Here is a 57671-nt window from a genome sequence, read left to right on the forward strand (position 1 = left end):
TTACTGAATTTCCGGCTGCTGAACCCCAGGAAGCCGTTACCCATTTTCTGCGCCGCCTGAGCGTCGAGACCGATTGCGCCGATGTGCATCATGCCATCACGAATCATGAACAGGATTTCGTCCTGCTGCACGTCGTCGGGAGCCCGCAGCAGTTCGCCCGCCGTCACGTTCCCGGTGCGCTACATATGCCGTGGCGTCAGATCACCGCCGAACGCATGGCCCAGTGGCCTGACGGCACGCTGTTTGTGGTCTATTGCGCCGGGCCTCACTGCAACGGTGCGGACAGAGCCGCGCTGAAGCTGGCGCGTCTGGGGCTGCCGGTGAAAATTATGCTCGGCGGGATCACCGGCTGGGAAGATGAAAAGTTTGAGTTTGCGAGCCAGGAATCGCTCTCCGCACTGTGAAGATGAATTTTTTTCAACACCCGTGAAATTTTCTCGTTTGCCGGCTGGCGGCAGGTATGACATCTTTTTTGGACATTTAGACATCCAGAAGTCTAAAGATTCAAATAATGAATTATCACTGCAGGCAATTATTGTCGGCAGATAAAGGAGATTTCCATGCAACGACACCATGCCCCATACCGCGCCGATGTAGTCGGCAGCTTTTTACGTCCGGATGCCATCAAACAGGCTCGCCTGAAATTCGCCAGCGGCGAAATTGATGCCGGGCAGCTACGTGCGGTTGAGGATGAGGCGATCCGCCATGTTGTCGAGCAGCAGTGCGCCTGTGGGTTGCATGTGGTGACTGACGGTGAATTTCGTCGTGCCTGGTGGCACTTTGATTTCTTCGACGGTCTGCAGGGTGTTGAGCGTTACGATTCTCAGCAGGGTATTCAGTTCAACGGTGTTCAGACTAAAGCCCACGGCGTGCGCGTGACCGGCAAGCTGGGCTTTGGCGATCACCCGATGCTGGCGGATTTCCGCTACCTGAAAAGCATTAGCGGCAATGCTCAGCCGAAGATGACCATTCCCAGCCCGAGCGTGCTGCATTTCCGCGGTGGGCGCAAAGACATTGATGCAACGGTCTACCCGGATCTGAAGGACTATTTTGACGATCTGGCGACCACCTGGCGGGACGCGATCCGGGCGTTTTACGACGCGGGCTGCCGTTATCTGCAGCTGGATGACACCGTCTGGGCCTATCTCTGTTCGGACGAACAACGTCGTCAGATCCAGGAACGTGGTGACGATGCCGACGAGCTGGCGCGTATATATGCCCGCGTTCTGAATAAGGCTCTGGAGGGCAAGCCGGACGATCTCACCATCGGGCTGCATGTCTGTCGCGGCAACTTCCGTTCAACCTGGATTTCCGAAGGGGGCTATGAGCCGGTGGCTGAAGTGCTGTTCGGGACGGTCAACGTGGATGCTTTTTTCCTTGAGTACGACAATGACCGGAGCGGTGATTTTGCACCACTGCGTTTTGTTCGCCCGGGCAAGCAGCAGGTGGTGCTCGGTCTTATCACCACTAAAAATGGCGAGCTGGAGAACCCTGAAGGGGTGAAGGCGCGTCTGGAGGAGGCGGCGAAATACGTGGCTAAAGAGCAGATTTGCCTGAGCCCGCAGTGCGGATTTGCCTCTACCGAAGAGGGCAACAGCCTGAGTGAAACCCAGCAGTGGGACAAAGTCCGCCTGGTGACGCAGATCGCCAGCGAAGTCTGGTAAACCTTCCGCCACAGCGCTGCATTATAAAAGTGCAGCGCTGTACCATTCTGAGTCGTTCTTTTTACATCCTTCGTTACCTCTCCTGTCATAGCGCTTTATCCATCCTGGCATTCTTTTTGCTCTCTCTAAGCTGACGTTTTTATTTTCTGCGTCCACGCCGTAACGGACGCCTTTGCACAGCTTTCTTTTTCAGGAGTGAAAATATGCACCGTCGTACCTTATTAAAAGCCTTCGCATTGTCCGCGTCTGTCGTAGCTATGGGGATGAGTTTTGGCGCTCAGGCGGCCGATACCATCAAGGTGGGGATCATGCATTCCCTTTCCGGCACGATGGCGATTTCTGAAACGCCGCTTAAAGATGTTGCGCTGATGACCATCGATGAGATCAACGCCAAAGGGGGCGTGCTGGGTAAGAAGCTGGAACCGGTAGTGGTTGACCCGGCCTCGAACTGGCCGCTGTTTGCCGAAAAAGCGCGCCAGCTGTTGAGCCAGGACAAAGTAGCGGTGGTGTTTGGTTGCTGGACGTCGGTGTCGCGTAAATCGGTGCTGCCGGTGTTTGAGGAGCTGAACGGACTGCTGTTCTACCCGGTGCAGTATGAGGGTGAAGAGATGTCACCTAACGTCTTCTATACCGGTGCCGCGCCAAACCAGCAGGCTATCCCGGCGGTGGAGTACCTGATGAGTGAAGACGGAGGCAGCGCGAAACGCTTCTTCCTGTTAGGCACCGATTACGTTTATCCCCGCACCACGAACAAAATCTTGCGTGCTTTCCTGCATTCGAAAGGGGTGGAAGATAAAGACATTGAAGAGGTATACACCCCGTTTGGTCACAGCGATTACCAGACAATCGTTTCCAGTATCAAAAAATTCTCTGCCGGAGGGAAAACCGCGGTGGTTTCCACCATCAACGGCGACTCCAACGTTCCGTTCTATAAAGAGCTGGCTAACCAGGGCCTGAAAGCTACCGATGTTCCGGTTGTGGCCTTCTCCGTGGGAGAAGAGGAGCTGCGCGGGATCGACACCAAACCGCTGGTGGGCAACCTGGCGGCGTGGAACTACTTTGAGTCCGTTGATAACCCGACCAACCAGGCGTTTGTGGCGGATTACAAAGCGTATGCCAGGGCACACAAATTGCCGAACGCCGACACCGTGGTCACCAACGACCCGATGGAAGCCACCTACGTCGGGATCCACATGTGGGCGCAGGCGGTTGAAAAAGCAGGTACCACCGACGTCGATAAAGTTCGGGCGGCAATGGCCGGTCAGTCCTTCAAGGCACCTTCAGGCTTTACGCTCACCATGGATGCCACCAACCACCATCTGCATAAGCCGGTCATGATTGGCGAAATTGAAGGTAACGGCCAGTTTAATGTGGTCTGGCAGACGGAACAGCCGGTGCGCGCCCAGCCGTGGAGTCCCTTCATTGCCGGTAATGACAAAAAGCCCGATCAGCCGATGAAAACCGCCAGCAACTAAGTTATCACCGCAGGGAGAAAAGTCATGAACGCCATACGCACGATCATCGCTATTGTGTGGCTTACCGGACTGCTGCCAGGGATGGTGCAGGCATCGGATGCCGACCAATTCGTGGCCGCCAGTCGTAGCCAGCAGGCAGAACTGTTGACGCAGTGGGCAACCGCGCCGGAGGCGGCACGGTTGCCGCTGCTCCAGGCGCTGCAGAGTGAAAGTCTCTACACCGACAGCCAGAAACATGCGTTTGCACAACGCCAGGGGGCAATGGTTCCCTTGGGTGAAACAAAAGCCGCAGCAGGCCAAACCAAAGCCGTGCGTCTGACCAACCGGCTGCGCAATCTGGTGGCGACGGCAATGGCAACCCATCAGCTCGTGAGTGACAGTGTCACGGAAAGGCGTGCGGCAGCCCGTCAACTCCAGCGGGATGCGCAGCCTGAAATGCTCGATTTCCTGCAAAAACGGGTGAGCAGCGAAACGGATGATGTGGCCCGTCAGTCGCTGAAGCTGGCGCTGGCGAACCTCCAGCTGGCAAGTCCGCAGGCTGCGGTGCGCCTGAACGCTGTGGCGCTGTTAGGGCAATCAGACGATCCGGACGTCCAGTCCCGGCTGACGCCGTATACGCAGGCAGCATCGGAGCCGGATGCCGGCGTACGTGCCGCCGCTGCCGAAAGTCTGAAACAGATTGAGCATCGCCTGATGTGGGGCGATCTGCTTGGTCAGGCGTTTATGGGGCTCTCGCTGGGGTCGGTACTGTTGCTCGCCGCGCTGGGGCTGGCAATTACCTACGGCCTGCTGGGGGTGATTAACATGGCCCACGGGGAGATGCTGATGCTGGGCGCGTACGCCACCTGGATGGTTCAGCAGGTGATGGCCGGGCTCGCCCCACAGTGGCTGGCGCTCTACCCGATCGTTGCGCTGCCGGTGGCGTTTCTTGTGACCGCCAGCATCGGGATGGTGCTTGAGCGTACCGTTATTCGTCATTTGTATGGCCGACCGCTGGAAACGCTGCTGGCGACATGGGGTATTAGCCTGATGATTATTCAGCTGGTACGCATGACGTTTGGCGCCCAGAACCTGGAGGTGGCAAACCCGGCATGGCTGTCCGGTGGCGTGCAGGTGTTTGCCAATCTGACGCTACCGTGGAACCGCATTGTGGTACTGGGTTTTGTGCTGCTGGTGCTGTTTTTCACGTGGCTCATTCTGAACAAAACCCGTCTTGGACTGAACGTGCGCGCAGTGACCCAAAATCGCAGCATGGCAGCCTGCTGCGGGGTACCGACAGGTCGCGTCGATATGCTGGCCTTTGGGCTTGGCTCGGGGATTGCGGGTCTGGGGGGCGTGGCGTTATCGCAGTTAGGCAACGTTGGGCCAGAACTGGGCCAGGGTTACATCATCGACTCGTTCCTGGTGGTGGTGCTTGGCGGGGTGGGTCAACTGGCAGGTAGCGTGGCCGCGGCGTTTGGGCTGGGGATCTTTAATAAAATTCTCGAACCGCAAATGGGGGCGGTATTGGGCAAAATCCTGATCCTGGTGGCGATTATTCTGTTTATTCAGAAACGTCCGCAGGGGTTATTCGCACTGAAAGGGAGGGTTACTGACTGATGAGCCAGCCGCTTACCTTAACGCTGGCGCGCAAAGCGCCACGCACGACGCAGATAGCCGGTAGCCTGATCGTGGCCTGCCTGCTGATTTTACCGTTTTTCGCCTTACTGCCCGCGACGCATCCGCTGGCGATTTCGACCTGGATGCTCACGCTCACGGGTAAGATCCTCTGCTATGCCATCGTCGCCGTGGCGCTCGATCTGGTGTGGGGCTATGCCGGAATGCTCTCCCTGGGCCACGGTATCTTCTTCGCGCTGGGCGGCTATGCGATGGGCATGTACCTGATGCGCCAGGCAGCGGGTGACGGGCTGCCCGCGTTTATGTCGTTTCTCTCCTGGAGCGAACTGCCATGGTTCTGGTGGGGGACGCAGCACTTTGTCTGGGCACTGGTATTAATTGTGATGGTGCCGGGGCTGCTGGCGCTGGTGTTTGGCTGGTTTGCCTTTCGCTCAAAAATCAAAGGGGTCTATTTTTCGATCATGACCCAGGCGCTGACGTACGCGGGGATGTTGCTGTTCTTTCGCAATGAAACCGGCTTTGGCGGGAATAACGGCTTTACCGGTTTTACCACGCTGCTTGGGTTTTCCGTTACCGCGACCACCACCCGTATCGCGCTGTTTCTGGCTACCGTGATGCTGTTGCTGATAGCGCTGGGCACAGGCTTCGCGCTGGCGAAAAGTAAGTTCGGTCGCATTCTGACCGCGGTGCGTGACGCCGAAAACCGCCTGACGTTTTGCGGGTACGATCCCCGCGGTTTCAAGCTGCTGGTGTGGACACTTTCAGCCGTACTCTGCGGTCTGGCCGGTGCACTGTATGTGCCGCAGGTGGGCATTATCAACCCGGGTGAAATGTCGCCAACCAACTCAATTGAAGCGGCCATCTGGGTTGCGCTGGGGGGGCGCGGCACGCTGGTCGGCCCGGTGATAGGCGCGGCGCTGGTGAACGGTGCGAAGAGCGTCTTTACCGTCGCCCTGCCGGAATACTGGCAGCTGTTTCTGGGACTGATTTTCATCGCCGTGACGCTGTTTTTACCGCGCGGTGTCTACGGTCTGTTTCGTAAGGGAGAACACTAATGCAGCCAGCCGAAGGATTATTTACCCGCCAGTTACCCGGGGATCGCTATCGCGACCAGACCGATCCGGTGCTGCAGCTTGAAGCCATCAACGTGAATTTTGATGGTTTTCAGGCACTGACGGACCTCTCACTGAACATTGGCGTGGGTGAATTGCGCTGCGTGATTGGCCCCAACGGTGCGGGAAAAACGACATTAATGGACGTGATTACCGGCAAAACGCGGCCTAAAAGCGGCAGAGCGCTGTACGATCAGTCCATCGATCTGACGGCGCTCGAACCCGCCGAGATTGCCCGCCGGGGCATCGGACGTAAGTTCCAGAAGCCCACGGTCTTTGAAGCGCTCACGGTGTGGGAAAACCTTGAGATTGCGATGAAAACCGACAAATCCGTCTGGGCGAGCCTGCGGGCCAGACTCAACGGCGAGCAGCGGGATCGTATTGACGAGATGCTGCTCTTGCTGCGGCTTGGCGGTGAGCGCGATCGCCGCGCCGGGCTGCTTTCGCACGGGCAAAAGCAGTTTCTGGAGATTGGCATGCTGCTGGTGCAGGACCCGCATCTGCTGTTGCTGGATGAACCGGCGGCCGGAATGACCGACGCGGAGACCGACTATACGGCTGAGCTGTTCAGAACCCTTGCGGGCAAACACTCCCTGATGGTGGTCGAGCATGATATGGGCTTTGTCGAAACCATTGCCGACCACGTGACGGTGCTGCACCAGGGACGCGTGCTGGCGGAGGGGTCACTTCGCCAGGTACAGGCGAATGAGCAGGTCATAGAAGTCTATCTGGGACGCTAAGGAGCCGTCATGTTACAGGTGAACGAACTGAATCAGTATTACGGCGGCAGTCATATTCTGCGCGGGGTCAGTTTTGAAGCGGCGACCGGTGAAGTGACCTGCCTGCTGGGCCGCAACGGGGTGGGGAAAACCACGCTGCTCAAGTGTCTGATGGGCCTGATCCCGGTAAAAACAGGCGACATTATCTGGCAGGGAAAAAAAATCACCCACAGCAAGCCGCACCAGCGCGTGCAGTCGGGTGTGGCCTATGTTCCGCAGGGGCGTGAGATTTTTCCACGCTTAACGGTCGAAGAGAATCTGTTGCTCGGGCTGTCACGCTTCCCCGCCCGCGACGCAAAGCGCGTCCCGGAGGATATCTGGCAGTTGTTCCCGGTGCTTAAAGAGATGAAGCATCGTCGTGGAGGCGATCTCTCCGGCGGTCAGCAGCAACAGCTGGCGATTGGTCGCGCCCTGGCGAGCCGGCCACAGCTGTTAATCCTCGATGAACCCACGGAAGGTATTCAGCCGTCGGTAATCAAAGAGATAGGCCTGGTGATCCGCAAGCTGGCGGACAGAGGGGATATGGCAATCCTGCTCGTAGAGCAGTTTTACGATTTCGCCGCTGAACTTGCCGACAGCTATCTGCTGATGTCGCGCGGGACCATCATTCAGCGTGGACGGGGCGATACAATGGAACAAGAGGGCGTTCGCGGACTGGTTGCGATTTGAAATGTTATATTATAACATCCTCATTCTTATAAAACGGAGTGAGGAGTTTGTTTTGGCTGCACATATTGGCAAATTTGCAATGACTCTGGGGGCGCTGCTGGTAAGCGGTCAGCTGTTTGCCCATTCGCATGGACATCAGATGACGGAAGCGGAACAGAAGGCGGCGAACGGCGTCTTTGAGGATAAAGACGTCAAAGACAGAAAGCTGTCTGACTGGGATGGGACATGGCAATCCGTCTATCCGTTTTTGCTCGATGGCGCGCTGGATCCGGTTTTTAAACAGAAAGCGCAGAAGGACAAAAAATCCTTCGACGAGGTGAAAGCCTACTATCGCACAGGGTATGCGACGGACGTTGAGGCTATCGGCATCGAAAACAACGTGATGGAATTCCACAAAGGTAAGGCTATCAGTCGCTGCCAGTATGATTACAGCGGCTATAAGATCCTGACTTATGCATCAGGTAAGAAAGGGGTTCGCTATCTGTTCGAGTGTAAAGATCCGGACAGCAAGACGCCGAAGTTTGTCCAGTTCAGCGACCATACTATCGCCCCAAAAGCCTCTTCCCATTTCCATATCTTTATGGGCAACACCTCCCACGAGGCGCTGCTAAAAGAGATGGATAACTGGCCGACGTACTACCCGAACGAAATGTACAAACAGCAGGTGGTAGACGAGATGCTGCACCATTAATGGCCTGCCCGATGCCGGGTGGGCGTCATGCCGCCCGGCGTCGAGGACTTAAGCCACTTTCGGCATTTCGCACCACGCCTTCACGCTCATCCCACGCAAAATCATCAGCCAGGCAATCACGATGGCAACCATCATGATCGCAAACAGTGACCAGTGCGGCAGGTTGGTAAGGATAATACCGGTGATCATCGGGTTTGCCGCCGCCCCAAGCCAGCCCAGCGCCTGGGCAGAGAAGTAACTCGCTTTCATACCCGGCGGGGCAATATTGTCGATCAGCATATATTCGCCCGGTGCATAGATAATCTCACCCAGCGTAAACACCGCTGCCGCAATGCCCCAGTAGACCAGGTTTTCCCCGGAGAGCATAAAACCGCCCAGACCCAGGACGAAGAAGAGTGTTCCCACCGTCATCAGCGGACGTATATTGGTGGCGGAGATCTTGCGACCGATAACATATTGCAGGGTGACGACCACCGCAGCATTCACCGGCAGCACCACGGCGACCACGTTTTGCGCAAAGTTGCTGTCGGCATTCGCAGCCAGCACGTACTGCGAAATACAGCTGGCGAATGACCCGCCCACATACGACGCCAGCAGGCCGGAAAGGGTGTACCAGAAGAGGGCGCGGTCTTTAAGCAGTACTGACGGTTGCCACGGCATTTTCTCTTCGGTGGCATCGAGCGCAACGCTTTTTTGCACAAAGAAATGGATAAAACCGAGCGGCAGTGCGGCACAAAAAGCGGCCAGCCAGAACGGCAACTGCAGGCTGTACATCACCAGCAAGGTGCCCACCGGCGGCCCGATCGTCCAGCCAATGTTCAGGAAGCTATAGTTTAGCGAGAAAACGCGCGCTTTTTGGCTCGAGGTCAGCACATCGGCAAACCAGGCCTTAAGCACCGTTGAAAATACCGAATAGGCGCAGTTAATCAGGGAAAAGAAGAGCACCACCAGCGTGACGTTATCCACCAGCGGGATAGCAACAAACCCGGCAATAAAGGCGACGATAGAAATCAGCATGTAGCGCTTTTTATCAAACTTATCGGCGAGGATGCCAAACCCCATACTGAATACCACACCGACGGTAAGCGCAATGGTCAGGGCATAACCAATATTCTCAACGCTCATATTAAATACGCGCGTGAGATAGATGGTCATAAACGGCAGCGTTGCCCCACGACCAATGGTTAATAATAACGACGACGCCAGCAGCGCTGCGGTTGAGCGCCTGAGTGATGGTTTCATATTCCTGCCTGACAATTGCGTTTGGTTTTTTGAGCCGCAGAGATTCTGGCCGCGCTTGCTCGCCGCCAACCTGCAACGTGTATTATTTTAGGTATATATCAGGAGTATCACGACATAAGGGGCTTGTATAGCACCTAATTTATCCGTAAGTGCTTCAGTTGACTGCCAGAAATAATGATCTTCTCGTGGCATGTTTTTTTCGTTACCTTGAAGTGTTTACAAAAATTTAATCATTCAGGGGCAGAGTATGACGCGAAAAGACGGGCTGCTGGCGTTGCTGGTGGTCATCGTATGGGGTCTGAATTTTGTGGTCATCAAGCTTGGGTTGCATAACATGCCCCCACTCATGCTGGCCGGTTTGCGTTTTCTGCTGGTGGCCTTCCCGGCGCTCTTCTTTGTCGCGCGCCCGAAAATTCCGTTCAGACTCTTACTGGGATACGGCCTGACCATCAGCTTTGGCCAGTTCGCGTTTCTGTTCTGCGCCATTAAGTTCGGGATGCCCGCCGGTCTGGCTTCTCTGGTGTTACAGGCTCAGGCGTTCTTTACCATCATTCTCGGGGCGTTTGTCTTTGGCGAGCGTCTGCAGGGTAAACAGCTGGCGGGGATCACCCTTGCGGTGTTCGGCGTGCTGGTGCTGATAGAAGCCAGCCTGAACGGGCAGCACGTGGCGTTACTGGGCTTTATGTTAACGCTGGCGGCGGGGTTGAGCTGGGCCTGCGGGAATATCTTCAACAAGCTGATTATGCAGCATGAGGCGCGCCCGAAGGTGATGTCGCTGGTGGTCTGGAGCGCCTTGATCCCCATTGTTCCGTTTATGGTTGCGGCGCTCATTTTTGATGGGCCAGACGTGATGCTGAAAAGCCTGGTGGAAATCGATCTCACCACCATTTTATCGCTGATCTACCTGGCGTTTGTGGCCACCATTATTGGTTACGGGATCTGGGGATCGCTGCTGGGTCGCTACGAAACCTGGCGCGTGGCGCCGTTATCCCTGCTGGTTCCGGTGGTAGGGTTGGCCAGCGCCGCGCTGTTGCTCGATGAAAAGCTGAGTGCGCTGCAGCTGCTGGGGGCCGTGCTGATCATGGCCGGGCTGTACATCAACGTGTTTGGTTTGCGCGTGCGTCGGGTAACGCGGGCAAGAGGGTAGGCATAAAAAAACCCCGCATCCGCGGGGCAAAAACGAATCAGAAGCTGTGCTGATTATAATAAGGCACGCCTAACTCGTCGGATTTGTCACTACCAGCACCCATGTGGTTGAAGTCATAAGGTGACTGGTCATGTGCTGACGGCAAAATCATCGTGTCACGATTATTTTGCTGCGTTGCACGAGGGGTTTGCTCCGCGAAGGTCTGGCTGGAAAACAGCACCAGCAAGGCGAGGGCGGCGGAGGCTGTAACTTTCATGATTTCCTCGGTTACGTCTTTACAGGCGATGATTAACTACAATGTTTTAGTGGATACAGGTATCGGGATTCACCCGGCACGCTGGTAATACGGTATTTGTGAGGCGGCACGTCGAAGTAGTTCTTAAACGTACGCGTCAGGGTTTGCTGTGATTCAAAACCGTAACGTTCCGCCAGATAGAGGATCGGCTCATTGCTTTCTTTCAGCTTCTGGGCAATTTCCGTCAGCTTGCGGCTGCGAATATATTGACCTAATGAATGGCCGGTCTCTTTTTTGAACATCCGTTGCAGGTGCCATTTGGAGTAACCTGAACGCTCTGACACTTTTTCAAGGGAGAGCGGCGATTCCAGGTTATCTTCGATCCAGTCCAAAATGCTATGAATAGTAATAGCGTCAGTATTGCGTCTGGACATCGTCATACCTCTTTTTCTGTTTACGGCAGTATTTTCTTAAGCAAAAGCTCAAGCGTTGCCACTTCATCTGCCGTTAAGTTTTTTGTTAGTTCCTGATGCAGTGTTTGTCCTACTAGTTGATGACATTGCTCGCACATAGCCGCGCCATCGCTGGTGAGTTTCACCAGGACGCCGCGTTTGTCATTCGGGTTAGGGCTTCGTTCTATCCATCCTTTGCAAACGAGACGATCGAGCATGCGGGTTAGCGCACCCAGATCGACAGAGAGCACCTTTTTCAGCTCAACCGGCGTGATACACACTTCGCAGCGAATGGAGCACAGCACTTTGAACTGCGTGGCGGTGATATCCAGCGGTGACAGATAGTCATTGAGCAGGCGATCTTTTTTCTGGTTAACCATATGAATAAGACGACCCAGCGGAATAATGTCGTTAAAGAGATCACTGGTGCTTTTCACAATGGTTGCCCTGGCAAGTAGTTTAGTCACGGCAGATATTATTGCTCAGGCAAGTATAAGTCAACTGAATGGATCAGCGGATGCCACGAATTGCTAAAACGTTTCATGAACTTTTTTTGCATGCTTTCAATTCAAATAGATAACGAAGGGTTATCGTTAATGACCGTAAATAATCGTTACGTTGAGCGAATGGCTGAACGTCACACTTTCACCTTATAATTGCGGTGATAAACATGGATAAGGACAACGACGCACTATGTTGGATTTGATTAAAGCAATTGGTCTGGGGCTGGTGGTATTGCTGCCGTTGGCTAACCCGCTAACGACGGTTGCGCTCTTCCTGGGGCTGGCAGGGAACATGAACAGCGCCGAGCGTAACCATCAGTCGATGATGGCCTCGGTCTATGTGTTTGCCATCATGATGGTGGCTTACTACGCCGGACAGCTGGTGATGAACACCTTCGGAATCTCCATCCCGGGTCTGCGTATTGCCGGCGGACTGATTGTTGCCTTCATCGGGTTCCGTATGCTGTTCCCTGCGCAGAAAGCGCATGAGTCACCTGAGGCCAAAAGCAAATCCGAAGAGCTGGAAACCGAGCCCAGCGCGAATATTGCTTTTGTCCCACTGGCGATGCCCAGTACGGCGGGGCCAGGAACGATTGCGATGATCATCAGCTCCGCGTCAACGGTGCGGGATGGTTCGACCTTCCCGGACTGGGTCATCACGGTTGCGCCCCCGCTGATTTTTGCACTGATTGGTATCATCGTATGGGCATCCTTGCGCAGTTCAGGCGCGATCATGCGCTGGGTCGGTAAGGGCGGTATTGAGGCGATTTCCCGCCTGATGGGCTTCTTACTGGTGTGTATGGGCGTGCAGTTTATTATCAACGGTGTGCTGGAGATTATTAAGACGTACCATTAATCACCCGCCCGGTAATGCAAAACGGCAACCTCGGTTGCCGTTTTACGTTGACTGCGGTCTACCCGTGATGGGCCTGTTCTTCCAGTGCGACCGGCCATTTACGGAAGATGAGCAGGGACCAGATGAGCGCCACCAGTGCCGGAATGGCACCCAGATAGCCAATCGCAGACATCGACACGTGAAGGCTAATCTGATTTCCCAGCAGCGCGCCCGCGCCAATACCAAGATTGAAAATCCCCGAGAACAGTGACATCGCCACATCCGTTGCGTCCGGGGCGAGGGCCAGCACCTTCACCTGCATACCCAGACCGATAATCATGATCGCCACTCCCCAGAACAGGCTCAGGACGGCCAGATGACCCTCGCTGCCCGCCGCTGGCATGAGTAATACCAGGCACGCCAGCAGTAAACCAATGGCGCTGCTGACCAGCGCCGACGCGTGCTGATTGCCGAGCTTACCAAACAGAATACTGCCAATAATGCCCGCGCCCCCCAGGATCAACAGCAGAACGGTGGCAAAGTTGGCGCTAAAGCCGGCCACGACCTGAACGAACGGCTCGATATAGCTGTAGGCGGTGTAATGTGCCGTGACCACAATGACCGTCAGCAGATAGATACTCAGCAATGCTGGACGACGCATTAACAGCGGCAGGCTTTTCAGCGAGCCGGAGTGTTCGCTTGGCAGCTTCGGCAGCAGTTTAATCAGGCAGACCAGGGTGATCATTGCCCCCATGCCGATAGCGAAGAACGTGGTTCGCCAGCCAAAGTATTGCCCAACGATACGGCCAATCGGCAGGCCCAGGACCATAGCCAGTGCCGTGCCGGTGGCTATCAGGCTCAACGCCTGCGCGCGTTTACCCGCAGGTGCCAGGCGGATGGCCAGTGACGCGGTGATCGACCAGAATACGGCATGGGCAAAGGCGATACCGACGCGGCTGATGACCAGCACCGTAAAGTTCCACGCCAGAAACGACAGGACGTGGCTGACGATAAACAGGGCAAACAGCCCGATCAGCAGCTTTCGCCGTTCCATCTGGCTGGTCAGCAGCATAAACGGCAGTGACATCAGTGCCACCACCCAGGCATAGATGGTCAACATAATGCCCACCTGCGCGGTTTCCATCTGGAAACTTTCAGCGATGTCAGACAACAGCCCAACCGGAACAAATTCTGTGGTATTAAAAATAAACGCGGCAATTGCCAGCGTGACCACGCGTAGCCACGCGACTCTGCGGGTAACTGTGTTCGTTGTCATAGCGATGTCGGAGATTCGTTGCTGAAAAGAAGAGGAGACGATCTTAAAACGTCAACCGGCGAAAACTCAACCATTATGTGATGCAGATCTCAAAATTCACCTGGTAAAAGCGGTAGCCGGGGGCATGGTTTTCATTGAATATAAAAGAACATCACAACAAAAACAGGCGGTAAGACAATGCAGGAGATTGATTTTTATCTGGTAGATGCGTTCAGCAATGCTTCTTTTGGTGGAAACCCGGCGGCCGTGTGCCCGTTAGACGCATGGTTGCCTGATGAGACACTGCTCAGAATGGCACAGCAGCATAATCAGTCGGAAACCGCGTTTTTCGTCTGCAGTAAAGCGGGAATTGAGTTACGCTGGTTTACCACCCTTACCGAAGTCAACCTTTGCGGACATGCCACACTGGCAGCCGCGTACGTCCTGTTTAATGAACTCAACTATCCTGACCCGCGTATCCACTTTGATACCGCCTCTGGCCAGCTGACGGTTAGCCGGGAAGGGGACTGGATGACGCTGGACTTCCCGGCATGCCCGACGCAGGAAGAGACGCCCCCGCCGGCGATGCTTGCGGCGCTGGGGATCGGCCATTACGTTGAAGCCCGTAAGGGGCGAGCCTGGGTAGTGGTTCTGGAAAACCGCCGGCAGGTTGAGGCGCTTGCGCCGAATATCTCGGCAATGACGCCTGGCGAACATAAGGTCAGCGTGACGGCGCGGGGAGAGGGGGATTATGATTTTGTGAGCCGCTTTTTCTCACCGGGAGTTGCCGTCTGGGAAGATCCGGTCACCGGATCCGCGCATACAATGCTTATTCCCTACTGGAGTGAAAAACTGGGTAAAACAGCGATGTTTGCCCGCCAGGTGTCGGCTCGTGGCGGTGATATGCGCTGCGAACTGAAAGGTTCACGCGTGCTGATGAGCGGGCAGGCCTCGCTGTATCTGAAAGGCACCGTCTTTCTGCGCTAAATAACCATAACAAAAGAGGAAGAGACAATGCAGGAAATTGATTTCTATCTGGTCGATGCCTTCAGCGACAGGGCGTTTGGCGGCAACGCAGCGGCGGTTTGCCCCCTGGAAGAGTGGCTGCCGGACGAGACGCTGCTCAACATGGCGCAACAGCACAATCAGTCTGAGACGGCCTTTTTCGTACGCACTGACGGCGGATTCGAGCTGCGTTGGTTCACTACCCTTGACGAAATTAACCTGTGTGGACATGCCACACTGGCGGCATCGCATGTCATTTTCGAATACCTTGATTATCCACACACGGAAATCACTTTCACCACCCGTTTCGTCGGCGAGCTGACGGTAAAACGCAGCGGTGACTGGTTGACGCTCAACTTCCCGGCCTGGCCGACGGAGGTCGTCGATAATCCGCCAGCGCTGCTGTTGAGCGCGCTGGGCGTTGAGCAGGCAAAAGAGGTGCGTGTCGGGCGCGACTACATGGTGGTGCTGGAGAACCAGCAGCAGGTAGAGGCCCTTACGCCGGATATCTCGGCAATGATTCCGCTGGATAAGATGGTCTGCGTCACGGCACCGGGCGATGAATATGACTTCGTCAGCCGCTTCTTCTGTCCGGGAGAAGGGGTGCCGGAAGATCCGGTTACGGGGTCCACTCACAGCATGTTGATTCCCTACTGGAGCGAAAAGTTGGGCAAAACCGTGCTGAACGCGCGCCAGGTCTCGCGACGGGGCGGGGATTTACGCTGTGAACTGGCGGGGGACCGGGTGTTAATCGGCGGTCAGGCCACCCTGTATCTGAAAGGGCATATCTATTTACGCCAGGCGATGTAAGCCAGGAATGGGCCACCGTCATTTCATCATCGGGAATGACGGTGGCTTGCGTTAATCAAACGTTCGTTTTTCCCCCTGCCAGCCAGACGTAATCAGAAATTCACGCCACGTTAAGGTGGCAGGGTTTATGGTTCTGCTCCAGGTAAGATCCCGGTCTTTTCCGTAATAGCCGTAGTTCACGGCATATTCCGTCATGCCGGTAATTTCACTGACCAGTGCCGCGTTGTCTGCGAAATCGGGGAAGTGGTGAAGGAGTGCTTCTCGCGTGTAGGCTGAGCGATACCGGGCTTTTATGCCGGTGACCTCCGTGAAGGTTTCCACCATCTCACGCGGCGAAAGACACTCACCGACAACGGGTAACGTCATGCCGTTGTAGTGTTCAGGGTTATCGAACATCTCAAGCACCGCAGGGCCGGTCGCCGTGAGCGGGTCGACAAAGGGCGCCCGAACGTCTTCCGGGAGATAGAGGGGAAAGATCAGCTCGTCGCCTTCTTTACGCGGCGGATAATATTCGGCCAGATTGGTGTAAAAGAACGCCAGTTGAATAAACGACGCGCTGACGGGGAGTGTGCGGATGTACTCCTCAATTCGGCCCTTATCGCTGAAATGAGGAGCCCATAGAGTTCCGGCTGTTATTCTCTCGACGTTTTCCAGACTGCTGAAGACAAGGTGTTTTACGCCGGCGTTGACGGCGGCATCTGCAAGCCTGTAGCCCAGCGCCGTTTCACCCGTTGGCATCTGCGTCGATACGGGGATGAAACCTGGTGTCATCAGAAACGCTCCGTCTGACTCGGCAAACGCCCCGATCAGATGCGCATCATTGCCCGTCTTAAGGGTGATTTGTCTCAGTTCAGCGCCCCGTTCCGCCAGCTGTTTCGCCGCAGGAGAGTCCGTGTTTTGCGTTAAGGCGCGCACCCGATAGCGCCCACTTTGCAGCAGGGTTGTGGTTACGCTACGTCCTTGTTTACTGGTGGCACCAAAAACTGTTATGAGTGGTTTTTTATCATACGACATTTCATTCTCGCTCTGTGTTGTTGCGGTAGTGCATTATCGGAATGCGGGCGGCGAGCGTGAAATCGATTTATTTCTTACATGATATCCATCCTATGAATACCAAAAAGCCTGACGTAAACCTGCTGCTGACTCTGGAAGTGCTGGTCGCGGAGCAAAATGTCACCAGGGCCGCCAGCCGGCTTTGTCTTAGCCAGCCTGCCGTCAGCGCGCAGCTTAACCGGCTGAGGGGGATGTTTAACGATCCGTTATTGATCCCGGGGCGCAGGGGGATGACGCCAACCCCCAAAGCTCTTGAGCTGATGGCGACGCTTGGCGGGGCGCTGGCAAAAATACGGGATACGCTGCAATCACATGAGGACTTTGATCCGCTGCACGATTCGCTAACGGTCTCTCTGGCCTGTACTGATTACGTGCAGGCCGCGGTCATTATGCCGCTGATTGTGGCCCTGCAAGAGATTGCCCCCGGCGTGCGTATTGCTGTCAGGAATTACGATCCGCATCAACTGGCCCATCAACTGAGCTCAGGCGATGTTGATGCTGCCATTGCCACGCCAGACCCTGCGCAGGCGCAGCTCAGAACGCAACATCTTTATGACGAATCGTACGTGCTTATCGGGCGCCCTCAGCATCCTGAACTGAACGACCAACTGACAATGGAAGCATTCGCAAAACTTGAGCATATTATCGTGTCTCCCTCGGGAGGCGGTTTTACCACGCCGATGGATGTCATGCTGGCGGAGTCAGGGTTGCAACGTAAGGTTGCGGTATCTGCGGCATCATTTCTGTTTGTTCCCGGCATGGTGCAGATGAGCCATCTGGTAGCACTGGTGCCCCGACGATTAATTATGGGAACCGTTAACCCGCTCACCGTGGTGGAACTCCCCTGGCTGAAAGAGACGTTTGACGTCAGTCTTATCTGGCATGAACGCAGCCATAACCACGCCGGACACCGCTGGTTAAGGGATACTCTCGTCAGCCTTAACGGCAATGCTGATATAAGTTAACGGTATGAAGCACGTGTGCAGGGCTGCGCTATGTTGAAATAAAAACAACAAGGAGCCCGCCATGTATTCCATTACCGCTGAATCTGCACATCACCCTGATATTTTGCATCTGATTGCCGCGCTTGACCGCTATCAGAGCGAACTCTATCCCGCTGAAAGTAACCACCTGCTCGATCTGACCGAACTGCCGACAGCCTCGCTGATCCTGATGATTATTCGGGACCGGCAGCTTCATGCCGTCGGGTGTGGTGCCGTGGTGCTCAACGGCGACGGGACCGGTGAAATGAAACGGGTGTATATCGATCCGGCTCATCGCGGGCAACATCTCGGCGAGATGCTGCTGGCGGCGCTGGAAGATGAAGCCCTGAGCCGTCACTGCCACACGCTTCGCCTGGAGACGGGCATCCGGCAACATGCCGCCGTCCGTCTGTATGAGCAGTGCGGCTATGAGCAACGTCCGGCGTTTCCGCCGTATGTTGATGACCCGCTGAGCCTGTTTATGGAGAAGGCACTGGTGGTTGACGTTCGTTTAGCAGCGCTATAAAAGCCTCCAGCGGGCGGGTCATAGCCCCGCGGCGCCAGACCAGCCAGGTGGTAAGCCAGCGCCAGTTTTCTGCCAGCGGCCAGGCTTCCACCTGATGGTGGCCTGGCATACTTTCCAGCATCGAACGAGGCATCAGCGCGATACCGGCGCCCGCGATGACGCAGGCGAGCATGCCGTGATAAGACTCCATCTCATGAATACGCCCGGGCGTGGCTCTGTCGGCGTGAAACCAGCTTTCCAGATGTCGGCGATACGAACAGTTTGCGCGAAAGGCGTAGACGTCACGGCCGCTTACCTGCGTGGCGCGTGCCACTTCTGCATGCCCGGCGGGCGTGACCAGCATCATCTCTTCCCGGTAAACCGGCATGCCTTCCAGTTCCGGATGCGAAAGGGGGCCGTCGACAAACGCGGCGCTTAAGGTTCCCTGCAGTACGCCGTCAATCATTGTGCCGGACGGCCCGGTAGAGAGGGCAAACTGGATACGTGGATAACGCTGGTTAAACTGCGCCAGGCTTTCCGGAATACGCACGGCGGCGGTACTCTCCAGCGCACCAAGCGCAAATAATCCCTGCGGTTCATCACCGGCGACGACCATTCGTGCCTCATCGACCAGCGCCAGGATCTGCTTGCTGTAGCGCAGGAAATTATGCCCGGCGGGAGATAAACGTAAACGCTGGTTCTCACGAATAAACAGCTCAACGCCAAGATCGGCCTCCAGCTGGCGGATGCGGGTGGTCAGGTTCGACGGAACGCGATGCACCTTTTGCGCTGCCTGGGTGATGCTGCCGGTGAGCGCCACGGCGTTAAACATTTCAAGCTGAGTTAAGTCCATGCCATTCTCGATTCGTGAACAAGGTGGTTAGTATTATTCATTTTTAAGAAATAGCAGAGTGCGCCACAATGAATCAACCGTTATTACGTGGAGACCATCATGACTTATTCCTCTGCTACACATGCCCTCTCTGTTAACCCAGCCACCGGTGAGACGCTCGCGGCGTATCCGTGGGCGAGCACCGACGACGTTGAACGCGCAATTGCGCAGGCTGATGCCGGTTTTCGTCAGTGGAGACGCGTAAGCGTTTCAGACCGGGCGCAAAAGCTGCGCGATCTCGCCAGCGCGCTGCGAAACCGTGCAGACGAGATGGCCCGAATGATCTCCCGTGAGATGGGCAAACCCATTTTGCAGGCGCGTGCTGAAGTGGCAAAATCCGCCAGCCTCTGCGACTGGTATGCGGAACACGGCCCGGCAATGCTGCAGCCTGAACCGACCCTGGTAGAAAACCAGAACGCGGTGATTGAATACCGGCCGCTGGGACCTGTTCTTGCCGTCATGCCGTGGAACTTCCCGCTCTGGCAGGTACTGCGTGGCGCGGTACCCATCCTGCTGGCCGGGAACAGCTATCTGCTCAAGCATGCGCCAAACGTACTCGGCTCGGCTGACCTCATTGCGCAGGTATTTGCTGACGCCGGTTTTCCGCAGGGTGTCTTTGGCTGGGTGAATGCCACGAATGAGGGTGTGAGCCAGGCGATCAACGACCGTCGTATTGCCGCCGTAACCGTAACCGGCAGCGTGCGCGCGGGTGCGGCGATTGGTGCGCAGGCGGGGGCAGCACTCAAGAAATGCGTCCTGGAGCTGGGCGGTTCAGATCCGTTTATTGTGCTCAATGATGCTGATTTGGATCTGGCGGTGAAAGCAGCCGTGGCCGGTCGTTATCAGAATACCGGACAGGTTTGCGCCGCCGCTAAGCGCTTTATTGTGGAAGAGGGCATCGCTGATGCTTTCACCCAGCGTTTTGTCGAGGCGACGGCAGCCCTGAAGATGGGGGCGCCGGATCGCGAAGAAAACTTTATTGGCCCGATGGCGCGATTTGACCTGCGCGATGAACTGCATCAGCAGGTGCAGGCCACGCTGGCCGAAGGCGCCACGCTGCTGCTTGGTGGGGAGAAAGTCGCCGGTGAAGGTAACTACTATGCACCGACCGTGCTGGGGAATGTCACTGCCAGCATGACGGCATTTCGTCAGGAGCTGTTTGGTCCGGTTGCGGCGGTTAGCGTTGCGAAAGACGCGGAGCACGCCCTGCAGCTGGCTAACGACAGCGACTTTGGTCTGTCCGCAACCGTCTTTACCGCGAACGATACGCTGGCGGAGAAATTCTCCCGTGAGCTGGAGTGCGGTGGGGTGTTCATCAATGGTTTCAGCGCCAGCGATGCGCGCGTGGCCTTTGGCGGCGTGAAGAAGAGCGGTTTTGGTCGTGAGCTTTCCCACTTCGGTCTGCACGAGTTCTGTAACGTGCAGACGGTATGGAAGAACAGAGTCTAGTTCGCTCTCTGATAAAGGCCTTCAGCACGAAGGCCGTTGTCATTTTCCTGCAATGGTTCTGTCATTTTCGTTTCGTAGACTCGCACGCGTCTAACGTATTGTTACTGAAGAAAATTATGAACCTAACGCAAATTTTTCGCCGTATTGCGCAGCGCCTCATCCCTCGTCAGTTTGGCCTGCTGACCGGTATTTTCTGTATTATTGGTCTTTTCTCCGCACTGCAACTCTCCTCTTCATTTTTGCTCAATGCTTCCCTGAAAGACGCTCAACGCAACGAGCAGCAAAATCTGCTGGCGTACCAGCAACAGAGCAAACTGGATCTGGCCCGCGTGTCTCTGCTGGCAGCAAGCGATCTGCTTAACCGCTCCGGCGTCTGGTTTATGCAGGATAAAGAGACCGGCTCTGAAGGGAGCTGGCACAGCCTGATGGACGAAGCTCAGGCGTCGCTGACGGTTTCTCAGCAGGCCTGGAACGCCTGGCTGGCGCTCAATCCGCCAAAAGATGATGCCCTGATCACCAGCTACCAGCTTTTCTACGGTGCCATCAAGGAGCAGGCGGAAGGGCTCATCAAGACCAACACGATCGACGCCTTTTTTGCCGTACCTGCCCAGGCTTTTCAGACTGACTTCAACGAAAACTATGCCCGCTATCAGCAGGCCAGCGAGAAGCAGGCGATGCAGGGCCGCCAGAGTCTGATGGCACAACTCTCTGGCCTGCAAACGCTCTTCCTGATTGCACCGGTTCTGCTACTTGCCATCGCCGTTCTGGTGTGGTTCGGCATGTCCCGCTGGGTCATTACGCCGCTGCGTCGGTTGATTGCTCACATTAACCAGCTGGCGGCAGGAGACCTGTCCGGTACACCGCCGGGCGTACTGCGCTTTAACAAGGAGATCGGACAGTTAAGCGACAGTGTTTCCACCCTGCAGCACGGACTGCAGGAACTGGTGACCCAGGTCAGCAATGCCACCCACGCAATGGTCGAAAATATAGGCTCGCTGGCACAGGGCAACCAGAAGCTGTATCTGCAGTCGGCTCGTCAGGCGAAAGAGCTTGAGGATGTGACGACACACATTGCCGCGCTGGAAAATCACGTGGAAGGGAATACAGGTTATGCAAAACTCGCCAGCTCCAGGGCGGACGAGGCGCGCCAGGTAGCCGCGGGTGGCGATCGGATGATGACGACCGTCAATGCCTCCATGCAGGCGATCGTTGACCGATCGTCAGAGATGCGCGGGATCGTGGCGATGATCGACAGTGTGGCGTTTCAGACCAACATTCTGGCACTGAATGCGGCCATCGAGGCCGCCCATGCGGGGAATCACGGGCGCGGGTTCGCCGTTGTCGCCCGGGAAGTGGGGCTGCTGGCCAGAAAGAGCAGCCACTCGACGCAGACTATTCAGGCACTGATCAATCACTCTTTGCAGGGCATCGAAGACGGTTCCCGGGCCGTTAACCTGCTGGAAGATAATCTGCAGCAGGTGATCGGGCTGGTGGCTAATTTAAGCAGTCTGCTGAATGAGATCTCGGTCGCGACCCTGAGCCAGGGGGAGAGCATTCATCAGATGACGCGGCAGCTTCAGGCGCTGAATCAGGTTTCCCGTCAGACCGACATGCTGGTGTCTGACGCGTCGGATGCTTCTGAACGGCTGCATAAGCAATCCGATCTTTTATTGCAGGCGGTTTCGCGTTTTCGTCTTAGCGCCTGACGCAACATATAAGCCTCTGTTATACTCGCAGCCCGTTTTAGCCTGAGGGCAAGGAGCAAAGTGTGGCTGCGGTCATCCATAATGAGATGTTGGACGAGATTTTGTCGCAGGTTCGTCCGTTAATTGGAAAAGGGAAGGTTGCCGACTATATTCCGGCCCTTGCCTCGGTCAGCGGGAATAAGCTGGGTATTGCCATTTGTACGGTAGACGGGCAGCGTTACCAGGCCGGTGACGCCACCGAGCGTTTTTCAATTCAGTCCATTTCAAAAGTACTCAGTCTGGTTGCGGCCATGCGTCAGTATGAGGAAGACGAAATCTGGCATCGCGTGGGGAAAGATCCGTCCGGGCAGCCTTTCAACTCACTGCTTCAGCTCGAAATTGAACAGGGCAAGCCGCGTAACCCGTTTATCAATGCCGGTGCGCTGGTGGTTTGCGATATGCTGCAAAGCCGTCTCAGCGCCCCTCGCCAGCGCATGCTTGAAATTGTCCGCCAGCTCTCGGGCGTCGCGGATATTGCCTACAATGCGGTGGTGGCGCGCTCGGAGTTTGAACACTCCGCCCGTAACGCGGCTATCGCCTGGCTCATGAAATCGTTTGGTAACTTCCATAACGATGTCGCCACCGTGCTGCAAAACTATTTTCATTACTGCGCGCTGGAAATGAGCTGTGTTGAACTGGCACAGACATTCTTGTTCCTCGCCCATCAGGGGCATGCGCCGCACCTCGCGCAAGATGTTGTCTCGCCCATGCAGGCGCGTCAGGTGAATGCCCTGATGGCGACCAGCGGGATGTATCAGAACGCCGGAGAGTTTGCCTGGCGCGTCGGTCTTCCGGCTAAATCGGGTGTCGGCGGCGGGGTGGTGGCAATCGTGCCTCACGAAATGGCGATTGCCGTCTGGAGCCCGGAGCTGGATGAAACGGGAAATTCACTTGCCGGTGTGGCAGTTCTGGAGAAACTGACCCAACGTCTGGGACGTTCTGTATACTGATGTCGACCCTGGATCCGCTTTTTGCCCGCCTGGCACGATCGCCTTTTCGTTCGCGCTTTCGCTTAGGTACGAAGGAACGGCAGTACTGCTGGGACAAAGGTGCCGAAACCATTGACCAGCACGCCGCCGATTTTATTGCCCGGCGCCTTGCACCGGCCCATCCCACCAATGACGGGAAACAGACGCCCATGCGCGGTCATCCGGTGTTTATCGCTCAGCATGCCACCGCCACCTGTTGTCGTGGCTGTCTGGCAAAGTGGCATAACATTCCGCAGGGTGTTCAGCTCAGCGCGCAGCAACAGCATTATATCGTCAGCGTGATCCACCACTGGCTGGTGCTGCAGATGAACGCCTAAATTTGACGAGTTATGATCCTGTTGTATTTGTGTTATAGATGCAGGTTAAGTTAGTTCAGATCCTGCTGACGATCGACATAATCGCCATAAGTTATTATACGGAATGATATTTAATGCGTTCTGCTCTCTCTGCCTTCAGGTTTTTTCAACCCGATACTCCGCTGCGTAATGCGTCGTGGATCTTTATTCTCACCACCTTATTCTATTTTGTGGGTGCTGAATTGCGTCTGGTTGAAGCGTTGTCGCTGTTCTGGCCACTGAATGGCGTTATGGCGGGAGTATTCGCCCGTTATGCTTATCTGAATCGTCTGCATAACTACGCGGTCGCGTATGTTGCCATGCTGATGTACGACGCGGTCACCACCAGCTGGGGAATGGCCTCGCTGGTGATTAACCTGTCGAATATGATTTTTATCGTCGTGGTCGCCATACTGGTTCTGCGTGATAAACGGCTGATGAAAACCCCCGATCCGCTTAATGCGCTGCGTCTGTTTAACTACTGCCTGATTGCTGCGCTGCTGTGTGCCTTGCTTGGCGCGGTGGGGTCGGTCGGTATCGACAGTCACACCTTCTGGCCGCTGTTTGCCGACTGGTTTAGCGAGCAGTTTTCAACGGGGGTGCTGATTGTGCCGTGTATGCTGACGATTAGCCTGCCCGTGCGTGATATTCAGCTACGCCTGGAGCAGCTGTTCCCGGTTATGGCGTTGATAGTCTCGGTGGTCGCGTCGGTGGTGATTGGTGGCGCGGGGAGCCTCTGTTTCCCGCTGCCGGCGCTTATCTGGTGTGCGGTACGCTACCCGCTGCCCGTCACCTGTTTACTGACGTTTCTCACGGGCGCCGTTGAGATCATTCTGGTTGCCAACTCCATTATCAATATTGCCGTCGCGACACCGCTTTCGACCCCGATGATGTTCTCAGCCCGGCTGGGCATTGCCACCATGGCTATTTGTCCGGTGATGGTCTCCGTCAGCGTGGCGGCCATTAATTCACTGATTCGTCAGGTGTCACTGCGGGCAGATTATGATTTTCTGACGCATGTCTATTCCCGATCCGGGCTTTATGAAGCGTTAAAGCAAGAAGAGGCGCACCGGCATTCGCGTTTTTTAACCGTCATGCTGCTGGATATCGATTACTTCAAAAGCATCAATGATAACTACGGTCACGAGTGCGGTGATCGCATACTGGCGGCCTTTGCCCGGCAGGTTCAGCAGGTTGTCGGTGAGGACGGTATGGTGGCGCGAATGGGCGGAGAAGAGTTCGCGGTGGTCGTGAACTCCGGGGATGCGCAGCACGGTTTTGAACTGGCTGAACGCATTCGAACCACCGTCGCACATCATCCGTTTACCTGGCGCCAGCAGACGCTGTATCTGACCGTCAGCATTGGCCTGGGCAGCGGTAAATCTGAGTCATGGCAGTTGACGGAGGTCTTTAATAAGCTGATGGCTGAAGCGGACGATCATCTCTATCGTTCAAAGAAAGCGGGGCGAAATCGGACCAGCGCCCGGCTGTCGGATGAGCAGGTTACTGCAACGTCCGGCAGCGAAACATCACTGCATTAGTCGTCATGAGCCAGTGACGTTAACAAATAGCGTCTGAACAGGATATTCGTACACTGACAATGTCTCTGTTTAAGCTACGCTTTTAGTAAAGCTTGCGTCAGGAGACGTTATGAAAACACCTGCAACCCCTGAAAATGAAACGGAACGTCTGAACTCGCTGCGCGAATCAGGCCTGCTTGAAATCGACAGTTCGCCGGCCTTTGACCGCCTGACGCGTCTGGCAAAACGCTTTTTCCAGGTGCCGCTGGCGATGGTCAATCTTATCGATGAGCATTCGCTGATCGTGAAGTCAGCGGATGGCCAGGCACCGGACTCTGTCCCGCGCAATATCTCATTTTGTGGCCATACGATCCTCAGCGAAGCGCCGCTGGTGGTGGGGGACATGCGTCAGGATGACCGCTTTGCCGATAATCCGCTGGTGGCCGGTGAGCCCGGCGTTCGTTTCTACGCTGGTTTCCCGCTGCGTCTGCGCGACGGCGCGAGCGTCGGATCGCTTTGCCTGATTGATTATTCTCCGCGCGAGTTTACGGCGGCCGATCTTGCCGTGCTGGGAGACCTGGGCGCGCTGGCAGAAGATGAATTTGCCGCCGTCAGTGCGGCGACTACCGATGAACTGACGGGCTTATTCAACCGTCGGGGCTTTAATCAGCTCGTCCGGTTTACCCTGTCCGTCGCCCGACGCCGTGCAGAGCCGTTAACCCTCGGCTGGCTGGATCTGGATCGCTTTAAGGAGATAAACGATCGGTACGGCCACGAGGAAGGCGATAAGGCGCTGAACGTGATGGCGCAACTGATGCGTTCCTCCTTCCGTGAGGCGGATCTGCTGGTTCGCTTTGGCGGGGATGAGTTTGCCGTGCTGTTCGCCGATACGGATGAGCAGGGGGCCTGGATTGCGATGCAGTATCTGGCCGAGCAGGTCGAAAATTATAATGCCCGCAAACTGCATCCGTGGTCGCTTCTGTTCTCGTGGGGACTCAGTGAATTCGACCACAATGGCCATGACCTGCAACAGTGGCTAAAAGAGGCCGATGAAAAGATGTATGCCATGAAGCAGCAACGCCACCGCGAAAGATGACATAACAAAAGCCTATGATCGATCCGTTTGCGTTAATAAGATGTTAATTGCACAGTGACGGTATTCAACGTAAGGAAAAACAATGAATACCTCACTGCACATCAAAAACCTCACCCGGGAAGAGATCCTCACCCACCTTGATGCGTTGTCCGCGATCCTCGAAAACTGCGTTAACGGCGGCGCATCCGTCAGTTTTATGTTGCCCTTTAGCCCGGAAAAAGCGCGTGCTTTCTGGCGCGGTATTGCTGAGAGCGTGGGACGCAATGAACGTCTTGTGCTGGCCAGTATCGATCCGCAGGACGGTGTTATCGGCACGGTACAGTTGATCACCGATCAGCCGGAGAATCAGCCGCATCGCGCGGATGTGGCAAAACTGCTGGTCCATGAAAAAGCGCGCCGTAAAGGGGCGGCAATGGCCCTGATGGAAGAACTTGAAGTTCAGGCCAGAGCCAGAGGCATTTCGGTCCTGGTACTGGATACGTCGACTGGCAGCGGTGCCGAGACGTTCTACCAGCGTGCTGGCTGGCAAAAAGTGGGGGAGATCCCGCGCTATGCATTGATGCCGGATGGCGAGATGACCGCCACCTCCGTGTTCTATAAGTTCTTATAATTATTTTTCACAACTCCATCATGAATTGATCAAAACAGGGTTCCCGGTCGTAAAGTTTTGATAAGTTATCGTACCAATCTTATCAAGCTGTATGACTAATTATAAAAGGAACCCATTGTGAACACACTTAACCGTCATGATTTTCCCGGTCCACACTATCCGGAACGTATCATTCAGTTTGGTGAAGGCAATTTCCTGCGGGCGTTTATCGACTGGCAAATCGACCTGTTAAACGAACATACCGATCTTAACGCCGGTGTGGTGGTCGTTCGTCCCATCCAAAGTGATTTTCCGCCGTCGCTGAATACGCAGGATGGTCTGTATACCACGATCATTCGCGGCCTGAACGAGAAGGGCGACGCGGTGAGCGATGCGCGTCTTATCCGTTCCGTTAACCGCGAAATCAACGTTTATAATGAATACGATGCGTTCCTCAGGCTGGCTCATAACCCGGAGATGCGCTTTGTGTTCTCGAATACCACGGAAGCCGGGATCGGTTATCACGCGGGCGACACCTTTGAAGATGCGCCTGCCGTCAGCTACCCGGCGAAACTGACGCGATTGCTCTTCGAGCGTTTCAGTCATTTTAACGGTGCGCCAGACAAAGGCTGGGTCATCATTCCGTGTGAACTGATTGACTACAATGGGGATGCGCTGCGGGAACTGGTGCTGCGCTACGCGCAGGAGTGGGCGCTGCCGACGGCCTTTACTGAATGGTTGAACGATGCCAACTGTTTCTGCTCGACCCTGGTTGACCGCATTGTAACGGGTTACCCGCGTGACGAAGTGGCCGCCCTGCAGGCTGAACTGGGTTATCAGGACGGGTTCCTGGATACCGCCGAACACTTCTATCTGTTTGTGATTCAGGGCCCTGACGCCCTTGCCAGCGAACTGCGTCTTGATAAGTTCCCGCTCAACGTATTGATCGTGGATGACATCCGTCCCTACAAAGAGCGTAAAGTCGCCATTCTGAACGGTGCGCACACGGCGCTGGTACCGGTAGCCTTCCAGGCCGGGCTGGACACGGTAGGCGAGGCGATGAACGATGCTGACGTGTGCGCTTTTGTCGAAAAAGCTATCTATGAGGAAATTATTCCGGTACTGGATTTGCCGCGTGATGAGCTGGAATCGTTCGCCAGTGCGGTAACGGGCCGTTTCCGTAACCCTTACATCCGGCATCAGCTGCTGTCGATTGCCCTCAACGGGATGACCAAGTTCCGCACCCGCATTCTGCCGCAGCTGCTGGCAGGGCAGAAAGCAACCGGGTCATTGCCTGCGCGACTGACGTTTGCTTTAGCGGCACTGATTGCGTTTTATCGCGGGGAGCGTAACGGGGAAAGTTACCCGGTACAGGACGACGCGCACTGGCTGGCGCGTTTCCAGCAGCTGTGGACACAGCATCACGATCGCCAGATCAGTACCCGCCAACTGGTAAAATCGGTTCTGAGCGTGAGTGAACACTGGGAGCAAGATCTTACGCAGGTTAACGGCCTGGTCGAGCAGGTTACGCGGGATCTGGATGCTATTCTGCTTCAAGGAATGCGTGCGGCGGTTAAACCGCTCTGCTAACACCGTTGCCCGGCTTCGGCCGGGTTTTAATGGGGATCTTATTAGTTACAACATACTATTTGCTCTGTTTTTAAAAAACACCTCTGGCACCGTGCGGTTTAGGCTAGCCAGGTCAGAAAATTCAATGTTTTATTAACATGCTTGCAACCGTGAGGGGGATCACGTTTAATAGCCACGCTCTTTTTCTTTCCTGAAACTCACTATGATTGTTCGTCCTAAACAGCACTGGTTACAACTCATCTTTGTCTGGCATGGCTCGGTACTGCCAAAAATCTATACCCGCTTGCTACTCAACTTTCTGCTTTCTATCGCCGTGATCCTGATGCTGCCGTGGTACACGTCCCTTGGCATCAAATTTACCGTTGCGCCATTTAGCATTCTCGGTGTGGCGATCGCTATCTTTCTCGGTTTCCGAAACAACGCCTGCTATTCCCGCTACGTTGAGGCGCGCCAGCTTTGGGGGCAACTGATGATAGCGGCACGCTCTCTGTTTCGCGAGGTAAAAAACACCTTGCCGGACGATAAACATCTCGGCGAGTTTGTCCGACTGCAGATTGCCTTTGCCAACTGTTTGCGCATGACCCTGCGCCGGGAAACGAACGCCGAACAACTTTCCCGTTATCTTCCGGAAGATGATTTACGCAAGGTGATGAACGCCAACTCGCCGGCGAACCGTATTTTACTGATCATGGGGGAGTGGCTTGCCGTCAGGCGCCGCAATGGCGAGCTCTCAGATATCCTGTTCCACAGTCTCAACAACCGGCTGAACGACATGTCCATCGTCCTGTCGGGTTGCGAGCGTATTTTGACGACACCCGTACCGTTTGCTTACACGCTGATCCTTCATCGTACGGTGTATCTGTTCTGCATCATGCTGCCGTTCGCGCTGGTCGTCGATCTGCACTACATGACACCTTTTGTGTCGGCGCTGATTTCTTACACCTTTATCTCGCTGGATACGCTGGCGGAAGAGCTGGAAGACCCGTTTGGTACCGAAGATAACGACCTGCCGCTAGACGCCATCTGCAACATGATGGAACGTGACCTGTTGCAGATGAACGATGAAGAAGAGATCCCCGAAAGACTGTTACCGGATAAGTATTATCAACTGACCTGACGGGCATTCCATTCGTCACGGGTGATTTCCCACAGTTCGGAATCCAGTATGCCGCTGACGTACGCTTTCTTTTCTGTCCTGATAAGCCGCATGCCGCTACTGTCTGAAATACGACGGGAGCGGCTGTTAGCAGCCGCTTTTGGCGCACGCAACACCGGCTTGTTCAGGGTGTTAAACCAATAATCCGTCGCCGCAATACTGGCCTCACGCATGTATCCCTTACCCTGAAACTCCGGCGCCAGCCAGAACCCACGGTTGTTATCTTCGACATCGTACAGGCAGATAATCCCCATCAGCTCATCCGGTGCCTCGCGACGTCGAATACTCCAGAACCAGGCAATGCCTTTTTCCATATCCGGCAGCGCAACGTTATTAACATAATACTCCGCGCCGTTATCCGGGTAGGGCCAGGGTACTGAGGAGACCATATAGCGAACGATTTCCCAGCGTGGATAAAGCCGCTGTATCTGGGCGGCATCTTCCGCGACCAGGGGAATGAGTAACAGGCGGTCTGTCGTTAGCGTCGGTATTGTCATCCGTGGTTCTCCCTGTTTAAGCGTTATGTTTTTGTTCACCTTCTGATATTTTCATCTCTATCACATTCTTTTTCGGTGTGCTGGAATTCTTTACTACCAATAACTGCTTTTAAAAGGCTTTCGATTTGTAATATGAGGAATATATGGCTGTTACGGTAAGAGCTTTACGCGCAGAAGATTATTCCCAGTGGCGTCCGCTGTGGGACGGCTACACCCATTTTTATGACTGTGTCCTCGATGAGTCCGTGACAGCCGCGACATGGCAAAGGGCGCTCGACGAGCGATCTTCGATGTTTTGCCGGGTTGCGGAAAGCGACGGCAACGTCATCGGCTTCGCCATGTGTATTTTGCACGAAGGAACCTGGTCGACAGCGCCCGTTTGTTATCTGGAAGATCTGTTTGTTGCTGCCAGCCAACGGGGAGCAGGGACTGGAAAAGCGCTCATTGACGCCCTGATGGACGAAGGCAAGCGCGAAGGGTGGTCAAAACTTTACTGGGTCACGCGGCAGAACAACCCGGCACGTAAACTCTACGACCAATATGGCGAAGCCGACGATTACGTTCGTTATCGCGTCTCGCTTTAAGACGCAATGACCTGTGTTTGTATCACATTGTATCAACGCCTCTGATACATACACAGGCTTGCAATAAAGGCCCATTAGCACATATCCGCTATACAAACCGATGTTGTTATATCCCCGTGAATCGTACTCAATCGGAGATAACAACATGTTCAGCAAACTCGCATACTCAACTCTGGCTTTAACCGTTTCTCTTGGTACCGTCATGTCCTGTCAGGCCGAAGCAACCGGTACTGATTTCGCGACGGCGTTTGATCATCCTCAGCAGATTAACGCCGGCGACCTTAACGTCGGTTATGTCGACATCGGCCCGAAAAATGGTCAACCGATCATTTTATTACACGGCTGGCCCTACGATATTCATAGTTATGCGCAAGTCGCTCCCGCGCTGGCTGCCAAAGGATATCGGGTGATTGTGCCTTCTCTGCGTGGCTACGGAACTACCCGTTTCCTCTCAGATAAAACGCCGCGTAACGGCCAGCCTTCGGCCATGGCGAAAGACGTTGTGAACCTGATGGATGCCCTGAACATCAAGCAGGCCGTTTTTGCAGGATACGACTGGGGGGCCCGTACGGCGGACATCGTCGCGGCGCTGTGGCCAGAACGCGTTAAATCGCTGGTCTCCGTCAGTGGATACCTGATCAGCAGCCAGCAGATTGGCAAACAACCCTTACCGCCGAAAGCAGAAGTTCAGTGGTGGTATCAGTTCTATTTCGCCACCGAACGTGGTGCTGAAGGCTACGCCAAAAACACCCATGACTTCGCCCGTTTGATCTGGTCGCAGGCATCACCTGACTGGAAATTTAGCGATGCAACGTTTAACGCCAGTGCCAAATCCCTTGATAACCCGGACCATGTCGCGGTGACGCTCAGTAACTATCGCTGGCGTTTAGGGCTGGAAAAAGGGGAGCGCAAATACGACAGTTATGAGCAAAAACTGGCAACGCTTCCGAATATTACCGTCCCGACGATCACCATTGAAGGCGGAAACAACGGGGCGCCACATCCTGCTCCACAGGCCTACGCCGGGAAATTCACCGGTAAGTATGAACACCGTACCTTTGGCAAAACCGTAGGTCACAATCCTCCGCAGGAAGATCCGCAGGATTTCGTCAACGCAGTTGTGGACGCAGATAAACTCTGAAATGTGCTATTTTCAATACGTTATCCTTCAGTCTGGAGATTTCTGTGGAGCATATTGATCATATCCTTGTCGTCGATGACGACAGGGATATTCGTGAGCTGATTGTCGATTACCTCGTTAAGTCCGGATATCGCGCCTCTGGCGCGGCAAATGGCAAAGAGATGCGAGTTGTGCTTGATAAACAGCATATCGATCTTGTGGTGCTGGATGTCATGATGCCCGGCGATGACGGATTAACGCTGTGTCGTCAGCTCCGAAGCGGTAAACATAAAGACTTGCCCATTCTGATGCTCACGGCGCGTAACGAGGAAACAGACCGGATTCTGGGGCTGGAGATGGGGGCAGACGATTATGTCGTGAAGCCTTTTGTTGCACGCGAGTTACTCGCGCGGATCAAAGCCATTTTACGTCGTTTCCGCACAATGCCCCCCAATTTACAGGTGACGGAAGCCGGACGACTGGTCACGTTTGGAGAATGGCAACTGGACACCGTGGCCCGTCATTTAATCGACAGTGAAGGGATGGTGGTGGCGCTCAGCGGGGCGGAATATCGTCTGCTGCGCGTGTTCCTCGATCACCCTCAGCGCGTCCTGACCCGGGATCAACTGCTAAATCTGACCCAGGGGCGCGATGCCGAGCTTTTTGAACGATCGATTGATCTGCTGGTGAGCCGGGTGCGTCAGCGTCTGAATGAAGACGCCCGCACGCCGGCCTATATCAAGACCGTGCGCAGTGAAGGTTATGTCTTTACAATGCCGGTGATCATAAAAGAGGCCAATGAATGACGCTTTGGCCACGCTCGTTGCTGTCCCGGCTGTTGGTCATCGTGCTGGCTGGACTCTTACTGGCCAATACTCTCAGCCTGACGCTGGTGATGGTTGAACGCATGCACAGCGCCCGCACCGTAATGCTGGGTAATCTGGAAAACGATGTAGCCACTAGCGTGGCCATTCTTGACCGACTTCCCGCTCAGGAGCGGGCGGCCTGGCTGCCGCGGCTGGAGCGCGGTAACTATCGCTATATTCTCGGGCCTGGAGAACCGGGCGCACCGCCTGAGGATAAGCGTTCACGCGATGCCATTCGAACGCTAAAAGAGACCCTTACGGCTGACTACCCGCTCACGTTTACCGCCGTTCCCGGTCCTATTTCCCATATTCAGGCGCATCTCACCTTACGTGATGGGGCACCGTTGACCATCGATCTGACACCACGCATGCCACCGGTCGCCAGCTGGTTACCTGTCGTGCTGGTATTGCAGCTGCTGCTGCTTGCGGCCTGTGCCTGGATCGCCGTGCGTCAGGTGATTCGGCCTTTTTCACAGTTTACCCGTGCAGTTGACGCGCTGGACCCGGCGGCAAACACACCAATGACGGAGAAGGGGCCGGTAGAAGTGCAAAGAGCCGCGCATGCCTTTAACGCGATGCAGGCGCGCATTCAATCCTATCTTCGCGAACGCGCGCAGATCCTGGCATCCATTTCTCACGACCTGCAGACGCCCATCACGCGCATGAAATTGCGCGTCGAGATGGCCGATCAACCCGAGTTACGCGACAAGTTATTGAACGACCTCGATAACATGACCCGCCTGGTGCGGGAGGGTATTGCCTATGCCCGGTCATCAGAATCCCTGGAGGAGACCTCGCTAAAGCTGGAGCTCCATGCCTGGGTAAACAGCATTGCCTGTGATTATCAGGACATTGGTAAAAACGTGCAGTTTCAGGCAAACGACGCCCGCCTGCCGATAGTGACTCGGCCGCAGGCACTTCGCCGAGTGATGACCAACCTCCTGGATAACGCGCTTAAGTTTGGTGGCTATGCCGTTATTGAGATTGATGATTCTTCTGCCGGACACATTGCTATCCATATTCTGGACGGCGGGCCGGGGATACCTGAGGCTGAACTCGACGCGGTATTACAGCCTTTTTATCGGGTAGAAACATCGCGTAACCGTGATACCGGCGGAACCGGCCTGGGGCTGGCGATTGCCGCGCAGCTGACCGCGCAGCTTGACGGGAAACTGCGGCTGGCAAACCTTCCTGAAGGCGGGCTGAAGGTCACGGTAACGCTGCCGCGTCGCTGATTGTACGGTTTTGTATCCGGTTGCGTGACCGATACGAGAGCAGACAAATCGTCCCGTTTTGCACACATCCCAAACACATCCGTACGATGAAATACCCTCACTGCAGCGTCGCAGGCCATCTGTAATGTGAGGTTTTTATGTTTTTGATAATCGCGTTTCTGGGCGGGATGATAAGCCTGCTCAGTCCATGTACGCTCCCGGTGATACCTCTTCTGTTTGCCGGTTTTCAGGGGCAGCGAAGACATATCCTGGCTCTGCTGGCAGGGATGATCGTGATGTTTACCGTGGTGGCGATGGTTGTCACGGTTGCCAGTGAATGGATCACGGATGCCACGATAATAGGGCGCTGGCTGGCACTCATTATTCTGGCTACAGCCGCGCTGGCCTTAATTTTCCCGTCCTTCGCCCAGCGTATAGCCGGGCCTGCGGTCAGCGCGGGCAATATCCTCAATACCCGCAGCGGACAAACGCGCGGAATGTTTTCCGCTTTCCTGGCCGGACTGGCCGTCGGTCTGCTCTGGTCTCCCTGTGCCGGACCGATCCTTGGGGCTATTTTCAGTATCAATATTGCGGGTCATTCGGCCATCACCACCGGCGCGCTGTTGGCGGCGTATGGCAGCGGATGTGCGCTTATGTTGGGCCTGCTTATGGCCGGCGGTCGGAAACTGATGACACCGCTGCGGGCCAAATCAGCGCTGATGGAAAGGTTGCGCAAGGGGGCGGGCGTGGTGATGTTAGCGGCTGTGGCGTTCAACGCCACGGGGATGAACTCGGTGCTGAAAGGTGCAAATGGGGTGGCAGACCGTCTTGAAACCACGCTATTGACCCTGGCGAAGCCCGCCACTGCGCCAGTAAAACTGCAGCCGGTCGTCATGACCGAACCCAGCAGTCAGTTGCCTTCGTTAAGTGGCGGAACCGGGTGGATTAATGGTGACCCTGTCACGTCTGAATCATTGCGGGGTAAAGTCGTCCTGATTGATTTCTGGACCTGGGACTGTATCAACTGCCAGCATACGCTCCCGCATGTCCGCGACTGGGCCACGCGATATCAGTCCCAGGGTCTGGTGGTCATTGGCGTGCATACGCCTGAATATCCGTGGGAAAAACCGCTCTCGTCGGTGAAAAACGCGGTGAACAAATGGCAACTGCCGTATCGGGTCGTGACGGATAATAACTACCAGATCTGGAACGCCTTCGGGAACCAGTACTGGCCGGCACATTACTATTTCGATGCCAAAGGGCAGTTACGTTATACCTCTTTTGGCGAAGGTAACTATGAAGAACAGGAAAAAGTTATCCAGCAACTGCTTAAAGAGGCCCGCTCATAACGTTGCTCAGGGCTGACGTTGAGCAATGATAAACAATCGTGGAAAAGCCAGCAGTATCTGCCCGTTTTCCTGGAGCGGATACTGCTCTTCCAGCATTTCATGGTAGCGCTTGAGAAAACGTTTCTGCTCGCTCTCATTAAGCTCCTGCAGCCACGGACGTAAACCGGTCGCGCTTACCCAGTCAATGATGGCCTGGTGTGAGCTCATTTTATGGAAATAGGTTGTCCGCCAGATATCCACATCACAACCGGCGTCTGTCAAAATGTCGTAATAGGCATGCACGCCGGGCAAGGCTTCACGACCCCGATCGGGATAGCCTTGTTCCCAGGCAACTTCACGCATCGCCACATGAGTGGGCTCAAGCCAGTTGTCAGGCATCTGAATGGCCAGTACGCCATTTAACGTGAGCAGAGAGACCAGGTGCGGCAGAAGATCGTAGTGGTCGGGCACCCACTGCAACGAGGCATTGGCGTAAATCAGGCTCAGCGGCTGGCCGGGCTTAAACTGGCGGATATCGGCCTCAACAAAGTGGCAATCCGGTAAGGCGCTGCGGGCTTCGTCGAGCATCGCAGGTGAGTTATCGACCCCTGTGATGTGCGCTGAAGCCCAGCGATGTTTTAACAGCGCCGTACTGTTTCCAGGCCCGCAGCCCAGATCGACGATGGATGACACGTCATCCAGGGGAATTCTGTCGAGCAATTCAGCGGCGGGCCGCGTACGTTCGGCTCCGTATCGCAGGTACAGGGAAGGGTTCCAGTCAGCCATCTTTGCATCTCCGTTGTGCATGCTTCAGCAAGAATAGCACACGCAGACACCTGCACTGCGGCAGGTGTCTGTCCTGCGGCAATTACAGAATGCCTTTCAGGGCAACATGATAAAGCAGCATGATGGTTTTCCCGTCGACAATCCTGCCCGTTTCAATGCCGCGCAGTGCCTCTTCCAGCGTCATTTCCAGTACGTCGATATCCTCACCCTCCGCTTTGAGTCCACCGCCTTCACTGGTTCTGTCTTTCGGCTGGTATTCGGCGAGATAAAAATAGAGTTTTTCAGTGACGGAGCCCGGGCTCATGTAAGCTTCAAAAATTTTCTCAACGCTGGAAACGCTATAGCCGGTCTCTTCTTCCGCTTCTGCTTTAATCCGGCTTTCCGGATCCATGTTATCGAGCAAGCCCGCAGCAGCTTCAATAAGGTCATCTTTATGCCCGTTAATAAAGACAGGGAAGCGGAACTGGCGGGTCAGGATCACCGTCTTTTTATCCCGGTTATAAAGCAGGATGGTGGCTCCGTTTCCCCGGTCGTACACTTCGCGATTTTGCCGCTGCCATTCACCATCGCGTCGCTGCAGATCAAAGGTATATTTTTTCAGGATGTACCAGTTATCAGACAGTGTTTCACTTTCTATGATGCGTACATCTGCACGTTTTGATTGCACGTTTGTTCCTCCTTACGTAGAGTAATTATCATAAACAGCATTGTCGTGCAGTTTCAAGATTAAACGTGCAATATCAGGAATTCCTTATGCTCACAACGCAGCGAAAACAATTGATCCTTGAAAAGCTCGAGGCTGAAGGTCAGGTCCAGTCGAAAGCGCTCAGCACGCTTTTCGCGGTGTCTGAAGATACCATTCGGCGTGATTTACGCGAGCTGGCGGCAGAAGGGCGTTTACAGCGTGTTCACGGCGGGGCGCTGCCGTCATCCTCGGCCATTGCCCCGTTTGCTGAGCGTAAATCGGTAAAGATGGATGCCAAGAAAAATGTCGCCCGTAAAGGTGCGCAGCTGATTTCTGACGGCCAGGTGGTGATCATTGACGGCGGCACGACCACGTCAGAGCTGATTACGTTTCTGCCTCCTGATTTGAAGATAACCGTGGTCACGCATAGCCCAGGCATTGCGCTGGGACTTGTCGAACATCCCTCCATTGAGGTTATCCTGATCGGTGGCCGTCTGTATAAACACTCTATTGTTGCGGTTGGCGCGGCTGCTATCGAAGGCATCGAAAAAATCCATGCGGACCTGTTCTTTATGGGAGTGACTGGCATCCATCCTGATGCGGGCCTGACGACCGGTGATTTTGAAGAGGCGAGTATCAAACGTGCATTTTCCGGCAGAGCCGCCGAAACGGTTGTGCTGGCTTCCCCCGAAAAAATCAATACCGCGTCATCTTTTGTGATTGGCGATCTGTCGCTGGTGAACACGATTGTCGTTGAAGACGATACCGATAGCGCCTGGATTAACGCGGTAAAAGAAAAGGGGGTTTCCGTGGTGATGACCTCTGAACCGGAAAAGGCATAACCCACGCGAAAAGCTTTTATGATCCGGCCTGTCAGTAAGTCGACAGGCCGGCAGGTCACATCAAACCTGAGGGATATCCTCAAGCGCAGTGTAAATCTTAAGCCCCAGCGTTTGCGCCACCTCTATGTCCATATCGGCCCCTTTGGACGCGCCGGCAATCCGGTAGATAGCATCACATTTCGCAATGAGTCGGTGCGCGACGGGATACAGCATTGCTTCACTGATTTCATCACCCATCGATTTCGAGCCAGCCGCTTTTGCCAACGGTAAGGCCAGCCATTCGCCAATAACCGGAACATGGCCACATTGATAGACGGCTAACGCCGCATTTTCAAGACGAGCAAGGTTTTCATCAATGCGCGCCTGCACGCCATCGGTGCCGCTACGATAGGGGCCGGCGATTAAAATCAACTGTTGTGTCATATCAACCTCAGTAAGTAAAAATGCATGAGTTTGCACGTTTGTGCGTCTTTTGTTTCTGGCTTCATATTAATCGGCAATTTCGTGCAATTTCAAGTAACATTGTGCATTGTGAGTTTTTTAAGACAGTTGCAGAAGAGTAGAGCTGGTCTATGCTCAAAAAGCAGAGATCAGCCATTCTCTGGGCGTATTGAAAAATAACAATAATCTTGCGTTTCAGGGGGTGGAAATGAAGAGGATCCTGCTCGTTACAGTGTCATGCTTGCTCTCGGTAATCTCCTTTCTCAGCGTAGCCGCAGAGCCGCGCCAGGAGCCGACAGATCGGGAGCGCGCCAGAACGGTTTATATTTTCCATCAGCCGATTGTAATGCTGCAGGCAAAATTCGGTCTGACCACGCCTGAAGAGCGAGTTTTGCGCATTCGTAATACGCTGCGCAATTTCTCTCAACAGGATGTTCTGGAGCCCCTGAAAATTATTCCGGTTACCCGTTACAACCAACCGGGAAGACTGATTGTGATGAACGGCAAGCCGGTGATGTTACTGGCACAAGCCGATCTCGATGAGGGTGACGACCTGACGCTTGATGAAGCTGCTCAACGTGTGCTGACTCGAATGGAGGCACAACGTACGGCACTTCGCGATCAATATGACGCCGGGTGGCTGGCATTATCGGCAGGCAAAACGGCCGCAGGGCTGCTGGCACTGTTTGTTTTCTGGTACGGTGCCTGGCGGTCATGGCGTGGAGTAAGGCGTTTTTACCGAGGCCGCATTCTTGAGAACCGCAGTATCATTCCACAAAGCTGGCGCAGGTTTGTCGGCGCGATTGAGACTCGTTTGTATGCTTTGCTGATGATTATTCTGGGTATTCTCGGGCTTTATATCTGGCTAAGTTGGTCATTCAGTCTGTTTCCCTGGACGCGCGTTTGGGGGGCATCGCTGGGTGACTGGACCATGCGTGTTCTGCGGGATATCGCACTGTCCATTGTCTCGGCTATGCCGGGCATTTTGATCGTCCTGATTATTTTTCTTATCACAGCCTTCATTCTAAAACTCCTTAAAGTCTTGTTAAATCAGGTAGAAGCAGGGCGTTTACACCTTCCCGGGATCCATCCTGAAACCGTCGGCGCGACGCGGAAGTTAATTTCTGTAGTGGTGTGGTTATTTGCTCTGTCCGCGGCATACCCGTTTTTACCCGGGGCCAATTCACTGGCCTTTAAAGGTATCAGTGTATTCTTTGGGCTGATGTTGACCCTGGGATCTGCCGGGGTGATGAACCATGCCATGAGTGGCCTGGTACTGATTTACTCGAGAGCCTTGAGAAAAGGCGACATCATTCGGGTCGCGGATAACGAAGGGTTAGTTACCGAGATAGGTATGCTCGCGACGAAAATCATTACGCGGGAGAATTACGTTGTAACCGTACCGAATGCTGTCGTAGTTAGCGGCAAAATCACTAATCTCAGCGCGCAAAATCCAGATGGTGGCGTGAACCTGACGACAGGTGTCACTATCGGATACGACACGCCATGGCGGCAAGTTCATGCCATGCTGGAGATTGCCGCCAGACGGGCGAAATGTATCGATCAGTCACAACAGCCGCTGGTAAGACAATTGAGTTTGATGGACTGGTATATTGCTTATGAACTTCAGGTGAAGCTGCGTGCCGGGCAATCACTGGCGGAGGCCCGCAATGAACTGCACAGCAATATTCAGGATGTCTTCAACGAGTTTAATGTACAAATCATGTCGCCAAACTTTGTGATGCAACCAGAAGGCGCGGTCGTCGTGACGGAAGATAACTGGTATGCAGCGCCGGCAGAGAAGCCAGAGAATAAACAGCGTGAGTGAAGATGGCTATGCAGGTTTAGAGGATTCGGAGCAGATAAGGTGCATTAGAGGCTATCAAACACCAGAACAAGGACGACCATAAAAAGCCAGATTCTGCCTTAATCTATGTAAGTGCGCATAATGTATATTATGTTAAATTGAATATTATGATCCATTCCTGAGTAATGCTAATTAGGCAATCCTACCCTTTTCTAATTCCTACCTATTCTGGCTGGCCCCCAGATATTGGATCAAAGTTTTAACACTGCTATCATCGAAATCATAAAATTACTCTGCTTGCCGTTTGAATATTCAGGCAGTCCACAAAAGCGTCATTTGCCCTCATGGAACGAAGGAGTTCTCTGATGAACCTCCCTGGTCAACCTTCACCTGACAACACTTTACCTGGTTACGACCTTTCTCGCAGTCTCGGTAATCAGACAGGTGCAGATATCGATTTTAAAAAACTGGCTGAACAGCTGGACTGCATGCGAAATTTTTACAACGTCGGTATTATTTTTGACGATGGTAGACAACGCTGGCTTGTACGCCCTTCCCGCCGTATCGCGGATGCTAATCAGAGCACCGTGAGCCATGTGGTGATAAGTAAAGTGCCGGAAATCAAGCAACACAGTGCTGAAAAAGCCGTTGTTGCTGCTCTCACTGCGCCGTCACTGGCCACTGAAATTACCTCAACTGGTTTTGCCTGTGGTGCGATGATCGTAACGTTGGTCATGGCGTTTGGTGCCGGTGCGGCAGTACCAATGACTGCGGGAGGATCCGGGGTAATAGCTGCAATTAGTCTATCAGGTGCACTCGCGACCGGTGCGCAGTGCATGATTGGAGCTGGCAGACTGCTGGCTATTAATAACGATCACGGATCCGATGTTGCCTGGCTGGACAGCCAGGACTGGTATATTGCCACTTCTACAGTCTTGGATGTTATTTCGCTGGCTGCTGCTGGAACGGCACTGAAAGGTACATTAGAAACTTACAAGCTGATGAAAGCGGCTTCCTCAAGTAAAGTTATAACTTGGTTCCAGAGCCTTAGTCGTGCTGAGAGAAAACGAATTACAGAAGAAATCATCAAAGCTCAGAATCCTGGCATCTCCAGTTCCGGAGTTAAGGCTGCAATTCGTGCAGGTGTTTATCCGAAACGATTCCCCAGCGAATCATTGCAAAAATCACTGCAGCGTGAGTTGGTTAATGCGGTAACCAATGCCTCGGCATTTGTTGGTAGTTCACTTACGGGCACCATTCGAAATCCACAGAACACAGTCAAGTCTGGGCGCTATGTGGTAGGACTATTACAGTCATTTTCCCCAAATTAAGCGTAGAGTATTCAAATGCTTAAAGAGCTATCCCGTCGTCTACAACACTGTAACGACATAGCGGTACGTATAAACAATGCCAACGATTCGCAGCTGCAAGAACTGAAAACGCAGTTGGCCCAGCAGATGGGTAAGCCCGTGGGGCTACATACTATGGGTATCCCTGCGGCAATCAGCACCCTCGGGGTGATTGTCAGTTTTGCTATTCCGCAGCTATGGTTGGGCTACGGCGTATTCGCCGCACTCAATCAGCCGGCAGAAAAGGTATTTGTGTGGGTAGTGTTGATTGCCCTTCTGTTCGCCGGCATCAACGGTCTGACGATGTTTATGATGGGTAAAGGCAGCATTCGCGCCGTGCGGGTACATCTTTCTCTGGCATTCATAAGCCTTCTGCTGACGGTCGTTTATCTGCTTGCGGCTCTGAGCGGCACCATCTGGCCAGGCGTCAATTTAACAGCCGCACTGGTAAGTGTTGCCATGTTGCTGCTCAGCGGTTTCTGTATACGATCTCCTTCCTTCTATAAGATGCTGCTATTTACCCTTCATAATCGCGCCTGGCGCCAGCAAATCCGCCAGACATGCAATAACATGCAGCGTTAAACACATTCCCGCCACTACTGGCGGGACTTCGCCCTGTGCCTGCGCAACCTTATCGCTCGGTCGCGGAGATCAAAAAATCAATCAGGGCTTTCACCCTTTTCGTTTTCCCCGCGTTTTTCGGGTAATAGAGATACACTGGCGGATAGGTTTTCCAGAAGCTCTCCATCACAGGTATAAATTGTTCCCGATCTGGCTGTAACCGCCAGATGGGTTCGAACAAGCGCCCAATTCCCAGCCCGTTACGAATTCCGTCTGCCATAACGTCAATATCGTTGCTGATTAACTGTCCGGGCATCTCAACGGTTAACTGTTCTCCGCGATCGTTCAGGATCAACGGAAGGATGCGGTTGTTAGTGATAAAACGGTAACCAATCAATCGGTGATGACTGAGATCTGCCGGCACCTCAGGCATACCCTGTTCAGCGAGATAGGCAGAGGATGCGTATAACCCTTCACGAAACGGTTTCATTAACGGTCGTGCTACCACCCCACCCTCCAGAATATCGCCAAAACGAATCCCCAGATCAAAACGCTCCTCGATAATATTCACGGTACCGTCGAAGACCGAAATTTCCAGTTGAATCCTTGGGTATTGCTGACAGAACGCAGCCATTGCAGGCTTGAGAATTAACAGATAGGCGAAACGCGAGAGCGTAATTCTTACCACACCAGAGGGTTCCTGACTCCGATCGCGAAGGCTTTCCAGCGATTTTTCCAGCGAATCCACCGCGGCGGCCGTTTGTTCCAGCAACTGTTGCCCGGTTTCGGTCAGCTCAATACGCCGGGTCGTGCGCACAAAAAGCGGATGACCAATATGCTCTTCCAGCAACTTAAGCGCATTGCTGACGGATGGCGGCGTAATTTCAAGTTTCCTCGCGGCTGCCGAGATATTTCCTTCACGCGCAATGCTCTGAAAGATGCGGATCTGATTATAAAGAGCGTTATTCATAGCATTTTCCTTAAGCAATTACTGCCTGATTATTAAGTACAGGCTAAAGATGCTTAAGTCAATGCTCGCCTTACCTTCATACATTGAGGCTCTTATACTTTCTGCTCTTCTCACTGAAAACTGATTACTGGAGCGACTGATGCGAATTTTATGTCTGGATATTCCCGCCGCGGGTGCATCGCCGGAAAAATATGCACCGCACCTTACTGCTGAAGCGCTGCACGCCTGGGGACTGTATAAATCCGGCGTCATCCGCGACATCTACTTTCGTCAGGACAGACCCGGCGTCGCTATTTTCCTTGAATGTGACGCTGTCGATGAAGCGATGAACGTAATGGCCGAATTCCCTCTGGCGAAAGCAGGCTTATTAAGCTTCGAGTGTATTCCTCTTGGCTCCTTTATTAACTGGGAAAATCTCTTCTCAGAAGAATTTAAAAACTAAAAACACGGCGTGACTGACGTCCCGTCTTTTTAAGACGCTGCATCTGAAAACATGCCTGAGTTAAACATCCATCAATTCTGCATAACTGATTGAAATGAAAAATATCCTTATCGTTTCCGGACATCCAGAGCTTAACCATTCTGTCGCCAACGCCATCATCCTTGACGAGGTGGCGACAGCCCTGCCCGACGCTGAAATTCGTCGTCTGGACTGGCTCTATCCGGACGGCAAATTCAATATCGGTGCGGAGCAGGAAAGCCTGCTCAGGGCCGATGTGATTGTCTGGCAGTTCCCTTTTTCCTGGTACGGACTCCCGGGACTCATGAAACAGTGGCTGGATGAAGTTTTTGTTCACGGTTTCGCGCATGGTTCAACGGCGAAACTGGGTGGTAAAAAGCTGGTTCTCTCCTTCACAACGGGGGCACCGCAAGCGCTTTACACCGCTGACGGTTTCTTTGGCCACACCATTGAGGAGTATCTCATTGCGTTCGAGACGACGGCAAGGCTGTGCAATCTTGAGATGCTGGCACCGGTTTATACCTGCGGTATCAGCTACGCCGACAGGGATGCCGAGAAAATCGCCCAGCAAAAAACGCTTGCCCGGGAGCACGCGTCAAGGCTTGTCGACCTGCTTAACGCTATTGGTGAATAATTCGGAAGGAGAATAACGATGCAGTATACCCGGCTCGGTAAAAGTGACTTACTTGTCTCTCGCATCTGCATGGGATGCATGGGGTTTGGCGATCCGTTGACAGGCCAGCATCGCTGGACGCTGGACGAAACGGAAAGCCGGCACATCATTCGCTACGGCCTTGAACAGGGCATCAATTTTTACGATACCGCCATCGCCTACCAGAACGGTTCGAGTGAACGGTTTGTTGGCCGGGCATTGCGTGACATGGCGAAGCGCGATGATGTGGTGCTGGCTACAAAGTTTCTGCCGCGGACGCCCGCGCAAATTGCCGAGGGGATCAGCGGAAAACAGGCAATAGCCCGCTCGCTGGATCTGAGTCTGCAAAATCTGGGTATGGACTACATAGACCTCTACGTTTACCACATCTGGGATTACAACACGCCCGTTCTCGAGGTGCTTGAAGCGCTGCATGCCGCCGTTACTGCCGGCAAGGTGCGCGCTATAGGGATCTCAAACTGCTACGCCTGGCAGCTGGCTAAGGCGAACGCGCTTGCAGAACGCGAAGGACTGACGCCCTTTGTTTCCATGCAGAGTCACTACAACCTGATTATGCGTGAAGATGAACGTGAACTCTTCGGTTTATGCGCTGAGGATGGGATTGCGTTGACGCCCTATAGTGCGCTGGCAAGCGGCCGTCTCTCCCGTAAAGAAGGCCACACGCGGCGAGCCGTCGAGGATGACTACGCCCGCGGGAAGTATGACCGGACGGCAGAACAAGATCGGATCATTATCGAGCGCGTTGCCGAGCTTGCCGAACAGTATCAGGTATCCATGACGGAAATATCTCTCGCTTGGTTACTGACCAGGGTCACCTCACCTATTGTCGGTGCCACGCAAAAACGTCATGTCGAAGGTGCAGTAAACGCCGTGAGCCTGCAGCTGAGTCCGGAGGCGATCCGCTATCTGGAAGAATGCTATCAGCCCCACTTTCTGACGGGGGTTATGGCGCAAAATACGCCGCATACCAAAGACGTTAAGCAGGTCTGGACGCGGTAGCCTGTCTCTGGTTTAGAAAAAGGATCATCATGAAAAAGAGTCTCATGTTTTTAACTTACCTGCTAATAAGCAGTCCTGCCTTTGCAGAAAGTCAGGGCACACAGGATACGCCCGTGATGAATATCGTTGAGATAAGCATCACGCCCGATCGGGACAGGCATTTTGATGAGGTTGCCAGGCAAACAATCACCGCTTCGGTTGATCATGAAGTGGGCACGCTGGCGATGTACGCGCTGAAACGCAGTGACAATGCGCGTCAGGCATATATGGTTGAGCTTTATGCAAGCGAGTTGGCCTACCGCAAACATCTGGATGCCTCTCCATACAAAGCGTTTGTTACTCAAGCACCTGATATGATTGATCGGAAGCTGAAAATCACACTGGTGCCGCAATTTACAGGGGACAAACACATCATACCCGATGGGCGGACCATCAATAATCTGGTGGTAGTCGAGGTGAAGCCGGAATATCAGACCGAATTCAAAAACATTGTCCTTCCTGAAATGGCTCAGTCGCTCAACATTGAAAAAGGTGTGCTTGCCATGTATGCCGCGACAGACGTAGATGATCCCCACCGCTGGTATTTCTATGAGATTTACGCCAGTGAGGAAGATTATCAACTCCACAGACAGACGCCGCACTTTAGGGATTATCTAAAGCAAACGGCGCACATGAGTACTCGTAAAACGTCTATTCCTGTCAAACCACTATTTCTGCGTAATAAAGGCGGGATAACCGCAGAAATCGCCCCTGGCGGCTAAAGCGTAGAAAAATGGCGTTTACGCAGGCCAGGTGTGATACATTCCGGGCGCTCTAATGACTACCACACATGACAGGTATGCAGAACATAACTCAACATTTTCGCTGGCTTCTGCTTGTTATCCCGTCACTGATCGGTTGTGGCACCCTCTCGCAAATGTCCTCCCCGGCAGGAACACAGGAACTCCTCACCCATAAATCGCTGGACGGCGACGTTGATAGCGTGGTCCGTCACTATATGGCGCAAAAATCCGTTCCCGGGATGACGGTTGCGGTGATCCATAATTACGGTTCTCCGCAGTTTTACAGTTGGGGCGTAACCGATGCGGCCAATCGCTACCCGATCGGGTCCAATACCTTGTTTGCCCTCGGTTCGCTCAGCAAAGGGATTACGGCGGAAGTGGTGGCTTGTCTGGTGAACGAAGGAAGGCTGAGTTGGGACGATAACCTGGCGACATTGCTGCCAACGGGTACGCCCTTAAGCGCAGATGCACAAAAAATTACTCTACTGGAACTGGTGACCCACACCTCTGGCCTGCCCCGTCAGAATATGGATGTTCCGATGCTGGGAAAATTCATCAGCTATTTAAGCAGTGGCGATAACTTTTATGGCGAACTGGATAGCGATAACGTATTGCGCTATTTAGCCAACTGGCATGCACCGCAGCATAAAATGCCGCAATACTCTAATACCGGCTATGCCCTGATCGGCTATATCCTGAAACACAAAACCGGCGAAGATATTCAGAGTTTAGCCTCGCGCTATATTTTTCAACCGCTGCAAATGGCTAACAGTAGTTTTACTCCCCAGACGTTAAAGGGATACCCGCAGCGTGCGCTTGGCCATGCTGGCGATCAGCCCAAATTCATCCCGCGCGGGCAGCTGACGCCCGACTGGCATTTTTCCAACAACATGGTAGCGGCAGCGAGTTTATACAGTAACGCCGAAGATCTGGCCGCGTATGCTCGCTATCACGTGGCGACAACCGACAATCGCTTATTGGATAGCGTCTTTGCTGAAGTCAGTAATACCGATATTCAACGCCCCGACGGTGTACAGGGCATTGCCTGGACCACCGACTTTATCGGTCTGGAAAAAATTACTTATCAGGTAGGCTATATTGGCGGCTACTCAAGCTTTATCGGTTTCGATAAACAAAAAGGCAATGCGGTAGTCGTGCTTCAAAATGCATTTAACTGGAGTAACTATATTGGTATCGCACTATTGATGGATATGGCGAAGAACGATAGCCATAAAGAAGAACATTCTCGCGCGCTGTAACCTCGCCTGGTCATGCCTGCAAACCAACTGCAGCGCTTCTCCGTATCGGCATGATACTGCTCAGCGGTGGCTGCATCCTTAGAAGAACTTCTAAAAGATGCTGAAAACGCCCCTCACTCGAGGAGCGTATACCCGTGACATCCACCACGCGCCAGTTAATTCGCCTGATTCATACGGCGATGTTTCTCTGCCTGTTGCTGGTGAATAACAGAAGACTGCCCATTGTTCGCCGTTTCATGCACAACGGCGGCCTTCTCATGCTCATTCATCGCAGAGAAAGACTTTGCCGATTCGGGAGTATTACAGGGGCCAGCTTTGAGCATTTTCTTGTGCATCTCAGCCATGGTTTGATGCGCAGTTGCCTGAGCGTTATTAACCTGGTCGTGCATGTTGATCGTTTCTGCTGCCCAGCCAGATGAGGTGACAGCCATAATGGTGACAATGGATAACAGGATCTTTTTCATGGTCGAATCTCCTAAGTTTACATGCTCTGCAATATCGCTGAATGAAAAGTCAGAGATAAATGCATCGGCGTCTGAATTATCATTGATTATAAAAACCGACCTCTGTTTATCCCGTGACGGGCTGATGACATTTCTGTCACTGGGCCATACGGGGAATAACGCCCTGCCCCATACGCATAAAAAAGGACACTCCAGCGTGTCCTTTTAATATCGTCGCGCGTTTATTTATGTCTTCGCAGCCAGATTAATTTGTAGGCGGCCGGAATAATGAACAGGGATAACAGCGGAGCCGTAATCATTCCTCCAATCATCGGCGCGGCTATCCGGCTCATGACTTCTGAGCCCGCACCGGTTCCCCAGAGGATGGGCAACAGACCGGCAATGATAACCGCTACGGTCATTGCTTTCGGTCTCACGCGGAGTACCGCCCCCTGATAAAGGGCTTCATCGAGCCCTTCCGCGGTAAAGGTTTCCCGCTGGGCAAGCGCCGGATGGGCTTCAATGGCATGACGCAAGTACATCAGCATCACCACGCCAAACTCTGCTGCCACCCCGGCCAGGGCAATAAAGCCGGTTCCGGTCGCCACGGACATATGGAAGCCCTGCCAGTACAGGAACCAAATTCCGCCGACTAGGGCGAATGGCAGACTCATCAGAATAAGCAGTGCCTCATCAACACGACGGAATGCCAGATATAACAAAATGAATATGATCATTACCGTCATTGGCACCATCAGTTTCAGTTTTTTATTGGCGTGCTCCAGCAATTCAAACTGTCCGGAGAAAGAGACACTGGTGCCCGGTCTTAATTTTACGTGCTGGCTGATAGCGGTTTTAATGTCGTTTACAACCGACACCATATCCCTGCCACGGGCATCAATATAAATCCAGCTGGCAGGACGGGCATTTTCCGTTTTCAGCATGGTAGGTCCGGAAACGACACGAATATCAGCGACATCGCCCAGGGTAATTTGCTGTTTCATGGGCGTCAGAATGGGCATCTGTTTCAGTGCCTGTGGGCTGTTTCGGTAATCCTGAGGGTAGCGGATATTGATCGGGTAACGGGCTACGCCCTCAACCGTCTCGCCGGTTGTTGCGCCACCGATGGCTGATGAGACAAACAGCTGCACATCACCCACCGTCATGCCGTATCGGGATGCTTTCTCGCGGTTGATATCCACGTCGATGTAGCGTCCGCCTTCCAGACGTTCTGCCAGTGCTGAAACCACGCCCGGCACGGTTTTGGCCACCGCTTCGATACGTTGTGCCGTGACATCAATATCAGACAAAACGGTGCCAGACACCTTGATACCGATTGGGCTTTTAATGCCGGTGGAGAGCATATCTATACGGTTACGGATCGGCGGTACCCAGAGGTTAGCCAGGCCGGGCAAACGCACGGTCTTATCCAGCTCATCAACGATCTTGTCAATCGTCATTCCTGGTCGCCACTGATCTTCAGGTTTGAGCTGAAGGGTGGTTTCGACCATTTCCAGTGGCGCGGAGTCGGTCGCCGTTTCGGCCTTACCGGTCTTACCAAATACGGACGCCACTTCAGGGACGGTTTTGATTAATTTGTCTGTCGTCTGCAAGAGCGCGGCAGCCTCCGCCGGCGATACGCCAGGTAACGTTGAAGGCATATACAGCAGATCGCCCTCATTGATCTTTGGCAGAAATTCCCCCCCGACCTGACTCAGCGGCCATATGACCGTAAAAATAGTTAACGCCGCAACCAGCAAGGTCGTTTTCGGCCAGTGGAGCACGCGAAGCAATAACGGGTGATAGGCATTAATCAGCAGTCGGTTCAGCGGGTTGCTGGTCTCCGCGGGGATTTTCCCTCTGATCCAGAACCCCATCAGTATAGGAATGACGATGATCGCCAGCGCGGCCGCGCCCGCCATGGCATACGTCTTCGTGAAGGCCAGCGGCCCAAACAGGCGCCCTTCCTGTCCCTCAAGCGTGAAAATGGGGATGAACGACAAGGTGATGATCAGCAGGCTGATAAACAGCGCCGGGCCCACTTCAACGGACGCATCGGTAATGACCTTCCAGCGGGTTGCGTTGTCTATCTGCTCCTCAGGGTGTTGATGATCCCACTCTTCCAGCCGTTTATGCGCATTTTCAATCATCACAATGGCGGCATCCACCATCGCCCCCACGGCAATGGCAATCCCGCCCAGAGACATAATATTGGCGTTTAGCCCCTGGAAATGCATGACGATAAAGGCAATGCACAGGCCAAGCGGCAGAGAAACGATCGCCACCAGCGCAGAGCGGATATGCCAGAGGAACAGCGCACAGACGATGGCCACCACGATAAACTCTTCAAGGAGTTTGTTACTCAGGTTATCAATGGCGCGGTCAATTAACTGGCTGCGATCGTAGGTGGTCACCACCTCGACACCCTCTGGCAGGCTGGCTTTCAGCGTCTCCAGTTTGTCTTTCACTGCGGTAATAACTTCACGTGCGTTTTTCCCCGAGCGCAGGATCACGACGCCGCCAGCAACTTCACCCTGGCCGTTAAGCTCTGCAATGCCGCGCCGCATTTCCGGGCCCGTTTGCACGCGGGCCACATCGCGCAGATAAACTGGCACGCCGTTCTCGCCCGTTTTCAGGACGATATTATTGAAATCATCAATGGACTGAAGGTAACCGCTGGCGCGGACCATGTACTCCGCTTCCGCCATTTCAATGGATGATCCCCCTGCTTCCTGGTTAGATGATTCGAGAGCCTGTTTAACGTCGGGCAGCGTGACACCGTACTGCGCCAGCTTCAACGGGTTAACCTGAATCTGATACTGCTTAACCACGCCGCCTACTGACGCAACCTCCGCGACGTTAGGGATGGTTTTCAGTTCGAATTTCAGGAACCAGTCCTGAAGGGAACGCAGTTCTGCAAGATCGTGTTTTCCACTGTGATCCACCAGGGCATATTCAAATATCCAGCCGACACCGGTGGCATCTGGTCCTATTTCTGAGCTTACACCGGCAGGCAATTTGCCCTGAACCTGGTTCAGGTATTCCAGAACGCGCGAGCGGGCCCAGTACAGGTCAGTACCGTCTTCAAAAATGACGTACACATAGGAGTCGCCAAACTGGGAAAAACCACGCACGGTCTTTGCGCCGGGTACCGACAGCATGGTTGTCGTGAGCGGATACGTGACCTGATTTTCAACAATCTGCGGAGCCTGACCGGGATAGCTGGTTTTAATGATCACCTGCACATCAGACAGATCGGGCAATGCATCGACAGGGGTATTGATGATAGTCCATGTTCCCCAGACGCTGAGAAACAAAGCGCCCATCATCACCAGGAAACGGTTGGCGACGGAGCGCCGGATAATCCATTCAATCATCATCGTCTCCTTAATGGCCCGAATGCGCGTCGTCAGTTTTTTCAGGATGACGCATGCGCTCCAATGCACCGCTAATATTGGCTTCGGAGTCAATCAGGAACAGACCGCTGACCACGACAGAATCGCCTTCGCTCAGTCCGCTGCCAATCGCGGACTGCTGCTGAGATTCATGCAGAACATGAATGCTTTTCGGCACAAAACGCCCTTCCGCATCGACCACAATCACCCGCTGTTCTTTGCCCGTATCAATCACGGCCTGGGATGGGATCAGCAGCATCTCCTGGCTCCTGGCGTTCAGTTTCAGGTAGGCGTTCATGCCGGGTTTCAGGCTTTCGTCTTGGTTGGAGACCTGCAAACGGACCTGCAGCGTGCGGGTAGTTTGATCCACGCTGGGGAGAATGTTCCATTTTTCAACGGCAAACGATTTATCCGGATACGCGGGCACTGAAATTTCAAACTGCGAGCTGTCTTTGAGAAGATACGCAATGGATTCCGGCACGGCCGCACTGATCCAGACCGGATCCATCCCCTGAATCTGTGCCACCACGTTATCTTTGGTAATGTTCATGCCCGTGCGCAGGTTAAACGCCGTAATCACGCCATCTATGGGGGCCTTGATAGTAAAACGGGTCTGGATACTCCGGGTCGCACGCAGTCGTTGAACATCCTCTTCCGGCATGCCGGCAAGACGTAGTCGCTCCAGAACACCTTTTATCTGGGTTGGGGTTCCGCCGGTACCCGATAACAACAGGAACTCGCTTTGCGCTTCTACCCATTCCGGAATGGTGATATCGATAAGCGGTGTCCCTTTTTTAACATGATCGCCCACGGTCAGTGGGTACACTCTCTCAACGAAACCCTCAGAACGCGCCTGCACAATGACAAACTGATATTCGTTATAACTGACGTTGGCCGGTATGGTCTGGGCGTAATTCAGCGCTCCCCGCGTCACTTTCTGCGTTTTGAGTCCCAGGTTCTGAACCTGCGTCGGATCAATACGAATACCCTCACTGCTTTTTTCGTCATTTTCATCGGCATATTTCGGCACCAGATCCATATCCATAAACGGAGACTTGCCGGGTTTATCAAACCGGGTATCCGGCTTCATCGGGTCATACCAGAAAAGTACCTTTCTCTCCGTCGTGGTCTGTTCTGTTTTTTCTGCGGAATGCACAGACTGCCAGGCGATAACTGAAATCAGCCCTCCTGCAATAAGGCTGCCGAGGGTGACGGCAGCAAAATTTATTCTTAAAGAGGCCATGCTTTTTCTCGCTATTTAATGCTCTTGAGTAAAGAGATATTGCCCTGCTGAACAAACGTAAAATTAACGTGGCTGCCGGCTTTTAAGGCGAGAATAGTTTCGTCTGCCTGGACAAAGGTGAAACGCATGGTCATGGCGGGCCAACCAATCGCTGGAATAGCATCGTGCGCGATAGTGATTTTTTTAGTGCTCAGATCAATCGCTTTCACCACGCCGGTTCCCGCGATGACCTGCTCTGGCGTGGCTTGTGCTGCTGTGCTCATCTCCCCGTGCTGATGTGTTTCAGCATGCAGGCCTGCAGAAAATATAACGGAGAGTGCGCCCAGTACGACCGCGTTAAATAAACTGTTCATTTTTTGATTTCCTGATGGAGTAATTAAAAGAAATTACTCAACCCAACCGCCACCCAGCGCGGTGAATAAGTTAATTTCATTCACCTGTCGGGAATAGATAAGGTCGAGAATGGTTTGTTGTGTTGCAAAAAGAGAACGTTCGGCATCAAGCACTTCAATGTAACTGACCGCGCCACTGGAATATAAACCTCTGGCTCGCTGCAGGGTGATGTGTAGCGAATCAAGATAACGTTGCTGGGCGTCGAGTTGCTGACTGATGCTGTCCCGCAATGCGAGCGCGTCGGCGACCTGTTTAAAAGCCGCCTGAATTTTTTGTTCGTAATTGACGATTGACTGCTGCTGGCGAATTTCAGCCAGTTTGAGATTGGCTTTATTCCTTCCGGCATTAAAAACAGGAATGTCAATTTTCGGAATAAAATTCCACATCCCGCTTCCTGCGGTGAAGAGGCTGGATAATTCCGTACTGCTTGCTGAAAGCCCGCTGGTTAGCGTAATAGACGGGAAAAAAGCGGCACGCGCCGCGCCAATATTGGCATCAGCCGCTTTCAGTTGATACTCCGCTTCCATAATGTCCGGGCGCTGAAGCAATATTTCTGACGGCAGACGAGGCGGCAGTTTGACGGGAGAAATCTCATCGACGCTGCCTCCTTTCTCTGCCGGCAGCGCGCGATAGGTTCCCAGAACCTGCTGCAGGGCATTATTGGCCTGAGCCAGCTCGCCTTCTCTTTTCGCTATTTCTGCACGGGTACTTTCAATCTGCCCCCGGGCCTGTTCAAGTGCCAGAACGTTGGTGCTGCCCGTTACCAGCTGTTGTTCAACAAAAGCCCAGGATTGTTGATAGTTTTTTAGCGTATCGCGGGCAATACGACGTTGTTTGTAGGCCAGCTGCTGGCTGAAATAGCTCTGCGACACGCTGGAGACGAGCAGGATATGCACGGCACGGCGGGCCTCCTCGCTGGCAAAATAGTTCTGTCTGTCAGCATCACTCATATTCCTGAGTTTGCCGAAGAAATCGAGTTCGTAACTGAGGTTCAACCCTGCGTCGTACTGCTGTGTGGTCGGCTTGTCCGTTTTCAGCCCACCGCTGTAGGTCACACCTGACGAGGCATTCAGCTGCGGATACCGGTCGGCATCCGTCACGTTGAACTGCGCGCGCGCTTCTTCAACCTTAAGGGCGGCCATTTTTAAATCACGGTTGTTATTCAGGGCTTCGGCGATCAGTGCTGCGACCTGAGGATCGGTAAAAAAGCTACGCCATCCGCTGTCGTGATACCCCGCCACCACCGGCGTGAGGCTATTACGGGATAACGAGAACTGCTGCGGAACCGGTGCTGGCGGACGCGCATATTCTGGTGCCAGCGAGACGCAGCCTGCCAGGAAAAATATTGTGCTAATGCTAAGTCGTTTTAATGTGCACATCACGCTTCTCGTCCAGGCAGACCTGGTAAATGTTTCAAATGAAGTCCAGAGTATTACCAGGGTTACTCTACAGCGTGCTTCCTGTTTGCCTGGTGACAGGATAATGACAATGTTGTCATTCTTAACGTAAGTCATTGATAACGGTTTGAGGCTCTCTAGAATGTCCAGAGCAGCCAGTCAGGGGAGCAACATGAAAATACTGATCGTCGAAGACGAGATAAAAACCGGGGAGTACCTCAGCAAGGGGCTGACTGAGGCGGGGTTTGTGGTGGACCACGCTGACAATGGCCTGACCGGATATCATCTCGCCATGACCGCCGAGTATGACCTCCTGATTCTGGATATCATGCTTCCCGACGTGAACGGCTGGGATATCATCCGCATGCTACGTTCTGCCGGGAAGGGAATGCCGGTTCTGTTACTCTCAGCCCTTGGCACTATTGAACACCGGGTGAAGGGTCTTGAACTGGGCGCGGATGATTACCTGATCAAACCCTTTGCCTTTGCGGAGCTTCTCGCCCGCGTCAGGACGCTTCTGCGACGGGGCAATACGGTGATCACGGAAAGCCAGTTTCAGGTGGCTGATCTGATGATTGATCTCGTGTCCAGAAAGGTGAGCCGCGCGGGCAACCGCATCCTGCTGACCAGCAAAGAGTTCAGCCTGCTGGAGTTTTTTATGCGACACCAGGGGGAAGTGCTGCCCCGCTCCCTGATTGCATCCCAGGTCTGGGACATGAATTTTGACAGCGACACCAACGCGATTGATGTCGCCGTCAAACGGCTTCGCGCGAAAATAGACAATGATTATGAGCCGAAGTTGATCCAGACGGTCCGCGGCGTGGGGTACATGCTGGAGGCACCGGATGCGCGTTAAATTACCCGGACGCCCTTTTTCATTAGCCCTGAGGCTGACGTTTTTTATCAGCCTCTCCACGATACTGGCATTTTTCGCCTTCACCTGGTTTATGCTGCACTCCGTTGAAAAGCATTTCGCCGAGCAGGATATCAACGATCTGCAGCAAATCAGTACCGCGATGCACCGTATCCTGCAGTCCCCGGCAGATCCGGACGAGAAGAAAATCAGTAAAATCAAAGAGTCAATTGCCAGCTATCGTAACGTTGCGGTTCTGCTTCTCGACGCGCGTGGGGAGGTGTTGTTCAGTACGGCGCAGGGGGCAGCGTTACGCCCTGCCGTGAACACGGCGGCATTCAGCACGCACAGCCGGGCACGGGATGTGTTTCTCTGGACGGTAGATGCCCCCACCCTGCAGAGTCATTCCGGCGCTGAGATGAAAAGTGACACGTACCGGATTATCGCCTCGTCAGGCACGGCAACGCTGCAGGGAAAAGCGCAGAATTACGTTATGCTGATCGGGCTTTCTATTAATTTCCATCTCCATTACCTCGATGCGCTGAAAAAGAACCTGATTGCGATTGCCGTGGTGATCAGCCTGCTGATTATTCTTATCATTCGAATCGCGGTCCGTCAGGGACACCTGCCGCTGCGTAACGTCAGCAATGCCATTAAAAATATCACCTCTGAAAATCTCGATGTGAGGCTGGAACCGTCGCGCGTTCCGGTTGAACTGGAGCAACTGGTGATTTCGTTCAACCATATGATTGAAAAGATTGAAGATGTGTTCACCCGCCAGGCGAATTTTTCTGCCGATATCGCCCACGAAATCAGAACCCCCATCACCAATCTGGTGACCCAGACTGAGATCGCACTCAGCCAGAACCGGACGCCGAAAGAGCTGGAAGATATTCTCTACTCAAGCCTTGAAGAGTATAACCGTATGACCCGGATGGTCAGCGATATGCTGTTCCTGGCGCAGGCGGATAATAATCAGCTGATCCCGGACAGGGTGATGTTTGATTTAAGCGCGGAGGTCATTAAAGTCTTTGATTTCTTCGAGGCCTGGGCGGAAGAACGCCATATCACGCTGACGTTTCACGGGATGCCCTGCCTGATCGAAGGCGATCCGCAGATGTTCAGACGCGCAATCAACAACCTGTTATCCAATGCCCTGCGCTATACGCCGGAAGGCAAGACGGTGACCGTCTCAATCGACGAACGGGAAAACGATTTTGAGCTGATGATTGCCAACCCCGGGAAACCTGTCCCGCAAGAACATCTACCCAGGCTGTTTGACCGTTTTTACCGGGTGGATCCTTCCAGGCAGCGAAAAGGCGAAGGCAGCGGGATTGGTCTTGCCATTGTGAAGTCAATTGTCACCGCGCATCATGGCAAAGTCCGCGTCGAATCGGATGCTCAGTCGACACGCTTTATCTTGTCCGTGCCTAAGCGGGTTACTCAGCACTGAGTGGTTGCTGCACAGCCCGACACACGTCCAGCACTTTCTCTCTCAGCCAGCGGTGTCCCGGATCCCTTTCCATTCGCGGGTGCCACATCTGCGATACCGTAATGGTTCGGGTTTTAAACGGCAGTTCAAAGACATGCACACTCTGCGCCATCGGCTGGTTCAGCAGATACAATGCCGGAACCATGGCGATCAGATCGGACGCCAGCGCCACGGATAACGCCGTCGGGAAACCGGGCACGACGCTGGCAATTTTGCGCTTCATCCCCACTTCTGCCAGCGCATCGTCGACAAAGCCGTGTAGCGATCCGTCGGGCGCGGCAACCACGTGGCCCCAGGAAACATAATCGTGAAGGCTGATCGTGGGGTGTGCCGCCAGCGGATGTCCCTTACGCACCGCGGCAATGAACCGATCCTGAAATAATCGCTGCAGGCGTATTTCAGGTCCCATGTTGCTCTGCACGCCAATTTCCAGGTCAACCAGCCCTTCCCGCAGATAGCGTGACGTTTTCTCAGGCTTCGGCGAGAACCGAATACACACATCGGGCGCAGCTTCGGCCACGGCGGCAATCAGCAATGGGCCAAATGCGACCACAAAACCATCATTGGCTCTGATGGTGAACAGCCGCTCGAGGTTTTCCACCTTCAGCGTTTCAGTGGAGGGCTGCAGTACGGCTCTAGCCTCATACACGGCGCCTCGGGCTCGCTCCCGGGTGGCCTCGGCCCAGGGCGTCAGCACCATATTACGCCCTGCCCGCACCAGGATCGGGTCGCCGGTCACCTCTCGCAGCCGGCTCAGGGTACGGCTCATGGCTGACGTACTCAGGTTTAAACGCCGCGCAGCACCCGCCACGCTGGCTTCGGCCAGCAGGACGTCGAGGGCGACAAGCAAATTAAAATCCGGATCGGACATGATGCATCCTCAGATAAGGCGTTGTATGCAACTGAACAGTGCAACTGCTGCGTCTTCCGCCTTGTATATCCCATGATTATAGTTTCGTCATCAACATTCTTTCCGGAGTTACGACGATGACGCTATTTTCAAACCAGCCCGGCGACGAAGGATTGCCCCGCCATGAACGCGCCCGGGTGATGGCCGCGGTAATGACCACCACGCTGATGGGAGTTTTTGATGGCACCATGATCAACATCGCCTTGCCTTCGATGGCCAGCGCGATGCAGGTGCCCGCGAATGTGGCCGTCTGGTTCGCCAATGGGTATCTGTTGTCCGCGGCCATGACTCTGGCCATCTTCGCCGCCCTTGCGGCCCGCGTTGGCTACCGCCCGGTGTTTCTGACCGGACTTGCCGTCTTTACACTCACCTCGCTCGGCTGCGCGCTGGCCCGCACCCCGGACATGCTGATCGGGATGCGGATATTGCAGGGGATTGGCGGGGCGGCCACACTGAGTATTGCCCCGGCGATACTGCGTGCCGTCTTCCCCGGTCGACTGCTTGGCCGCATTCTGGGACTGCACGCCCTGCTTATCGCCTCCAGCACGGCCATTGCACCCGTACTGGGCGGGACGATCCTGGACGTACTGCGCTGGCAGTGGTTATTCGCCATTAACCTTGTTCCCGGAACGATTGCCCTGCTGTTGGCCTGGAAGGCCTTACCACGACAACCGGCTTCAGATCCCTCTCCGTTCGATGCCCCGGGGGCACTGCTCTCCGCGGTCCTGTTGGGGGCGATGATCATGACGGCCAACAGTTTCCAGCGTGCTTCGCACCACATCAGCCACGAGGCCATCAGCTGGGCGCTGCTCGCCACGATTAGCGCCATCACCTTTGTCTGGCATATTCGCCGCGCCCGAAGCCCCATACTGCCTCCCGTTATTTTCCACAACGGACGCTTTACGCTCGCCGCGCTCACGTCGCTGGCC

Annotated in this window: 58 protein-coding genes (2 of these 58 running past the window's edge); 40 read left to right on the plus strand and 18 right to left on the minus strand. The window is 54.1% G+C overall.

Annotated features, from left to right (window positions below):
- From L462_RS16555 to zinT, 8 genes are all read left to right on the plus strand, one after another.
- Positions 1-404: the 3' portion of a rhodanese-like domain-containing protein gene (locus L462_RS16555; RefSeq protein WP_025204217.1), read on the plus strand. 10 nt of this gene lie to the left of the window's left edge; the window shows 404 of its 414 coding nt (coding positions 11-414); its start codon lies off the left edge, out of view; the stop codon is at positions 402-404.
- 156 nt (positions 405-560) lie between these two features.
- Positions 561-1664 (plus strand): cobalamin-independent methionine synthase II family protein, encoded by a 1104-nt coding sequence (locus tag L462_RS16550; RefSeq protein ID WP_032678136.1) that lies wholly within the window; start codon positions 561-563, stop codon positions 1662-1664.
- Between the two features lie 203 nt (positions 1665-1867).
- Positions 1868-3139: an urea ABC transporter substrate-binding protein gene (gene urtA, locus L462_RS16545; RefSeq protein WP_020884166.1), complete on the plus strand. Its 1272-nt coding sequence runs from the start codon at positions 1868-1870 to the stop codon at positions 3137-3139.
- 24 nt (positions 3140-3163) lie between these two features.
- Positions 3164-4738 (plus strand): urea ABC transporter permease subunit UrtB, encoded by a 1575-nt coding sequence (urtB, locus tag L462_RS16540; protein WP_032678137.1) that lies wholly within the window; start codon positions 3164-3166, stop codon positions 4736-4738.
- A complete protein-coding gene (gene urtC, locus L462_RS16535; RefSeq protein ID WP_032678138.1) occupies positions 4738-5811 on the plus strand; it encodes an urea ABC transporter permease subunit UrtC in 1074 nt (357 codons plus the stop codon). The genes urtB and urtC overlap by 1 nt, the downstream gene beginning before the upstream one ends.
- Complete coding sequence (gene urtD, locus L462_RS16530) at positions 5811-6608, plus strand: urea ABC transporter ATP-binding protein UrtD (RefSeq protein WP_032678139.1); 798 nt, start codon at positions 5811-5813, stop codon at positions 6606-6608. The genes urtC and urtD overlap by 1 nt, the downstream gene beginning before the upstream one ends.
- 9 nt (positions 6609-6617) lie before the next feature.
- Positions 6618-7316 (plus strand): urea ABC transporter ATP-binding subunit UrtE, encoded by a 699-nt coding sequence (urtE, locus tag L462_RS16525; protein WP_014170038.1) that lies wholly within the window; start codon positions 6618-6620, stop codon positions 7314-7316.
- A 52-nt stretch (positions 7317-7368) separates the two neighbouring features.
- The gene (gene zinT, locus L462_RS16520) at positions 7369-8007 is read left to right on the plus strand and encodes a metal-binding protein ZinT (protein WP_032679682.1); all 639 of its coding nucleotides are present in this window, start codon (positions 7369-7371) and stop codon (positions 8005-8007) included.
- A 48-nt stretch (positions 8008-8055) separates the two neighbouring features.
- On the opposite strand, the gene ydeE is transcribed toward zinT, so the two are convergent.
- Entirely contained in the window at positions 8056-9249 is a 1194-nt protein-coding gene (gene ydeE / locus L462_RS16515) for an efflux MFS transporter YdeE (protein WP_025204210.1), read from the minus strand.
- A gap of 247 nt (positions 9250-9496) precedes the next feature.
- On the opposite strand from ydeE, the gene eamA reads away from it, so the two are divergent.
- The gene (eamA, locus tag L462_RS16510) at positions 9497-10396 is read left to right on the plus strand and encodes an O-acetylserine/cysteine exporter (protein WP_020884160.1); all 900 of its coding nucleotides are present in this window, start codon (positions 9497-9499) and stop codon (positions 10394-10396) included.
- Positions 10397-10433: 37 nt separating this feature from the next.
- Here the strand turns inward: eamA and marB are convergent, their stop codons facing one another.
- From marB to marR, 3 genes are read right to left on the minus strand one after another with little or no spacing between them, the layout of a single operon-like run.
- A complete protein-coding gene (gene marB, locus L462_RS16505) occupies positions 10434-10652 on the minus strand; it encodes a multiple antibiotic resistance protein MarB (protein ID WP_014170042.1) in 219 nt (72 codons plus the stop codon).
- A 32-nt stretch (positions 10653-10684) separates the two neighbouring features.
- The gene (marA, locus tag L462_RS16500; RefSeq protein WP_008502237.1) at positions 10685-11065 is read right to left on the minus strand and encodes an MDR efflux pump AcrAB transcriptional activator MarA; all 381 of its coding nucleotides are present in this window, start codon (positions 11063-11065) and stop codon (positions 10685-10687) included.
- Positions 11066-11085: 20 nt separating this feature from the next.
- Positions 11086-11520 (minus strand): multiple antibiotic resistance transcriptional regulator MarR, encoded by a 435-nt coding sequence (gene marR / locus L462_RS16495; protein WP_020884159.1) that lies wholly within the window; start codon positions 11518-11520, stop codon positions 11086-11088.
- Between the two features lie 256 nt (positions 11521-11776).
- Between marR and L462_RS16490 the strand changes: the two genes are divergently transcribed.
- Positions 11777-12442: a MarC family NAAT transporter gene (locus tag L462_RS16490; protein WP_014170045.1), complete on the plus strand. Its 666-nt coding sequence runs from the start codon at positions 11777-11779 to the stop codon at positions 12440-12442.
- A 58-nt stretch (positions 12443-12500) separates the two neighbouring features.
- Here the strand turns inward: L462_RS16490 and L462_RS16485 are convergent, their stop codons facing one another.
- Positions 12501-13697: a sugar transporter gene (locus L462_RS16485; protein WP_020884157.1), complete on the minus strand. Its 1197-nt coding sequence runs from the start codon at positions 13695-13697 to the stop codon at positions 12501-12503.
- 177 nt (positions 13698-13874) lie between these two features.
- Here L462_RS16485 and L462_RS16480 point away from each other — a divergent pair, with 177 nt between their 5' ends.
- The gene (locus tag L462_RS16480) at positions 13875-14663 is read left to right on the plus strand and encodes a PhzF family phenazine biosynthesis protein (protein WP_032678140.1); all 789 of its coding nucleotides are present in this window, start codon (positions 13875-13877) and stop codon (positions 14661-14663) included.
- Positions 14664-14690: 27 nt separating this feature from the next.
- Positions 14691-15491, plus strand: coding sequence for a PhzF family phenazine biosynthesis protein (locus tag L462_RS16475; protein ID WP_032678141.1), 801 nt, complete (start codon positions 14691-14693; stop codon positions 15489-15491).
- Between the two features lie 51 nt (positions 15492-15542).
- Here the strand turns inward: L462_RS16475 and L462_RS16470 are convergent, their stop codons facing one another.
- Positions 15543-16505 (minus strand): NmrA/HSCARG family protein, encoded by a 963-nt coding sequence (locus tag L462_RS16470; protein WP_032678142.1) that lies wholly within the window; start codon positions 16503-16505, stop codon positions 15543-15545.
- 92 nt (positions 16506-16597) lie between these two features.
- Between L462_RS16470 and L462_RS16465 the strand changes: the two genes are divergently transcribed.
- A complete protein-coding gene (locus tag L462_RS16465; RefSeq protein ID WP_255358176.1) occupies positions 16598-17509 on the plus strand; it encodes a LysR family transcriptional regulator in 912 nt (303 codons plus the stop codon).
- Between the two features lie 61 nt (positions 17510-17570).
- Positions 17571-18053 (plus strand): GNAT family N-acetyltransferase, encoded by a 483-nt coding sequence (locus tag L462_RS16460; protein ID WP_014170050.1) that lies wholly within the window; start codon positions 17571-17573, stop codon positions 18051-18053.
- Here L462_RS16460 and L462_RS16455 read toward each other — a convergent pair.
- Positions 18007-18885, minus strand: a complete 879-nt coding sequence (locus L462_RS16455; protein WP_032678144.1) for a putrescine utilization regulator PtrR — start codon at positions 18883-18885, stop codon at positions 18007-18009. The two genes, L462_RS16460 and L462_RS16455, sit on opposite strands and share 47 nt — an antisense overlap.
- A 99-nt stretch (positions 18886-18984) precedes the next feature.
- On the opposite strand from L462_RS16455, the gene sad reads away from it, so the two are divergent.
- From sad to L462_RS16410, 9 genes are all read left to right on the plus strand, one after another.
- On the plus strand, positions 18985-20373 hold the full coding sequence (sad, locus tag L462_RS16450; protein WP_032678145.1) for a succinate-semialdehyde dehydrogenase: 1389 nt from the start codon (positions 18985-18987) through the stop codon (positions 20371-20373).
- Between the two features lie 116 nt (positions 20374-20489).
- Positions 20490-22079, plus strand: a complete 1590-nt coding sequence (locus L462_RS16445; RefSeq protein ID WP_032678146.1) for a methyl-accepting chemotaxis protein — start codon at positions 20490-20492, stop codon at positions 22077-22079.
- A gap of 62 nt (positions 22080-22141) precedes the next feature.
- The gene (gene glsB, locus L462_RS16440; RefSeq protein ID WP_025204200.1) at positions 22142-23068 is read left to right on the plus strand and encodes a glutaminase B; all 927 of its coding nucleotides are present in this window, start codon (positions 22142-22144) and stop codon (positions 23066-23068) included.
- Positions 23068-23424 carry a DUF4186 domain-containing protein gene (locus tag L462_RS16435; protein WP_014170055.1) on the plus strand — a complete coding sequence of 119 codons (357 nt, stop codon included), beginning with the start codon at positions 23068-23070 and terminating at the stop codon, positions 23422-23424. Before glsB ends, L462_RS16435 begins: the two co-directional genes overlap by 1 nt.
- Before the next feature lie 113 nt (positions 23425-23537).
- Complete coding sequence (locus L462_RS16430) at positions 23538-24983, plus strand: sensor domain-containing diguanylate cyclase (RefSeq protein WP_020884148.1); 1446 nt, start codon at positions 23538-23540, stop codon at positions 24981-24983.
- A 109-nt stretch (positions 24984-25092) separates the two neighbouring features.
- Positions 25093-26058 carry a sensor domain-containing diguanylate cyclase gene (locus L462_RS16425; protein WP_014170057.1) on the plus strand — a complete coding sequence of 322 codons (966 nt, stop codon included), beginning with the start codon at positions 25093-25095 and terminating at the stop codon, positions 26056-26058.
- An 82-nt stretch (positions 26059-26140) separates the two neighbouring features.
- Positions 26141-26668, plus strand: a complete 528-nt coding sequence (locus L462_RS16420) for a GNAT family N-acetyltransferase (RefSeq protein ID WP_032678147.1) — start codon at positions 26141-26143, stop codon at positions 26666-26668.
- Between the two features lie 117 nt (positions 26669-26785).
- On the plus strand, positions 26786-28237 hold the full coding sequence (locus L462_RS16415; protein ID WP_032678148.1) for a tagaturonate reductase: 1452 nt from the start codon (positions 26786-26788) through the stop codon (positions 28235-28237).
- Positions 28238-28439: 202 nt separating this feature from the next.
- Positions 28440-29354, plus strand: coding sequence for a bestrophin family protein (locus L462_RS16410; protein WP_014170060.1), 915 nt, complete (start codon positions 28440-28442; stop codon positions 29352-29354).
- Here the strand turns inward: L462_RS16410 and L462_RS16405 are convergent.
- Complete coding sequence (locus L462_RS16405; protein ID WP_032678149.1) at positions 29342-29890, minus strand: GNAT family N-acetyltransferase; 549 nt, start codon at positions 29888-29890, stop codon at positions 29342-29344. The two genes, L462_RS16410 and L462_RS16405, sit on opposite strands and share 13 nt — an antisense overlap.
- Before the next feature lie 143 nt (positions 29891-30033).
- Between L462_RS16405 and L462_RS16400 the strand changes: the two genes are divergently transcribed.
- The 5 genes from L462_RS16400 to L462_RS16380 all read left to right on the plus strand — a co-directional run bounded on the left by L462_RS16400 (position 30034) and on the right by L462_RS16380 (position 35023).
- Positions 30034-30474 carry a GNAT family N-acetyltransferase gene (locus L462_RS16400; RefSeq protein ID WP_014170062.1) on the plus strand — a complete coding sequence of 147 codons (441 nt, stop codon included), beginning with the start codon at positions 30034-30036 and terminating at the stop codon, positions 30472-30474.
- Between the two features lie 145 nt (positions 30475-30619).
- Complete coding sequence (locus tag L462_RS16395) at positions 30620-31615, plus strand: alpha/beta fold hydrolase (protein ID WP_032678150.1); 996 nt, start codon at positions 30620-30622, stop codon at positions 31613-31615.
- Positions 31616-31659: 44 nt separating this feature from the next.
- On the plus strand, positions 31660-32400 hold the full coding sequence (locus L462_RS16390) for a response regulator (RefSeq protein WP_032678151.1): 741 nt from the start codon (positions 31660-31662) through the stop codon (positions 32398-32400).
- Complete coding sequence (locus L462_RS16385) at positions 32397-33695, plus strand: ATP-binding protein (protein WP_032678152.1); 1299 nt, start codon at positions 32397-32399, stop codon at positions 33693-33695. The genes L462_RS16390 and L462_RS16385 overlap by 4 nt, the downstream gene beginning before the upstream one ends.
- 137 nt (positions 33696-33832) lie before the next feature.
- Positions 33833-35023 (plus strand): cytochrome c biogenesis protein/redoxin, encoded by a 1191-nt coding sequence (locus tag L462_RS16380; RefSeq protein WP_032678153.1) that lies wholly within the window; start codon positions 33833-33835, stop codon positions 35021-35023.
- Between the two features lie 6 nt (positions 35024-35029).
- On the opposite strand, the gene tam is transcribed toward L462_RS16380, so the two are convergent.
- Both tam and L462_RS16370 read right to left on the minus strand, forming a co-directional pair.
- The gene (gene tam / locus L462_RS16375) at positions 35030-35788 is read right to left on the minus strand and encodes a trans-aconitate 2-methyltransferase (protein ID WP_032678154.1); all 759 of its coding nucleotides are present in this window, start codon (positions 35786-35788) and stop codon (positions 35030-35032) included.
- Between the two features lie 82 nt (positions 35789-35870).
- Complete coding sequence (locus L462_RS16370) at positions 35871-36455, minus strand: NUDIX hydrolase (protein ID WP_032678155.1); 585 nt, start codon at positions 36453-36455, stop codon at positions 35871-35873.
- An 86-nt stretch (positions 36456-36541) separates the two neighbouring features.
- On the opposite strand from L462_RS16370, the gene L462_RS16365 reads away from it, so the two are divergent.
- Positions 36542-37315 carry a DeoR/GlpR family DNA-binding transcription regulator gene (locus L462_RS16365; protein WP_020884137.1) on the plus strand — a complete coding sequence of 258 codons (774 nt, stop codon included), beginning with the start codon at positions 36542-36544 and terminating at the stop codon, positions 37313-37315.
- Positions 37316-37375: 60 nt separating this feature from the next.
- On the opposite strand, the gene L462_RS16360 is transcribed toward L462_RS16365, so the two are convergent.
- The gene (locus L462_RS16360; protein ID WP_032678156.1) at positions 37376-37738 is read right to left on the minus strand and encodes a TIR domain-containing protein; all 363 of its coding nucleotides are present in this window, start codon (positions 37736-37738) and stop codon (positions 37376-37378) included.
- Between the two features lie 226 nt (positions 37739-37964).
- Between L462_RS16360 and L462_RS16355 the strand changes: the two genes are divergently transcribed.
- From L462_RS16355 to L462_RS16345, 3 genes are all read left to right on the plus strand, one after another.
- On the plus strand, positions 37965-39584 hold the full coding sequence (locus tag L462_RS16355; protein WP_032678157.1) for a mechanosensitive ion channel family protein: 1620 nt from the start codon (positions 37965-37967) through the stop codon (positions 39582-39584).
- Between the two features lie 344 nt (positions 39585-39928).
- Positions 39929-40894 (plus strand): hypothetical protein, encoded by a 966-nt coding sequence (locus L462_RS16350; RefSeq protein ID WP_032678158.1) that lies wholly within the window; start codon positions 39929-39931, stop codon positions 40892-40894.
- A gap of 15 nt (positions 40895-40909) precedes the next feature.
- The gene (locus tag L462_RS16345) at positions 40910-41494 is read left to right on the plus strand and encodes a hypothetical protein (protein WP_032678159.1); all 585 of its coding nucleotides are present in this window, start codon (positions 40910-40912) and stop codon (positions 41492-41494) included.
- 49 nt (positions 41495-41543) lie between these two features.
- On the opposite strand, the gene L462_RS16340 is transcribed toward L462_RS16345, so the two are convergent.
- The gene (locus tag L462_RS16340; RefSeq protein ID WP_032678160.1) at positions 41544-42443 is read right to left on the minus strand and encodes a LysR family transcriptional regulator; all 900 of its coding nucleotides are present in this window, start codon (positions 42441-42443) and stop codon (positions 41544-41546) included.
- 139 nt (positions 42444-42582) lie between these two features.
- Between L462_RS16340 and L462_RS16335 the strand changes: the two genes are divergently transcribed.
- The 5 genes from L462_RS16335 (at position 42583) to L462_RS16315 (ending at position 46616) form a co-directional block, all read left to right on the plus strand.
- Entirely contained in the window at positions 42583-42885 is a 303-nt protein-coding gene (locus tag L462_RS16335; RefSeq protein ID WP_032678161.1) for a hypothetical protein, read from the plus strand.
- Positions 42886-42979: 94 nt separating this feature from the next.
- The gene (locus L462_RS16330) at positions 42980-43537 is read left to right on the plus strand and encodes an NAD(P)H-dependent oxidoreductase (protein WP_025204180.1); all 558 of its coding nucleotides are present in this window, start codon (positions 42980-42982) and stop codon (positions 43535-43537) included.
- Positions 43538-43555: 18 nt separating this feature from the next.
- Positions 43556-44575, plus strand: coding sequence for an aldo/keto reductase (locus L462_RS16325; RefSeq protein WP_032678162.1), 1020 nt, complete (start codon positions 43556-43558; stop codon positions 44573-44575).
- 29 nt (positions 44576-44604) lie between these two features.
- The gene (locus L462_RS16320) at positions 44605-45336 is read left to right on the plus strand and encodes a putative quinol monooxygenase (protein ID WP_032678163.1); all 732 of its coding nucleotides are present in this window, start codon (positions 44605-44607) and stop codon (positions 45334-45336) included.
- A 77-nt stretch (positions 45337-45413) separates the two neighbouring features.
- Positions 45414-46616 carry a serine hydrolase domain-containing protein gene (locus L462_RS16315; RefSeq protein ID WP_032679683.1) on the plus strand — a complete coding sequence of 401 codons (1203 nt, stop codon included), beginning with the start codon at positions 45414-45416 and terminating at the stop codon, positions 46614-46616.
- A 155-nt stretch (positions 46617-46771) separates the two neighbouring features.
- Here the strand turns inward: L462_RS16315 and L462_RS16310 are convergent, their stop codons facing one another.
- The 5 genes from L462_RS16310 to L462_RS16290 form a co-directional block, all read right to left on the minus strand.
- Positions 46772-47080, minus strand: a complete 309-nt coding sequence (locus L462_RS16310) for a hypothetical protein (RefSeq protein ID WP_032678164.1) — start codon at positions 47078-47080, stop codon at positions 46772-46774.
- A gap of 221 nt (positions 47081-47301) precedes the next feature.
- Positions 47302-50436: a Cu(+)/Ag(+) efflux RND transporter permease subunit SilA gene (gene silA / locus L462_RS16305; protein ID WP_032678165.1), complete on the minus strand. Its 3135-nt coding sequence runs from the start codon at positions 50434-50436 to the stop codon at positions 47302-47304.
- Positions 50437-50446: 10 nt separating this feature from the next.
- Positions 50447-51697, minus strand: a complete 1251-nt coding sequence (locus L462_RS16300; protein WP_032678166.1) for an efflux RND transporter periplasmic adaptor subunit — start codon at positions 51695-51697, stop codon at positions 50447-50449.
- Positions 51698-51708: 11 nt separating this feature from the next.
- On the minus strand, positions 51709-52050 hold the full coding sequence (gene cusF / locus L462_RS16295) for a cation efflux system protein CusF (protein WP_032678167.1): 342 nt from the start codon (positions 52048-52050) through the stop codon (positions 51709-51711).
- Between the two features lie 33 nt (positions 52051-52083).
- Positions 52084-53469, minus strand: coding sequence for an efflux transporter outer membrane subunit (locus L462_RS16290; protein WP_025204174.1), 1386 nt, complete (start codon positions 53467-53469; stop codon positions 52084-52086).
- A gap of 190 nt (positions 53470-53659) precedes the next feature.
- On the opposite strand from L462_RS16290, the gene silR reads away from it, so the two are divergent.
- Both silR and L462_RS16280 read left to right on the plus strand, forming a co-directional pair.
- Entirely contained in the window at positions 53660-54343 is a 684-nt protein-coding gene (silR, locus tag L462_RS16285) for a copper/silver response regulator transcription factor SilR (protein ID WP_032670366.1), read from the plus strand.
- Positions 54333-55793, plus strand: coding sequence for a Cu(+)/Ag(+) sensor histidine kinase (locus tag L462_RS16280; protein WP_032678168.1), 1461 nt, complete (start codon positions 54333-54335; stop codon positions 55791-55793). The genes silR and L462_RS16280 overlap by 11 nt, the downstream gene beginning before the upstream one ends.
- Here the strand turns inward: L462_RS16280 and L462_RS16275 are convergent.
- Positions 55780-56703: a LysR family transcriptional regulator gene (locus L462_RS16275; RefSeq protein ID WP_032678169.1), complete on the minus strand. Its 924-nt coding sequence runs from the start codon at positions 56701-56703 to the stop codon at positions 55780-55782. The genes L462_RS16280 and L462_RS16275 overlap by 14 nt on opposite strands.
- Before the next feature lie 116 nt (positions 56704-56819).
- Here L462_RS16275 and L462_RS16270 point away from each other — a divergent pair, with 116 nt between their 5' ends.
- Positions 56820-57671: the 5' portion of an MFS transporter gene (locus tag L462_RS16270; RefSeq protein ID WP_032678170.1), read on the plus strand. 558 nt of this gene lie beyond the right edge of the window; the window shows 852 of its 1410 coding nt (coding positions 1-852); it begins with the start codon at positions 56820-56822; the stop codon falls past the right edge of the window.

Source organism: Enterobacter sp. BIDMC 26 (genome assembly GCF_000534435.1).
GTDB lineage: Bacteria > Pseudomonadota > Gammaproteobacteria > Enterobacterales > Enterobacteriaceae > Enterobacter > Enterobacter ludwigii.

Coding starts and splice junctions, on each gene's coding strand:
- L462_RS16550 (WP_032678136.1), top strand. CDS start 561: ATGCAACGACACCATGCCCCATACCGCGCCGATGTAGTCGGCAGCTTT.
- urtA (WP_020884166.1), top strand. CDS start 1,868: ATGCACCGTCGTACCTTATTAAAAGCCTTCGCATTGTCCGCGTCTGTC.
- urtB (WP_032678137.1), top strand. CDS start 3,164: ATGAACGCCATACGCACGATCATCGCTATTGTGTGGCTTACCGGACTG.
- urtC (WP_032678138.1), top strand. CDS start 4,738: ATGAGCCAGCCGCTTACCTTAACGCTGGCGCGCAAAGCGCCACGCACG.
- urtD (WP_032678139.1), top strand. CDS start 5,811: ATGCAGCCAGCCGAAGGATTATTTACCCGCCAGTTACCCGGGGATCGC.
- urtE (WP_014170038.1), top strand. CDS start 6,618: ATGTTACAGGTGAACGAACTGAATCAGTATTACGGCGGCAGTCATATT.
- ydeE (WP_025204210.1), bottom strand. CDS start 9,249: ATGAAACCATCACTCAGGCGCTCAACCGCAGCGCTGCTGGCGTCGTCG.
- eamA (WP_020884160.1), top strand. CDS start 9,497: ATGACGCGAAAAGACGGGCTGCTGGCGTTGCTGGTGGTCATCGTATGG.
- marB (WP_014170042.1), bottom strand. CDS start 10,652: ATGAAAGTTACAGCCTCCGCCGCCCTCGCCTTGCTGGTGCTGTTTTCC.
- marA (WP_008502237.1), bottom strand. CDS start 11,065: ATGTCCAGACGCAATACTGACGCTATTACTATTCATAGCATTTTGGAC.
- L462_RS16490 (WP_014170045.1), top strand. CDS start 11,777: ATGTTGGATTTGATTAAAGCAATTGGTCTGGGGCTGGTGGTATTGCTG.
- L462_RS16485 (WP_020884157.1), bottom strand. CDS start 13,697: ATGACAACGAACACAGTTACCCGCAGAGTCGCGTGGCTACGCGTGGTC.
- L462_RS16480 (WP_032678140.1), top strand. CDS start 13,875: ATGCAGGAGATTGATTTTTATCTGGTAGATGCGTTCAGCAATGCTTCT.
- L462_RS16475 (WP_032678141.1), top strand. CDS start 14,691: ATGCAGGAAATTGATTTCTATCTGGTCGATGCCTTCAGCGACAGGGCG.
- L462_RS16470 (WP_032678142.1), bottom strand. CDS start 16,505: ATGTCGTATGATAAAAAACCACTCATAACAGTTTTTGGTGCCACCAGT.
- L462_RS16465 (WP_255358176.1), top strand. CDS start 16,598: ATGAATACCAAAAAGCCTGACGTAAACCTGCTGCTGACTCTGGAAGTG.
- L462_RS16460 (WP_014170050.1), top strand. CDS start 17,571: ATGTATTCCATTACCGCTGAATCTGCACATCACCCTGATATTTTGCAT.
- L462_RS16455 (WP_032678144.1), bottom strand. CDS start 18,885: ATGGACTTAACTCAGCTTGAAATGTTTAACGCCGTGGCGCTCACCGGC.
- sad (WP_032678145.1), top strand. CDS start 18,985: ATGACTTATTCCTCTGCTACACATGCCCTCTCTGTTAACCCAGCCACC.
- L462_RS16445 (WP_032678146.1), top strand. CDS start 20,490: ATGAACCTAACGCAAATTTTTCGCCGTATTGCGCAGCGCCTCATCCCT.
- L462_RS16435 (WP_014170055.1), top strand. CDS start 23,068: ATGTCGACCCTGGATCCGCTTTTTGCCCGCCTGGCACGATCGCCTTTT.
- L462_RS16430 (WP_020884148.1), top strand. CDS start 23,538: ATGCGTTCTGCTCTCTCTGCCTTCAGGTTTTTTCAACCCGATACTCCG.
- L462_RS16425 (WP_014170057.1), top strand. CDS start 25,093: ATGAAAACACCTGCAACCCCTGAAAATGAAACGGAACGTCTGAACTCG.
- L462_RS16420 (WP_032678147.1), top strand. CDS start 26,141: ATGAATACCTCACTGCACATCAAAAACCTCACCCGGGAAGAGATCCTC.
- L462_RS16410 (WP_014170060.1), top strand. CDS start 28,440: ATGATTGTTCGTCCTAAACAGCACTGGTTACAACTCATCTTTGTCTGG.
- L462_RS16405 (WP_032678149.1), bottom strand. CDS start 29,890: ATGACAATACCGACGCTAACGACAGACCGCCTGTTACTCATTCCCCTG.
- L462_RS16400 (WP_014170062.1), top strand. CDS start 30,034: ATGGCTGTTACGGTAAGAGCTTTACGCGCAGAAGATTATTCCCAGTGG.
- L462_RS16395 (WP_032678150.1), top strand. CDS start 30,620: ATGTTCAGCAAACTCGCATACTCAACTCTGGCTTTAACCGTTTCTCTT.
- L462_RS16385 (WP_032678152.1), top strand. CDS start 32,397: ATGACGCTTTGGCCACGCTCGTTGCTGTCCCGGCTGTTGGTCATCGTG.
- L462_RS16380 (WP_032678153.1), top strand. CDS start 33,833: ATGTTTTTGATAATCGCGTTTCTGGGCGGGATGATAAGCCTGCTCAGT.
- tam (WP_032678154.1), bottom strand. CDS start 35,788: ATGGCTGACTGGAACCCTTCCCTGTACCTGCGATACGGAGCCGAACGT.
- L462_RS16365 (WP_020884137.1), top strand. CDS start 36,542: ATGCTCACAACGCAGCGAAAACAATTGATCCTTGAAAAGCTCGAGGCT.
- L462_RS16360 (WP_032678156.1), bottom strand. CDS start 37,738: ATGACACAACAGTTGATTTTAATCGCCGGCCCCTATCGTAGCGGCACC.
- L462_RS16355 (WP_032678157.1), top strand. CDS start 37,965: ATGAAGAGGATCCTGCTCGTTACAGTGTCATGCTTGCTCTCGGTAATC.
- L462_RS16350 (WP_032678158.1), top strand. CDS start 39,929: ATGAACCTCCCTGGTCAACCTTCACCTGACAACACTTTACCTGGTTAC.
- L462_RS16345 (WP_032678159.1), top strand. CDS start 40,910: ATGCTTAAAGAGCTATCCCGTCGTCTACAACACTGTAACGACATAGCG.
- L462_RS16340 (WP_032678160.1), bottom strand. CDS start 42,443: ATGAATAACGCTCTTTATAATCAGATCCGCATCTTTCAGAGCATTGCG.
- L462_RS16335 (WP_032678161.1), top strand. CDS start 42,583: ATGCGAATTTTATGTCTGGATATTCCCGCCGCGGGTGCATCGCCGGAA.
- L462_RS16330 (WP_025204180.1), top strand. CDS start 42,980: ATGAAAAATATCCTTATCGTTTCCGGACATCCAGAGCTTAACCATTCT.
- L462_RS16325 (WP_032678162.1), top strand. CDS start 43,556: ATGCAGTATACCCGGCTCGGTAAAAGTGACTTACTTGTCTCTCGCATC.
- L462_RS16320 (WP_032678163.1), top strand. CDS start 44,605: ATGAAAAAGAGTCTCATGTTTTTAACTTACCTGCTAATAAGCAGTCCT.
- L462_RS16315 (WP_032679683.1), top strand. CDS start 45,414: ATGCAGAACATAACTCAACATTTTCGCTGGCTTCTGCTTGTTATCCCG.
- L462_RS16310 (WP_032678164.1), bottom strand. CDS start 47,080: ATGAAAAAGATCCTGTTATCCATTGTCACCATTATGGCTGTCACCTCA.
- silA (WP_032678165.1), bottom strand. CDS start 50,436: ATGATTGAATGGATTATCCGGCGCTCCGTCGCCAACCGTTTCCTGGTG.
- L462_RS16300 (WP_032678166.1), bottom strand. CDS start 51,697: ATGGCCTCTTTAAGAATAAATTTTGCTGCCGTCACCCTCGGCAGCCTT.
- cusF (WP_032678167.1), bottom strand. CDS start 52,050: ATGAACAGTTTATTTAACGCGGTCGTACTGGGCGCACTCTCCGTTATA.
- L462_RS16290 (WP_025204174.1), bottom strand. CDS start 53,469: ATGTGCACATTAAAACGACTTAGCATTAGCACAATATTTTTCCTGGCA.
- silR (WP_032670366.1), top strand. CDS start 53,660: ATGAAAATACTGATCGTCGAAGACGAGATAAAAACCGGGGAGTACCTC.
- L462_RS16280 (WP_032678168.1), top strand. CDS start 54,333: ATGCGCGTTAAATTACCCGGACGCCCTTTTTCATTAGCCCTGAGGCTG.
- L462_RS16275 (WP_032678169.1), bottom strand. CDS start 56,703: ATGTCCGATCCGGATTTTAATTTGCTTGTCGCCCTCGACGTCCTGCTG.